The organism is Brytella acorum, assembly GCF_029309905.1.
GTDB lineage: Bacteria > Pseudomonadota > Alphaproteobacteria > Acetobacterales > Acetobacteraceae > Brytella > Brytella acorum.
Map to the genome: position 1 here is coordinate 1 of NZ_JARBJP010000012.1, position 51,128 is coordinate 51,128.

Annotated in this window: 58 protein-coding genes and 1 pseudogene; 33 read left to right on the forward strand and 26 right to left on the reverse strand. The window is 61.7% G+C overall.

From position 1 onward, the window contains the following. From PWM43_RS13465 to PWM43_RS13480, 4 genes are all read right to left on the reverse strand, one after another. Nucleotides 1-238: recombinase family protein (locus PWM43_RS13465; RefSeq protein WP_289843042.1), on the reverse strand; the 238-nt coding region annotated here is incomplete at its 3' end. Nucleotides 239-267: 29 nt separating this feature from the next. Then, complete coding sequence (locus tag PWM43_RS13470; protein ID WP_289843043.1) at nucleotides 268-693, reverse strand: hypothetical protein; 426 nt, start codon at nucleotides 691-693, stop codon at nucleotides 268-270. Nucleotides 694-706: 13 nt separating this feature from the next. Further along, nucleotides 707-961: a type II toxin-antitoxin system prevent-host-death family antitoxin gene (locus PWM43_RS13475; protein ID WP_289843044.1), complete on the reverse strand. Its 255-nt coding sequence runs from the start codon at nucleotides 959-961 to the stop codon at nucleotides 707-709. Nucleotides 962-1,030: 69 nt separating this feature from the next. Next, nucleotides 1,031-1,216, reverse strand: coding sequence for a hypothetical protein (locus tag PWM43_RS13480; RefSeq protein ID WP_289843045.1), 186 nt, complete (start codon nucleotides 1,214-1,216; stop codon nucleotides 1,031-1,033). A gap of 382 nt (nucleotides 1,217-1,598) precedes the next feature. On the opposite strand from PWM43_RS13480, the gene PWM43_RS13485 reads away from it, so the two are divergent. Then, nucleotides 1,599-2,240, forward strand: a complete 642-nt coding sequence (locus tag PWM43_RS13485; RefSeq protein WP_317134992.1) for a DNA methyltransferase — start codon at nucleotides 1,599-1,601, stop codon at nucleotides 2,238-2,240. 307 nt (nucleotides 2,241-2,547) lie between these two features. On the opposite strand, the gene PWM43_RS15500 is transcribed toward PWM43_RS13485, so the two are convergent. Then, on the reverse strand, nucleotides 2,548-2,898 hold the full coding sequence (locus tag PWM43_RS15500) for a hypothetical protein (protein WP_289843047.1): 351 nt from the start codon (nucleotides 2,896-2,898) through the stop codon (nucleotides 2,548-2,550). On the opposite strand from PWM43_RS15500, the gene PWM43_RS13495 reads away from it, so the two are divergent. The 10 genes from PWM43_RS13495 (at nucleotide 2,884) to PWM43_RS13540 (ending at nucleotide 10,389) form a co-directional block, all read left to right on the forward strand. Then, nucleotides 2,884-3,312, forward strand: coding sequence for a DNA -binding domain-containing protein (locus PWM43_RS13495; protein ID WP_289843048.1), 429 nt, complete (start codon nucleotides 2,884-2,886; stop codon nucleotides 3,310-3,312). The two genes, PWM43_RS15500 and PWM43_RS13495, sit on opposite strands and share 15 nt — an antisense overlap. Nucleotides 3,313-3,582: 270 nt before the next feature. Next, nucleotides 3,583-3,831 carry a helix-turn-helix transcriptional regulator gene (locus PWM43_RS13500; RefSeq protein WP_289843049.1) on the forward strand — a complete coding sequence of 83 codons (249 nt, stop codon included), beginning with the start codon at nucleotides 3,583-3,585 and terminating at the stop codon, nucleotides 3,829-3,831. Continuing rightward, nucleotides 3,777-4,301, forward strand: coding sequence for a DUF2840 domain-containing protein (locus tag PWM43_RS13505; protein WP_289843050.1), 525 nt, complete (start codon nucleotides 3,777-3,779; stop codon nucleotides 4,299-4,301). The genes PWM43_RS13500 and PWM43_RS13505 overlap by 55 nt, the downstream gene beginning before the upstream one ends. After that, the gene (locus PWM43_RS13510) at nucleotides 4,298-4,846 is read left to right on the forward strand and encodes a S26 family signal peptidase (protein ID WP_289843051.1); all 549 of its coding nucleotides are present in this window, start codon (nucleotides 4,298-4,300) and stop codon (nucleotides 4,844-4,846) included. Before PWM43_RS13505 ends, PWM43_RS13510 begins: the two co-directional genes overlap by 4 nt. After that, nucleotides 4,843-5,181, forward strand: coding sequence for a DUF736 domain-containing protein (locus PWM43_RS13515; RefSeq protein WP_289843052.1), 339 nt, complete (start codon nucleotides 4,843-4,845; stop codon nucleotides 5,179-5,181). Before PWM43_RS13510 ends, PWM43_RS13515 begins: the two co-directional genes overlap by 4 nt. Then, nucleotides 5,168-5,857: a lytic transglycosylase domain-containing protein gene (locus tag PWM43_RS13520; RefSeq protein WP_289843053.1), complete on the forward strand. Its 690-nt coding sequence runs from the start codon at nucleotides 5,168-5,170 to the stop codon at nucleotides 5,855-5,857. Before PWM43_RS13515 ends, PWM43_RS13520 begins: the two co-directional genes overlap by 14 nt. A 575-nt stretch (nucleotides 5,858-6,432) precedes the next feature. After that, nucleotides 6,433-8,211, forward strand: a complete 1,779-nt coding sequence (locus PWM43_RS13525; protein WP_456304635.1) for a relaxase/mobilization nuclease domain-containing protein — start codon at nucleotides 6,433-6,435, stop codon at nucleotides 8,209-8,211. Between the two features lie 85 nt (nucleotides 8,212-8,296). Further along, nucleotides 8,297-8,794: a ribbon-helix-helix domain-containing protein gene (locus tag PWM43_RS13530; protein WP_317134991.1), complete on the forward strand. Its 498-nt coding sequence runs from the start codon at nucleotides 8,297-8,299 to the stop codon at nucleotides 8,792-8,794. Nucleotides 8,795-9,152: 358 nt separating this feature from the next. Next, the gene (locus PWM43_RS13535; RefSeq protein ID WP_289843055.1) at nucleotides 9,153-9,677 is read left to right on the forward strand and encodes a hypothetical protein; all 525 of its coding nucleotides are present in this window, start codon (nucleotides 9,153-9,155) and stop codon (nucleotides 9,675-9,677) included. Then, nucleotides 9,661-10,389, forward strand: a complete 729-nt coding sequence (locus tag PWM43_RS13540; RefSeq protein WP_289843056.1) for a hypothetical protein — start codon at nucleotides 9,661-9,663, stop codon at nucleotides 10,387-10,389. The genes PWM43_RS13535 and PWM43_RS13540 overlap by 17 nt, the downstream gene beginning before the upstream one ends. Nucleotides 10,390-10,790: 401 nt before the next feature. On the opposite strand, the gene PWM43_RS13545 is transcribed toward PWM43_RS13540, so the two are convergent. The 8 genes from PWM43_RS13545 to PWM43_RS15510 all read right to left on the reverse strand — a co-directional run bounded on the left by PWM43_RS13545 (nucleotide 10,791) and on the right by PWM43_RS15510 (nucleotide 19,921). Next, nucleotides 10,791-11,795, reverse strand: coding sequence for a LysR family transcriptional regulator (locus PWM43_RS13545; protein ID WP_289843057.1), 1,005 nt, complete (start codon nucleotides 11,793-11,795; stop codon nucleotides 10,791-10,793). Further along, nucleotides 11,792-12,049 (reverse strand): hypothetical protein, encoded by a 258-nt coding sequence (locus PWM43_RS13550; RefSeq protein WP_289843058.1) that lies wholly within the window; start codon nucleotides 12,047-12,049, stop codon nucleotides 11,792-11,794. The genes PWM43_RS13545 and PWM43_RS13550 overlap by 4 nt, the downstream gene beginning before the upstream one ends. 203 nt (nucleotides 12,050-12,252) lie before the next feature. Beyond that, a complete protein-coding gene (locus PWM43_RS13555; RefSeq protein WP_289843059.1) occupies nucleotides 12,253-13,491 on the reverse strand; it encodes a PepSY-associated TM helix domain-containing protein in 1,239 nt (412 codons plus the stop codon). 8 nt (nucleotides 13,492-13,499) lie between these two features. After that, nucleotides 13,500-16,091, reverse strand: a complete 2,592-nt coding sequence (locus PWM43_RS13560; RefSeq protein WP_289843060.1) for a TonB-dependent siderophore receptor — start codon at nucleotides 16,089-16,091, stop codon at nucleotides 13,500-13,502. Between the two features lie 144 nt (nucleotides 16,092-16,235). Then, on the reverse strand, nucleotides 16,236-17,252 hold the full coding sequence (locus PWM43_RS13565; RefSeq protein WP_289843061.1) for a FecR family protein: 1,017 nt from the start codon (nucleotides 17,250-17,252) through the stop codon (nucleotides 16,236-16,238). 99 nt (nucleotides 17,253-17,351) lie between these two features. After that, a complete protein-coding gene (locus PWM43_RS13570) occupies nucleotides 17,352-17,870 on the reverse strand; it encodes a sigma-70 family RNA polymerase sigma factor (RefSeq protein ID WP_289843062.1) in 519 nt (172 codons plus the stop codon). Between the two features lie 366 nt (nucleotides 17,871-18,236). Next, nucleotides 18,237-19,211 carry a recombinase zinc beta ribbon domain-containing protein gene (locus PWM43_RS15505; protein WP_456304636.1) on the reverse strand — a complete coding sequence of 325 codons (975 nt, stop codon included), beginning with the start codon at nucleotides 19,209-19,211 and terminating at the stop codon, nucleotides 18,237-18,239. Further along, a complete protein-coding gene (locus PWM43_RS15510; RefSeq protein WP_456304623.1) occupies nucleotides 19,151-19,921 on the reverse strand; it encodes a recombinase family protein in 771 nt (256 codons plus the stop codon). Before PWM43_RS15510 ends, PWM43_RS15505 begins: the two co-directional genes overlap by 61 nt. Before the next feature lie 425 nt (nucleotides 19,922-20,346). On the opposite strand from PWM43_RS15510, the gene PWM43_RS13580 reads away from it, so the two are divergent. After that, nucleotides 20,347-20,967 (forward strand): DNA-3-methyladenine glycosylase I, encoded by a 621-nt coding sequence (locus PWM43_RS13580; RefSeq protein ID WP_289843063.1) that lies wholly within the window; start codon nucleotides 20,347-20,349, stop codon nucleotides 20,965-20,967. A 9-nt stretch (nucleotides 20,968-20,976) separates the two neighbouring features. Here PWM43_RS13580 and PWM43_RS13585 read toward each other — a convergent pair whose 3' ends face one another. From PWM43_RS13585 to PWM43_RS13600, 4 genes are all read right to left on the reverse strand, one after another. Further along, the gene (locus PWM43_RS13585; RefSeq protein ID WP_289843064.1) at nucleotides 20,977-21,441 is read right to left on the reverse strand and encodes a nuclear transport factor 2 family protein; all 465 of its coding nucleotides are present in this window, start codon (nucleotides 21,439-21,441) and stop codon (nucleotides 20,977-20,979) included. Between the two features lie 14 nt (nucleotides 21,442-21,455). Further along, nucleotides 21,456-22,151, reverse strand: a complete 696-nt coding sequence (locus PWM43_RS13590; RefSeq protein ID WP_289843065.1) for a DJ-1/PfpI family protein — start codon at nucleotides 22,149-22,151, stop codon at nucleotides 21,456-21,458. A gap of 202 nt (nucleotides 22,152-22,353) precedes the next feature. Then, nucleotides 22,354-23,094: an MFS transporter gene (locus tag PWM43_RS13595; protein ID WP_289843066.1), complete on the reverse strand. Its 741-nt coding sequence runs from the start codon at nucleotides 23,092-23,094 to the stop codon at nucleotides 22,354-22,356. Further along, nucleotides 23,094-24,041 (reverse strand): MFS transporter, encoded by a 948-nt coding sequence (locus PWM43_RS13600; protein ID WP_289843067.1) that lies wholly within the window; start codon nucleotides 24,039-24,041, stop codon nucleotides 23,094-23,096. Before PWM43_RS13600 ends, PWM43_RS13595 begins: the two co-directional genes overlap by 1 nt. Nucleotides 24,042-24,057: 16 nt before the next feature. Between PWM43_RS13600 and PWM43_RS13605 the strand changes: the two genes are divergently transcribed. The 3 genes from PWM43_RS13605 to PWM43_RS13615 all read left to right on the forward strand — a co-directional run bounded on the left by PWM43_RS13605 (nucleotide 24,058) and on the right by PWM43_RS13615 (nucleotide 26,954). Then, nucleotides 24,058-24,861 (forward strand): type 1 glutamine amidotransferase domain-containing protein, encoded by an 804-nt coding sequence (locus PWM43_RS13605; RefSeq protein WP_289843068.1) that lies wholly within the window; start codon nucleotides 24,058-24,060, stop codon nucleotides 24,859-24,861. A gap of 10 nt (nucleotides 24,862-24,871) precedes the next feature. After that, nucleotides 24,872-25,927 (forward strand): SDR family oxidoreductase, encoded by a 1,056-nt coding sequence (locus PWM43_RS13610; RefSeq protein WP_289843069.1) that lies wholly within the window; start codon nucleotides 24,872-24,874, stop codon nucleotides 25,925-25,927. 136 nt (nucleotides 25,928-26,063) lie between these two features. Further along, nucleotides 26,064-26,954, forward strand: a complete 891-nt coding sequence (locus tag PWM43_RS13615; protein WP_289843070.1) for an aldo/keto reductase — start codon at nucleotides 26,064-26,066, stop codon at nucleotides 26,952-26,954. Between the two features lie 23 nt (nucleotides 26,955-26,977). Here the strand turns inward: PWM43_RS13615 and PWM43_RS13620 are convergent, their stop codons facing one another. Further along, entirely contained in the window at nucleotides 26,978-27,571 is a 594-nt protein-coding gene (locus PWM43_RS13620; RefSeq protein ID WP_289843071.1) for a glutathione S-transferase family protein, read from the reverse strand. Nucleotides 27,572-27,679: 108 nt separating this feature from the next. On the opposite strand from PWM43_RS13620, the gene PWM43_RS13625 reads away from it, so the two are divergent. Then, nucleotides 27,680-28,234 (forward strand): TetR/AcrR family transcriptional regulator, encoded by a 555-nt coding sequence (locus PWM43_RS13625; protein ID WP_289843072.1) that lies wholly within the window; start codon nucleotides 27,680-27,682, stop codon nucleotides 28,232-28,234. A 163-nt stretch (nucleotides 28,235-28,397) separates the two neighbouring features. Here PWM43_RS13625 and PWM43_RS13630 read toward each other — a convergent pair whose 3' ends face one another. After that, nucleotides 28,398-28,850, reverse strand: coding sequence for a MarR family winged helix-turn-helix transcriptional regulator (locus PWM43_RS13630; protein ID WP_289843073.1), 453 nt, complete (start codon nucleotides 28,848-28,850; stop codon nucleotides 28,398-28,400). 67 nt (nucleotides 28,851-28,917) lie between these two features. Between PWM43_RS13630 and PWM43_RS13635 the strand changes: the two genes are divergently transcribed. The 3 genes from PWM43_RS13635 (at nucleotide 28,918) to PWM43_RS13645 (ending at nucleotide 31,971) form a co-directional block, all read left to right on the forward strand. Next, complete coding sequence (locus PWM43_RS13635) at nucleotides 28,918-30,432, forward strand: FAD-dependent oxidoreductase (protein WP_289843074.1); 1,515 nt, start codon at nucleotides 28,918-28,920, stop codon at nucleotides 30,430-30,432. A gap of 2 nt (nucleotides 30,433-30,434) precedes the next feature. Next, nucleotides 30,435-30,989 (forward strand): DUF3159 domain-containing protein, encoded by a 555-nt coding sequence (locus PWM43_RS13640; protein WP_289843075.1) that lies wholly within the window; start codon nucleotides 30,435-30,437, stop codon nucleotides 30,987-30,989. A gap of 187 nt (nucleotides 30,990-31,176) precedes the next feature. Further along, entirely contained in the window at nucleotides 31,177-31,971 is a 795-nt protein-coding gene (locus PWM43_RS13645; RefSeq protein WP_289843076.1) for a DUF4410 domain-containing protein, read from the forward strand. A 159-nt stretch (nucleotides 31,972-32,130) separates the two neighbouring features. Here PWM43_RS13645 and PWM43_RS13650 read toward each other — a convergent pair whose 3' ends face one another. Continuing rightward, nucleotides 32,131-33,033, reverse strand: a complete 903-nt coding sequence (locus PWM43_RS13650) for a ketopantoate reductase family protein (RefSeq protein WP_289843077.1) — start codon at nucleotides 33,031-33,033, stop codon at nucleotides 32,131-32,133. Nucleotides 33,034-33,179: 146 nt separating this feature from the next. Here PWM43_RS13650 and PWM43_RS13655 point away from each other — a divergent pair, with 146 nt between their 5' ends. The 4 genes from PWM43_RS13655 (at nucleotide 33,180) to PWM43_RS15445 (ending at nucleotide 35,959) form a co-directional block, all read left to right on the forward strand. Next, entirely contained in the window at nucleotides 33,180-33,968 is a 789-nt protein-coding gene (locus PWM43_RS13655) for a helix-turn-helix transcriptional regulator (RefSeq protein WP_289843078.1), read from the forward strand. 53 nt (nucleotides 33,969-34,021) lie between these two features. Further along, nucleotides 34,022-34,732: a TetR/AcrR family transcriptional regulator gene (locus tag PWM43_RS13660; RefSeq protein ID WP_289843079.1), complete on the forward strand. Its 711-nt coding sequence runs from the start codon at nucleotides 34,022-34,024 to the stop codon at nucleotides 34,730-34,732. Next, on the forward strand, nucleotides 34,729-35,619 hold the full coding sequence (locus PWM43_RS13665) for an SDR family oxidoreductase (protein WP_289843080.1): 891 nt from the start codon (nucleotides 34,729-34,731) through the stop codon (nucleotides 35,617-35,619). Before PWM43_RS13660 ends, PWM43_RS13665 begins: the two co-directional genes overlap by 4 nt. A gap of 148 nt (nucleotides 35,620-35,767) precedes the next feature. Further along, on the forward strand, nucleotides 35,768-35,959 hold the full coding sequence (locus PWM43_RS15445) for a 4Fe-4S binding protein (protein ID WP_394356088.1): 192 nt from the start codon (nucleotides 35,768-35,770) through the stop codon (nucleotides 35,957-35,959). 161 nt (nucleotides 35,960-36,120) lie between these two features. Here the strand turns inward: PWM43_RS15445 and PWM43_RS13675 are convergent, their stop codons facing one another. Together PWM43_RS13675 and PWM43_RS13680 are read right to left on the reverse strand one after the other, a co-directional pair. Further along, a complete protein-coding gene (locus PWM43_RS13675; RefSeq protein WP_289843082.1) occupies nucleotides 36,121-36,582 on the reverse strand; it encodes a YbaK/EbsC family protein in 462 nt (153 codons plus the stop codon). A gap of 85 nt (nucleotides 36,583-36,667) precedes the next feature. After that, on the reverse strand, nucleotides 36,668-37,423 hold the full coding sequence (locus PWM43_RS13680; RefSeq protein ID WP_394356089.1) for a class I SAM-dependent methyltransferase: 756 nt from the start codon (nucleotides 37,421-37,423) through the stop codon (nucleotides 36,668-36,670). Between the two features lie 101 nt (nucleotides 37,424-37,524). On the opposite strand from PWM43_RS13680, the gene PWM43_RS13685 reads away from it, so the two are divergent. The 3 genes from PWM43_RS13685 to PWM43_RS13695 all read left to right on the forward strand — a co-directional run bounded on the left by PWM43_RS13685 (nucleotide 37,525) and on the right by PWM43_RS13695 (nucleotide 39,090). Further along, nucleotides 37,525-38,307 (forward strand): helix-turn-helix transcriptional regulator, encoded by a 783-nt coding sequence (locus PWM43_RS13685; RefSeq protein ID WP_289843083.1) that lies wholly within the window; start codon nucleotides 37,525-37,527, stop codon nucleotides 38,305-38,307. A gap of 166 nt (nucleotides 38,308-38,473) precedes the next feature. After that, nucleotides 38,474-38,707 (forward strand): type II toxin-antitoxin system Phd/YefM family antitoxin, encoded by a 234-nt coding sequence (locus PWM43_RS13690; protein WP_289843084.1) that lies wholly within the window; start codon nucleotides 38,474-38,476, stop codon nucleotides 38,705-38,707. Next, nucleotides 38,704-39,090: a type II toxin-antitoxin system VapC family toxin gene (locus tag PWM43_RS13695; protein ID WP_289843085.1), complete on the forward strand. Its 387-nt coding sequence runs from the start codon at nucleotides 38,704-38,706 to the stop codon at nucleotides 39,088-39,090. The genes PWM43_RS13690 and PWM43_RS13695 overlap by 4 nt, the downstream gene beginning before the upstream one ends. Nucleotides 39,091-39,390: 300 nt before the next feature. Here PWM43_RS13695 and PWM43_RS13700 read toward each other — a convergent pair whose 3' ends face one another. The 3 genes from PWM43_RS13700 to PWM43_RS13710 all read right to left on the reverse strand — a co-directional run bounded on the left by PWM43_RS13700 (nucleotide 39,391) and on the right by PWM43_RS13710 (nucleotide 44,948). Then, nucleotides 39,391-42,573: an error-prone DNA polymerase gene (locus PWM43_RS13700; protein WP_289843086.1), complete on the reverse strand. Its 3,183-nt coding sequence runs from the start codon at nucleotides 42,571-42,573 to the stop codon at nucleotides 39,391-39,393. Between the two features lie 124 nt (nucleotides 42,574-42,697). Next, nucleotides 42,698-44,230, reverse strand: coding sequence for a DUF6504 family protein (locus PWM43_RS13705; protein WP_456304637.1), 1,533 nt, complete (start codon nucleotides 44,228-44,230; stop codon nucleotides 42,698-42,700). Further along, nucleotides 44,154-44,948, reverse strand: coding sequence for an ImuA family protein (locus PWM43_RS13710; RefSeq protein WP_289843088.1), 795 nt, complete (start codon nucleotides 44,946-44,948; stop codon nucleotides 44,154-44,156). Before PWM43_RS13710 ends, PWM43_RS13705 begins: the two co-directional genes overlap by 77 nt. A gap of 165 nt (nucleotides 44,949-45,113) precedes the next feature. Here PWM43_RS13710 and PWM43_RS13715 point away from each other — a divergent pair, with 165 nt between their 5' ends. Genes PWM43_RS13715 through PWM43_RS13730 form a run of 4 tightly spaced genes read left to right on the forward strand, consistent with a single transcriptional unit; the run spans nucleotide 45,114 to nucleotide 48,318 of the window. Then, nucleotides 45,114-46,169 carry an ATP-dependent helicase gene (locus PWM43_RS13715; RefSeq protein ID WP_289843089.1) on the forward strand — a complete coding sequence of 352 codons (1,056 nt, stop codon included), beginning with the start codon at nucleotides 45,114-45,116 and terminating at the stop codon, nucleotides 46,167-46,169. Beyond that, complete coding sequence (locus PWM43_RS13720) at nucleotides 46,166-47,683, forward strand: DUF3363 domain-containing protein (RefSeq protein ID WP_394356091.1); 1,518 nt, start codon at nucleotides 46,166-46,168, stop codon at nucleotides 47,681-47,683. The genes PWM43_RS13715 and PWM43_RS13720 overlap by 4 nt, the downstream gene beginning before the upstream one ends. Nucleotides 47,684-47,701: 18 nt before the next feature. After that, the gene (locus PWM43_RS13725; protein ID WP_289843091.1) at nucleotides 47,702-47,971 is read left to right on the forward strand and encodes a ribbon-helix-helix domain-containing protein; all 270 of its coding nucleotides are present in this window, start codon (nucleotides 47,702-47,704) and stop codon (nucleotides 47,969-47,971) included. A 5-nt stretch (nucleotides 47,972-47,976) separates the two neighbouring features. Then, nucleotides 47,977-48,318 carry a type II toxin-antitoxin system RelE/ParE family toxin gene (locus PWM43_RS13730; RefSeq protein WP_289843092.1) on the forward strand — a complete coding sequence of 114 codons (342 nt, stop codon included), beginning with the start codon at nucleotides 47,977-47,979 and terminating at the stop codon, nucleotides 48,316-48,318. Between the two features lie 23 nt (nucleotides 48,319-48,341). Here the strand turns inward: PWM43_RS13730 and PWM43_RS13735 are convergent, their stop codons facing one another. After that, nucleotides 48,342-48,581 carry a helix-turn-helix domain-containing protein gene (locus PWM43_RS13735; protein ID WP_289843093.1) on the reverse strand — a complete coding sequence of 80 codons (240 nt, stop codon included), beginning with the start codon at nucleotides 48,579-48,581 and terminating at the stop codon, nucleotides 48,342-48,344. A gap of 104 nt (nucleotides 48,582-48,685) precedes the next feature. On the opposite strand from PWM43_RS13735, the gene PWM43_RS13740 reads away from it, so the two are divergent. From PWM43_RS13740 to PWM43_RS13750, 3 genes and pseudogenes are all read left to right on the forward strand, one after another. Then, a complete protein-coding gene (locus tag PWM43_RS13740; protein WP_289843094.1) occupies nucleotides 48,686-48,976 on the forward strand; it encodes a DNA -binding domain-containing protein in 291 nt (96 codons plus the stop codon). Between the two features lie 117 nt (nucleotides 48,977-49,093). Beyond that, nucleotides 49,094-50,578, forward strand: a pseudogene (gene traG, locus PWM43_RS13745) (IncP-type conjugal transfer protein TraG); the annotation flags it as partial. A 60-nt stretch (nucleotides 50,579-50,638) separates the two neighbouring features. Continuing rightward, nucleotides 50,639-51,128, forward strand: a 490-nt coding sequence (locus PWM43_RS13750; protein WP_289843095.1) for an IS5 family transposase, incomplete at its 3' end; no start/stop codon positions are given.

The following is a 51,128-nucleotide window of genomic DNA, read 5'->3' on the forward strand; positions in this document are numbered from 1 at the left end:
GATCCAGCGCCTCGGCGAGCACGATGTCGAACTGCCCGGCTTGCGCGTCGCGCAGAAGCGTCTGGATGCCGGGGCGCAGGATCATGCTGGCGCCGGAGATCGCCGCGTCGCGGTAATAGTCCACAACCTGCCAGCCCTCGCGCGCGGCGCGCGCTTCGCAGAGCCGGAACTGGTCCTCAATGGAAGCGGCCCGCTGGTTATCCGAGGAATAGCGGGCATAAAGCGCAACGCGGGTCATGATCCTGTCTCCTGGTTAACTCTCCATGGTCAGCGCCGCACGGCGCCGCTCTTCTTCTGTCGGGCGAGAGCAACGAACTCCGCCTTGATCCGAGCGAACAGGCCCGGCGGGATGAAGCCATAGGCAAAGACGCCTGCCTTGCCGGGGACCGGCGACAAGCCGCCGCTCGGCCATTCATCGACATTATGTTCCGAGACGATCACCCAACTCGGCGCGTCATCGAGACCGATCGCCGCCTTGACCTTCGGCGGAATCTCGATCCCCACCGTGTCGCCGGATGGCGGCGTATGCGTGATCGGCAGAAGGACGACATAGCGGGGACGCATGGCGCTGTCGCTGGCGGCGACGAGGCAGGCGGGACGATCCTTGCCCTGATCCTGCCCGCGTGCGGCTTCATGCGTCCAGAGATAATCGTAACGGACGACGAGGCCGGGCTTCGGTTCGGGGAACGACACGGGGCGTCCGTCCTTACTTCAGCAGGTCGTCGAGATGGGCGTGTTCGGGGTCCATTTCGGCCCGTTCCACGGCGGCGAGAACTACGTCGGTCACATCCTCCGTTCGGTGGGTCCTCTGGGCCGCCGCGCGCAGCCAGTCATAATGATCGGCCGACATCAGGACATATTCGCGTCGGCCGTGACGGGTGATCTCGACCGGCTCGCGCTGGGCCTGATGCTGGAACTCGCCGAATTTGCGCTGGAATTCGAGGGCGCCGACCGTGGGCATGGGGGACATCCTGATCTGGAAAGGGATGCCTGAATTATACGTATAAAATGTCTTTTCGCAAGGACGATCTCAGCCTTCATCATGCCTGCGATCGTCGAGGGATTCTCGGCGCGTCTCGCGTGCGAGGTGCTCGCGGGCGATCTGGCGTCCGATCAGACGGGCAAGCAGAAGCGCGACATCCTCCGCCGACATGCTGGCGGATGACGCCTCAGGCGGCACGACCGTGATCCGCAGTTTCTCCTTCGGCGCGCGCATGGCATGTCCCGTCCGGCAGGTTGATCCCGTTCAGGAAAACCATGGTCAATACAAAGAAGGACCGAAAGATGCCGTGCGGACCTATGCGGATATTAGCGGTGTCCGAGTAAAAAGAGCGGACGGAAAAGAAAGAAGAAAGAAAAGAGGGGAAGGCAAACCCTTGGTTTTCCTTCCCCCAAACGCCGCCTACAGAGCGTCAGGGCCGCTTGCCGCGCAGGGCGTTGCCCCGCTTGCGCGCAACCCGGCCGCTCCCGCCGGCATTTGTCCCCATCCTTTCCGCGCGGTCGCCCGCCTCCGGGAAGCACGCGGAGGTGCTTCCTCCGGCGATTATACCGGCAAGGGGACAGACAATGACCGACAGAACGACGGGGACTTTCGGAATGTGATCCTTCAGGGCGACAGCGTTTCCTTCATGCGGGCGATGCCGCGCGGGAGCGTGGATTTCATCCTCACCGATCCGCCTTACCTCGTGAACTACAAGGGCCGGGACGGGCGGACGGTTCGCAACGACGACAACGCCGCATGGCTTCGCCCCGCCTTCCAGCAGATGCACAGGGTCTTGAAAGAGGGCAGATTCGCCGTCTCGTTCTATTCGTGGAACAAGGTTGACCTGTTCATGGCGGCATGGAAGGCGGCAGGGTTCCGGCCCGTTGGACATATCATCTTCCGCAAATCCTACGCGTCATCTTCGCGTTTCGTCCGTTATACGCACGAAGCGGCCTACCTTTTGGCAAAGGGCGATGCGAGGCTTCCCCGCAGGCCCATCCCGGACGTGATCGACATGCCGTATAGCGGGAACAAGATGCATCCGACGCAAAAGCCCGTCGCGGCCTTGCTACCCCTGGTTCATGCGTTCTGCCCGGCTGGCGGGCTGGTGCTGGACCCGTTCGCCGGTTCCGGTTCCTCGCTGGTCGCGGCGCAGCATCTCGGGCGGGATTGGCTGGGCATGGAGCTTGACGAGACCCACGCCGCCACCGCTTCCCGGCGGCTGGCCTATTGGGGCGAGAGGCGGGCGGCAGCATAGCCGCCCCCTTCCTCCCTCTTGCCGGCCAAAAACCGCGCCGATCCTGGTGGATCGGCGGCGGAGACGCGCGGCCCGCTGACCCGCGCGTGCGGCGCTCGCCGGCAAAGCCGGCTCGCATCTTCCTTTCTTCCCGGCCCGACCGCCCAAACGTACACCCCACCCGTTTTTTGCCGTGACAACGCGGCGCCCCGCGCCGCGAGCGGAAGGGGCCTGCGGCCCATCTGTTTTGATAATCAATCAATCTGGTAAAGGCGCTTTACCAGATGGCATACCGGGAAATCATGATGGTGGTCCCATCCCTCTCGCCTCATGGCGTGAGCAGGAGTGCGACCCATGCCGGAAATGAAACTCGCCTGGGAGTATCTGCGCCGGATGCCAGAATACCGGCACGATTACGCCCTCTGGTCAAGGCTCGCGCCGGATACGCCGGCGTTTCGCGCCTTCGTGCGGAAATGGGGGGTGCGGTTTCCCTGTCGATCCTGCCCTGACGGCGGCTGACGCGCTCCTGTTCTGGACGGCGGACACGCTGCCGGGCATCGTCCTTCTCGAACCCGTCCCGCCGGGAACCTACCAGACCGAGACGATCATCCGCTGGCGCGCGCCCCCGATCGTGGAACGGCGCGTCGATGCCGATGGCTGGCATATGCTTCTGATCCATAAAGGGGTGATCCATCGGCTCTGGCTTCGCGCACCTCCGGTGGACGGGGCGCTCTACGCCGGCGTGCTGCCGGCCGACATCTCGGCCGTCGCCCGCGCATGGTCCTTTCTGCGCCTCTGCCGCGCGCTTTCCGGCCGGTCCGATCCCGGTCCGTATCGCGTCATGCCGGCGCGCACCGAGGCGCTGCACCGGCAGGCCCTCGCGGCGCTGGATGCGGCCGAGCGCGGGGCCAGCGAGTGGGAGATCGGCCGGACCCAGTTCGGTTACCGGCGACCGCGCCAGGAATGGGAAGACGACGCCATCCGTGCCGTCGTCCGGCGCGCGCTGGCACGAGGGCGCCGTGACCTCGCCGGGGGCTACCGGCGCTTCCTCTCCTGGCAGGCCGGTAGCGCGGGGCGCAGGCAACGCGCCTGACAGGGTGCCAGTCCGCTGCCTGCGCCGCCATCTCCGCGCATGTCTGCCCGTCACCCTGCCTGAAAGATAAATCGCCCGCTTTCACCGACGGTTTTTCGATCCAGCATTTGGCGGTTCCCGCGTGCCGGAGCGTGCCAATGGCGGCGAACGGAGGATGGACGTTTTCTCGGGAGGCCGAAAACGTCCCTGCCGGCAGTGCCATATCCCGGGCAGCCTTTCCGTGTCGGGCCGTCCCTGTCGGACGGCTCCGCCTACGAGAAGGACGCCATCATGATCCGTCTTCCCGATTCGATGCCGCCGCGCCTGCTGCGCACGACCGAGGCGGCGCATTTCCTCGGCCTGTCCGGCCGGACGCTGGAGAAGCACCGCACGATGGGGACAGGCCCCATCTATCACAAGATCGGCGGCCGCGTCGTCTATACCCTCGCCGACCTGACTGCGTGGCTGGAGGCCGGCGCCCGGCGATGCAGCGGTCCGCAAGGCGAGATCGCCTCCCGGCGCGCGGGAGAGAACGCGTGACCTGCGCCGCCAATCTTACCACGGTCGAACTGACCTGGATCGAGAAGCGCGTCGAGCACTGGCTGCGCTTCGGCAAGCCCGTCTCCGACCGTATCCTCGACAGGCGCCGCCGCCTCGCCAGCTTCACGCCCGGCAGCGTGTTCGCCTTCATCCGCTGGGCCGCCAACGATTACGGAACCGTCTCCTCCCATATCGACATCGTACGCGCGGTGGAGGCCGACGAGCCGTTCCAGACCATTCCCTTCGTGCAGCCGGGCGGTGAGCTTCTGCTGGCCCTGTCTGGCTGGCAGAAGGTCCGGCGCGTGCTGGAGGCGATCGACGCAGTGGAAGCGATCCCGCTCGCGCCCTCCGACATCGCGCCCGATTACTGGCGCCAGGTCGGGGCGCGGATAGCCGCCGGGCAGCAGGTCTCTCCCTACACGCGCGAGCGTCACGACGCATGGCTGAAGCGCCGGAAGCTGGTCCCATGAGGTGCCCCCTCGTGCTGATCGCAACGAGCGTCACTGTGGCGACCATCATCGCCACCGCATCGCTCCATGTCACGCCGCGCCTGCTCTGGAACGAGACGGCGAGCGTGCCAGTCGGGCTCTATCGCCTGCGGCCCGGCAGCACGCTCCATGTCGGCGACATCGCCGCCATCCGCCTGCCCGCGCGCGAGGCGATGCTGCTGGCAACGCGCGGCTATCTGCCCCTCGGCGTTCCGCTGCTGAAGCCCGTCGCGGCGCTGCCAGGACAGGTCGTGTGCCGGTCCCGCGACGCCATCACCATCGACGGTGAGACGATCGGCGTGGCGCTGGCGCGAGACCATCGGGGCCGGCTTTTGCCCGTCTGGCGAGGCTGTCACCGGCTCGCGGCCGACGAGGTGTTCGTCATGAACATCGCCGAGCCGCGCAGCCTCGACGGACGGTATTTCGGTCCGCTCCCCACCGCATCCGTCATCGGCCGGGCGACCCCGCTCTGGCTTCCCGCCTCCCGGCCCAATCCCATTCCCCATCGCAACGGAGATCGGTCATGATCCATCTCGGCACGTTCACCCGCACCGGCAACGGCTTCTTCGGACAGGTCACGACCTTCCTTATGGCGGACGATCTCGCCATCGTCCCCAACGAAAACCGCACGTCCGACAACGCGCCCGACTATCGCGTCCTGCGCGGGCTAGAGGACGACGCGCCGGAGGTCGGCTGTGCCTGGGAACGGCAGGGCGAGCGCATCGGACTCTGGCTCGCCGTGACGCTCGACGATCCCCTGTTCTATCGCCCACTGCGCGCCCGGCTGATGCCCGATCCCAGAAACGCCGACACGTTCCGCCTCATATGGAACCGGCCCGAGTGGCGTCATGGTCCCCGTTGAACGCACGCTCCTCCTGCTGTCGCTTTGCAGCGGGATTCCAGCCGATCCGCGAACAGTCATCGCTTCACCCGTCGCCGCGCCGTTCGATACCTACGTCACCAAAGCAGCGGCGCGTGCGCAAATCCCAGCCACATGGATCGCGGGGGTGATGCGCGCGGAGAGCCATGGTGATGCCTCGGCGGTATCTCCCAGGGGCGCAATCGGCCTCATGCAGATCATGCCCGAGACGTGGCGCGAGCTTCGCCGCGCGCTCAATCTCGGAGCCGATCCGTTCGACCCGCGCGACAATATCACGGCGGGCGCGGCCTATCTCCGGCAACTTCACGACCGCTACGGCGACACGGGATTCCTCGCCGCCTATAACGCCGGTCCCGGACGCTACGACGAGCATCTGGCGACCGGCCGCGCGCTGCCGGACGAGACGCGGGATTACGTCGCGAGAGTCGTCCGGCTGCTGCGCGGGGAGTCGATCGGCGGTCCGGTTTCCGACGCGGGTTTCATGGCCCGACCGTCGATCGAAACGCCGTCTGGGAGTCGGCTTTTCGTCGGCGCGTTTTCATCCCGAACCACCACCCAGGACGCGCCGGAGGTGATGCGGATTTTCGATCACGCGATCCCATTCAGCGCATCACCCGCCGCCCTGTTCGTCCCCCTTTCACAAAGGAGCGCGCCGTGACGAGGTTCTTGCGGCGTTTAAGTATTGATTCGCAGTTGTTCGGGTTTGTTTCGGTCGTTTGAGAGGTGATGATGAGATCTATCACGAACAGAAGGCGTGAGGGCAAGATAAAGGTATCCGGCACCCTTGGTTTGGATGGCGCTGTTTTCTTTTGTCTGCACATGAGGTTGGGGATTTCTCGACCGGCACTCTCAAAATTGGGCCGCGTGCCGCGATCTTTCAGGAATGGCGGATAACCACCTTTCCGCTGGCACTCTTCCTGAAATCGCTATCTTGCGGAGGGATTGTCCATGAACCGGGATGATGAGACCGGCTTCCGTCCCCAACCGGGGCGCATCCGCTCCAAAGGGACGGCGGGCAGGCCGCGCCTCAGCTTCCTGTCCGCCGTCCGCAAGCAGGTCCGGGCGCAGTCCCTGGCCCCTTCCGGCAAGGGGAAAGGATCGTCGCCTTCATCGCCCCGGCATCCCGGCCGGGCGGCGCCGTCTCGCCGTGGCATTGGACGTGGGAGGGGCGCGTCCTTCGCGCGGGCCAGGAGCCTGTCGGGATGGAAGCACCGGCAGCCCGGCGCCCGCCGCGTGACCGTCAAGGCGCGCATCGTCCGCCATGCCGGCAAGGGCGGCGGGGCCGCCGCCCATCTGCGCTACATCCAGCGCGACGGAACCTCCCGCGACGGCGCGCGTGGAATCCTCTACGGCGCGGAGACCGACCGTGCCGACGCCCCGGCGTTCCTCGAACGCGGGACCGACGACCGGCATCAGTTCCGCATGATCGTCTCGCCCGAGGACGCCGACCGGATGTCGGACCTGACCGGCTTCACGCGCGACCTGATGCGGCAGATGGAGGCCGACCTCGGCACGAAGCTCGATTGGGTTGCCGTCAACCACCACAACACCGCCCATCCCCACGTCCATGTCGTCGTCAACGGCCGCGACGATCTCGGCGAGAATCTGGTCATCGACGGGACGTATATCGGCCAGGGCATCCGCGAGCGCGCCTCCGAACTGGCGACGCTGGAACTCGGCCCCGTCACCGAGATCGAGCAGCGCCGCAAGCTGGAGGCGGAGGTGAGCCAGGACCGCTTCACGCGGCTGGATCGCGCCCTGCTGGAGCAGGCGCAAGACGGGATGATCGACATGCGGCCGGGCGTGGACATGGCCGCAGGGAATGGCGTGGATCGGAGCCTGCGCCTGTCCCGTCTGGCGAAGCTGGAGCGCATGGGGCTGGCCAGCCAGACCGAACCCGGACGATGGGAACTGGACGAGCACCTGGAGGATCGCCTCCGCGCCCTGGGCGAGCAGGGCGACATCACGAAGCAGATGCACCGGGCCTTGAAGGCGCGCGGCCCCGATCAGGTTCGCGACCCCGGCAGCTTCCGCCTTCACGGCGAGACGCCGGACGCGCCGATCGTCGGGCGGCTGATCGACCGGCACCTGACCGACGAACTGGGCGAGAAGCTGTCGCTCGTGGTCGATGGCATCGACGGGCGCGTGCATCACGTCCCCGGCTTCGATCCCGCCCAGGTGGCGGACATTCGTAACGGCGCGATCGTGGCGATCGGCTCCGCAAGGGAACGCGGTCCCCGGCCGTCCGACCGCGCGATCCTCGCCCATGCCGAGGATGGGCTTTATCGTGTCTCCGCGCATCTGGAACGGATGCGGCTGGAGCCGTGGACGGTAAAGGGAGATCCCGAGGAACTGATGAAGGGCTATGTCCGCCGCCTGGAGGCGCTGCGCCGGGGCGGGATCGTGGAGCGGCAGGACGCCGATCGCTGGCGCCTCCCGGAGGACTTCCAGCAGCGCGCCGCCGCCTATGACGCGGCACGGTCGCCCAAGGCCACGATCCGCCTTCTGTCGTCCCTGGACCTGGAGGCGCAGATCGGATCGGACGGGGCGACGTGGCTGGACCGCAGGCTGGTCGCCGGGCGCGACGGCGACCGCGACCGCGCGGAGGCGGGGTTCGGGCGCGAGGTCGGCGAGGCTATGAGCCGCCGTCAGGACCGGCTCATGGAGCGCGGCGATGCCGTCCGCGACCCAGACGGCGCGATCCGCTACCGTCGCAACCTGCTGGCGACGCTGGAAGCGCGCGAGGTGGAGCACGTCGGGCAGGCGATGGCGGAGCGCAAGGGCCTGTCATGGCATCGCATGGGGCCGTTCGAGAGTGTGTCCGGCACGCTGTCCGGCCCCGTCCATCTCGCCAGCGCCAGCTATGCCCTGATCGAGAACGCCCATGAGTTCGCGCTGGTGCCTTGGCGCCCGGAGATCGGCAGGCATCGCCAGAAGGACATCACGATGTCCATGAGCGAGGACGGCGCACTTTCCTGGGAGATCGGCCGATCGCGCGGGCTGGGGCTGTAGGGCATCTTTCCGATTTCCCGCCGCCCACCGTCGTTTCTTCGATCGCTCCGCGACCGGGCTTGTTGGGCGGCGCGGCAATGCCACGTTGCGTCCCGGACCTGTATTCCGGGAGGAAGCGATGGCCGTCCGGCGGCGCATGAACGTGTATTTCGAGAGCGATCTGCTGAAGCAGGTCGCGCTTCTGGCCGCGCGGCAGAAGGTCTCGCAATCCGCCGTGATCGAGATGGCCGTGCGGTCGTTCCTCACCGGCGACATCGCCGGGCAGCAGGAAGCGGCGCTGATCCGCCGGCTGGACCATCTCTCCCGCCAGATGGACGGGCTGGACGAGGATCTGTCCGTCATGGGCGAGACGCTGGCGCTCTATGTGCGGGCCTGGATGAACGCCCAGCTTCCCCTGCCGCCCGACGCCCAGGAGGCCGCCAAAGCGCGCGGGCGCGAGCGGTATCAGAACTTCCTCGCCATCCTGCTGCGCCATCTCGCCACCGGAGACCGCTTCCTCAAGGAACGCTCCCGTGACATCGCCGCCGTGCGGGAACAGCGGGCGGTGGATGCCAATGGGGCGGGGGAATCGTCGGTTGGGTGATCTGCCCCGATACCCCGTCTTGCGTGATCGTCCCGTGCGAGGCATGCTTCCGCTGTAACGTCCGAGATGGGACGGGGGGGGGGCGGAATGTCTGCTGATGGAAGCAGTAAGCAAGAAGCTGCCATTCACCTGCATGATGCTTGGGACCGTCATGCGCCCATCCAAGCCGTTCAACTGAGAAATTAGCGCGCCTATGAGCGGGCATTCTACTCTTGACGTGGTCTGAGACATTGCCGCCATTCCCCGGCCTTAATTGATACGGCGGGTTTCAGCCAGACACCGGACGTTCGGAAAAACAGCATGCGGCCGCGATTGACTCACCGGAACGCTGCGCGCTAGCCTATTCCCTTAAGGGGTAATGATGGGAACAAAAATACATCTGCGCGCTGGCGAGGTTGAGCTCTCGCTTGAGACGGAAAGTCCGCTGGCGGTTTCCGATATCAAAGAATTCATCTCACAGATTCAGGAGCTTGCCCAATCACTAGTGCCTGAGTTCGACGACACCGCGCCACTTGCACCGCCCGATGGGTCGAATGGCACGGGCAGCAGCACTACCGCGCCTCTTCTGCTAGAACACTCAAACCCACAGCTTCACGTTAACAGCGTTGCGGACCGCCTTTCGGCTAAGAGTGGTCCTGAACTCGTGATAGCGGCAGCCGCCTATTTGCAGATAGTAGAGGGCAAGCAAAGCTTCACTCGCAAAGAGCTACTTGAGGCTATGAAGTCAGCAACTAGCCACTATAATCAAAACATTGGGTCTAATTTGAGCGCGGCCCTGAAGTCGCTTAGCGCGAGCAAGCTGAACCAACTCAATAATGGCACATACGCGCTCAAGTCAAATGAACTTGCGGCCTTGAGATCGCAAATTGCTAAGCAAGGCTGATCTCAAGCAATGGCTTCACAAGGAACTCAAGCAGCTTGATAGGCTGCTATTGATCCTCGCGACGTTTGACACACCTACGAAGCTCGCCGGTATACGGGAGCGCGCGGTCGAAGCTGGGTTGAAGATCGGCAAGACTTGGAACCCTTCCGCCTCACTGAGCAAGAGTAAAGGGCTCGCTATTCATGTGCCGGAGGGGTGGGAGATCACGGAGTCAGGCAAGGCATATCTCCGTAACCTGGGCGTCACATCGCTTAGCCCAGCCGCGATGCAAGTCGCGACAGACCTTCGGGCTCACCTAGACAAGATAATCAACCCAAATACGCGCACGTTTGTGGAAGAAGCGATCAAGTGCCACGAGAGTGCCTTGTATCGCTCGGCTATTGTCATGTCGTGGCTCGCCGCTGTCGATGTTCTGCATAGAGTCGTAGCCGGCGAATACCTTGCGGTCTTCAACGTCTCCGCGAAGTCCGTGGACGCGAAGTGGAAAGACGCTGTCAATGAGGATGGTGTTGGCCGCATGGGCGAGGAAAAGTTTCTTGAGCGATGCGCCGCAATCGGCGTTCTAGGCAAGAATCAAAAGGATGAGTTGCTCAAGGGCCTCAAGCTACGAAATGGCTGCGGCCATCCGAATAGCCTGAAGGTCGGCCCGAACGCGGTAGCAAATCATATTGAGATACTTCTGCTCAACGTCTTCGAGCCATTTCAGGTGTGAAAAGGGCGGTGGGGCGAGCTAGGCTTGGCAACCACGCTATCGAAGATGGAGCCTTCCAACTCGTCCAGTTCCATACCCGCCGGGATGGTAGGCTCTTTCCTGTCACGACTATCTTGAGTCCCCTCGACAAACGGGTTTCGCCGCTGTGGTGCCGGGCGTCAAACTGAGGTGAGGCAAAGTATGAACGATCGTACTGTTCATCGAGATGCCGGCTCAAATCGGACGTGTCGCTCTCCACCATCCATGACAGCATGTCGGGTCCTCTGGCACACCTCCAACTACCATGAAGCGGATTATCGGAAGTTGGGAGCTGCTGGGTTCGAAGACGGCGACAATTGACGCGTAGCCTACCCGCGGCTTTCAAACTTACGAATGACCTGTTCGCGGGCGGAAGCGGAAGCTCAAGGAGAGGCGTGATCTCTGCGCGCCAGACGCAACAGCGTGGTCAGCGGCGGACTGACATTGTAGCGCGACCAGACCGCCAGGAAGCGCAACGCCACAGGCTCGATGCCCACAGGTCTAAACACCAACCCCTCGATCGTCATCCCCTGCGCGGATTGCGTGGTCAGCGCCACGCCGAGGCCGAGTGTGACGAGGATCATCAGCGTGTCCCGGCCGATCCGCAGGCTCTCGATCGGCGGCTCGATCCCCGCCGCGTCAAGATGCTGCCGCGCCTGCTCCATCAGTGCGGCGCTGATCCCGTCCGTGCGGGTCAGGAAGGTCCGCCCGTCGAGATCGGCCCACGAAACGCGCTCCTGTGCCGCCAGGGGATCGTCAACGGGAAGAGCCACGACCATTTCCTCCGTCCAGAGGGGAAGGCTTTCCAGCGTGTCGTGCAGGGCCGATCCCGCCAGCAGGAGATCAGGCGCGATGAGCACATCCACCTTGCGGGCGCGAACCTCGCCGAGCGCGTCTTGCGGCGGAGTTTCCTCCGGGCGGAGGATCACGTCCGGCGCGGCCTCCCGGAAAGCGCGCAGGAGCGCCGCGAGAGGCCCGGTGGCGATGGAGGATTGCAGGCCCACCTTGAGCATGTCACGGCGGGGATCGCGGCCCGCGTCGGTCGTGCCGACGGCTCGGCCGATATGGGCTAGTGCGGGAGCGACGTGATCGAGGAAGGCGCGGCCATGCAGGGTCAGGCGCAGGCGCTGATAGCGCCGCCGTTCGAAAAGCTGGACGCCGAGCGTCTCTTCCAGGGTGATGAGGCGGGTGCTGATGGCGGACTGGCTGACACCCAGCGCCTCGGCCGCGCGGTGGAGGTTCAGATGCTCCGCCACCACGATCGCCTGCACCAGCGCCGGGAGCGGGATATGGCCGGTCGCCAGAAGTCGGTAGAGGCGGTCGCGTGACAGCGGAGAGGCCGGGGCAGGCGCTGTCCCGCTCTCCGGTGCCGCGTCCTGTTCCGTCACTCCGGACGCTCCGCCGTCGGGAAATGCCGTGAGATCGGCAACAGGAAGAATGCCCGCGCGACGTAGAAGCCCGTCACGACGATGGGGATGGACAGCGCGCCCCAGGACAGGGCGAGCCACACGCCATGTTGACCGAGCAGCGCCGAGAGCAACCCGAACAGCGTCAGCACGCCCAGCGCGATCGGCCAGGGCCAGACGGCGACGGGCCGCCGCGCGCCGGGCTGCGGAACCGGATCGGAAGGCATCGCGTTCATCGCGCGGCCTCGCGGTTCTCACCGTTCCACATCACGGCGTTGCAGGCCCACCTCACGCATCTTGCAGGGGCACATCACGCATCTTGCATGGGGGCGCATCACGAATTTGGCATGGGTTTGGGCTGTAACCATCTGGCGGCACGTCGTTTTTCGGCTTCGGTTCCGGGTGGCTCGCGTGGCGGCGGGCGCGGGAAAGGCGGCGGTCATCGGGCAGCCTCCCCTGCCGCGTGAGGCGATGGGGCCGCTTCGGGCGTGTCGTCCAGTTCGTAGCCGATGGCGCGGAGGCGGGTATCGGTGGCGATCTTCCGCTTGCCGGCCCAGAGCACCACGCCGTTGACCAGGACGGCGATCACGACCAGATCGAGCAGTGCCCACAGCACCTTGAGCGGCATCCCGCCGTAGTCGCCGAAATGCAGCGGGCGGGAGATTTCGAGGAAGCGCAGATACCACGGCATGGGATAGGCACCGGTCAGTTTGCCCGTTCGGGCATCCACCAGGACCGGCGTGAACAACCGCCCGCGCAGCGGCGAAGCACCATGGGTCCAGAGCAGGTAATGAACCGGGCTGCCGAACTCCGAGCCGGGGAAAAACAGCCCCGTCACGACGTTGCCGGGCGCTGCCTTGGCCGCCGTATCGAAGGCCGCCTGTACGGAGGAGAGGTGCTCCTGCGAGACGACCGGTAAAGCGGCATAGGGCTTGAGGATCTGGCGAACATCGGTGATGCGCCACAATCCGAACAGCGGGGTCTGCAATTCGTTGACGAAGCCTGTGAAGCCGACCACCAGCGCCCAGACCAGCGTGACGGCGCCCAGCAGATTGTGCAGGTCCAGCCATGTCAGGCGCGCGGCCCGGTCCCGCCGCACCGACCCGAAGGGCAGCCGTTTCATGAAGCGGCCGTAGAGGACCGTACCGGAGACGAGCGAGGCGACGAACAGCACGCCCATGGCCCCTATGAACAGCGCGCCGGGCAGGCCAGCGAACAGGTTCATGTGCAATGTCATGGCCGTATCAAGAACGATCTCGGCCCAACCACGAGGCTTTTCAGCCGGTGGAGATTGTTTGACCACTTTTGCGCTGCGGGCGTCGAACTTGATCCAATGGCTGGCGTGGTGCTCGGGATGCTCCTCTTCATCCCGAACAGCTTCCCAACTCGGCGCCATCGAGATCAGCACCGCCGGTTCGTCGTCATCAAGAGAAACGCCCGTGACGATCTGACCCGGATAGAGCGCGCGTGCCTTTGCGACGATCGCATCGAGGCTGGCACTCGGCGTACCGGGCGGCAATACCTCGTATGGCGGATCATCGTCGATGAAGGTGTCCCAAATCTGCTCGGAGAACAGCATCGGAAGGCCGGTCATGCACACGACCAGCAGGAATAGCGTGCAGATCAGGCTCGTCCATTTATGGACGACGAACCAGCGACGAAGAGCGGTGGTGGTCATGGCGCTCGTCACCAATTATAGGTCAGATTTCCATATACTTTTCTACCTTGCCCAAGATAGCAAGTCGCCGTGGCGCAAGCAGTGACATAATATTTATTGGTAAGATTAGACACTGCCAGTTGTGCTCTTAGACCCCTTAGCATAGGGAAGGCAGTGCCAAAGTCATAATGGGCGCCAATGTCGAAAAGCATATGGGACGGAACTTTATAAGATTCGACATTATCAGGAAACGTAAAACCGACATACCGCATACCCCAGTTTATACCAAACCCGCTCGCAATCTTTCTTGGTAAAGTATAATCTGCAAAGATTGAAAACATATTACGTGGCACCTGCGGAACTGAGTGCCCTTGTTCAGGCAAGGCGCTTCCATAATACGTCCCCGTAACGGGATTATATTTCTGGTCGGTATAATTATTTTTTGCAAAGCGAGCGTCAGTAAAGGAATAAGAGGCGATCAGTCTCAAGTCTCTCGTGATATTGCCATTGGCCGAAACTTCGAACCCCTGAGATCGAACGCGACCGCCATCAGTAGTGTAGCCTGAATGTACGAGATCGTTAATAAGGTAATGATTTTCGTTGATTCGGAAAGCTGATGCCGTAATCAGAATATCCCTGTTCGGAACCTTGTATTTTAGGCCAGCTTCAAGCTGATCGCCTGTCAAGGGGGCCTGTGGCTTTCCTTGCCAGTCCGTTGAATCCTGAGGAACGAAAGACGTCGCATAGCTGAAATAAGGAGCCAGGCCGAACGGAAGCTCATACACAAGACCGGCTCGCCAGGTGAATGCCCTTGGTGTGGAAAGTTTTGACGTTACGGTCCTCGTTACCGTCTGTACACCACCTGACGTGCTATTACGACGCAGGTCCCGGGAGTCATTTAGCCAATCTTGCCTTCCTCCGAGAATTATAGATAAGCCTTTCCATCGAATTTGGTCCTGAAAATAGACTCCCTCCTGAAAATAGTTATAATTCGTATGAATGGTGGACGTGATGCATCCTGCACGCGGATTGGTATCCATGCAGATATTGAAGGGCGTTGCCTGTGGATCATAAACATTTACCAATAGATCATCATTGCTTCCAAAAGCGTCGAGTTTATAATTTACGTTTCTAAAATCAGACCCAATAACCCAAGTGTGGGACACAGATCCTGTATTAATTTTTCCAGAAATCCTAGAATCTAAAGTGGCTGTATTGTAGCGATCCCTATGATAATAAGGATCTAGCGCCACTAGATTTGGATTGGAAATATCAGGTGTATAGTCGTAATAAGAATATTTTATCGTGCTTTGAGATTCAACCCATCGAAAAATCTGTTCAAATTTAATATATTTATTAAATGCGTGGTTAAATTGATACTCAAACATAGCCTCGGTGCTTCTACCTTGATTCCAGTCAGGAGAGCCGACGAAATTGCTGCGCGGAATTCTGTTATAGCCATTTGTGATAATTGTGCCGCGCACAGGAAGCTGATTTCCTTCGTTAACCCCTATATCAGGTGTATAGACATAGCTCCCAAGTAAAGTTAGGGATGTTTTTCTATCGATGTCCCAAGTTATCGACGGAAGAACCCCTACGCGGTGATAATCGACATATTTGGTTTGCGTGCCTTGGGTTACACCGATCGCAGCAATTCGGTAGCGTACATTGCCCGATTTGGTGATCTTGTCACTCACGTCTGCGGTTGCTTCATAGCGTCCCCAATTGCCAAAACCAAGCGAGATTTCGTGGAATGGGGTGTTTGTCGGTTTCTTTAGCGTCGCATTGATCATACCCCCAGGATAAACTTGTCCGTACATGACTGAAGCCGGTCCATTCACAGCTTCAAGCCGTTCGATAAATGCCGTGTCGGTTAGTGAAGCGCCATAGCTGTTTAAGCCATCAATAAACTCCGTCGTGGAGAAGCCTCTTTGATAAATCCCGAAAGCCGGAGAGTTACTTGCGGCCGGATTGCGTTCTTCGGATGATACTCCCGGCGTGTAGCGCAGCGCTTCGGAGATGCTCTGGGGCTGTTGATCGACTATCTGTTGTTTTGTGACAACATAGATTGAATTGGGAATTTCGGTAAGAGGTGTGTCGGTCTTGGTTGCGCTCACCGTGTTTTCGGCGACGTAACCGACGCCAGGGCCGGTCGGGTCTTGGCGAGCGACGGTGCCGCCCACGCGAACGGGGCCGAGGGTGATGGCTGCGGAGGCTTTCTGGATAACGATCGTATCGGCGCCGGACTGGCGCCATGAGAGGCCCGACGTGGAGAGTAGTCTTTGCAGGGCCACCGGGCGGCTCATGCTGCCCGAAATGGCCGGCGCGGCCTTCCCCGAGATGAGCGACGGATCGTAGGTGACCTGAATTCCGCCCTGCCGACCGAAAGCCGCCAGGGCTTGTCCGAGCGGAAGCGCCGGAATGCTGTAAGAGCGCGCCGAGGCCGATGTCGCTGCCGTGGCTTGGGAGGCGCTTCCTTGTGCCGACGCCGGGCTGGCCGCTGCCAGGGAAAAAAGCACCGCCGACGGAACGGCCAGGATAACCGGGCGTCGCAACCATGCGTGGCATTGACCGCGCCGTCTTCCTGCGTTTCGGATGGGGGCGCTGGCGTCGAGGGGCATAGGGTCGATCCTCCTTTTATGCGAATGCGTTGCATTTGAAAGGAGGACGGGGCAGCAGGGTGTTTTTTAAGGGCAACGTCGTAAAGTTTTTTCGTCAGTAGCCACAATCTATTGGAAGGAAACGGTTTGTCTGGTTCATTTGGGTCAGTGTCCGGCTTGCGGATCGGCCCCGGTTACGATCAGGATGGTCCCGCCAATTTCCAGGACATGACCGCCAGACGGAACGACGGCAGCGCGCAACGCCGCCGGGATATTGTGCAGGTCATAGACGCCGCCCACATGCCTTGTGCGTAGGGCATCGCCCCACGTCACGATGAAGCCGGGGTAGTAGCGGCGCAAAAGGTCGACGACCTGTCCGATCGTGTCGTCTTCGATCACCAGGGTGCCCGTCGTCCATGAACCGATCGCTTCGGGCGTCATTGTGAGGCGGGTAATCTGCCGGGTTGACCGATCCAGCCGTATTTCCTCGCCGGCCGTGACATGCAGTTCGGACGCGTCGCCCTCTGACGAGATGCCGACGACGCCTTCCTGAACGCCGACGCGGATTTGCGAACTATCCAGCCGCACGTCGAAGCGGGTGCCGATGTCGCGTGCCCGGATTGTCCCAGCGCTCACCGTAAAGGGGCGGTGTTCATCGTGCCGGACCACGAAGAAAGCCTCTCCGCTCAGCAGTGTGACGCTTCGTGCCTCGGGCCGATAATGAACCGCGATCGCGGACTGAGCGCCAAGCGTGACGACGCTTCCATCGGCCAGAGTGACGCTTCGGTCCTGGCCGATAGGGGTCGTGTAATCGGCCTGGAGGGCAATTCGTATACCCGGCAGGAAAAACAGCGCCGCTCCACACAGGGCTGTGGCAAGTCCGGCCCCGACGGCGTAGCGTCGAAAAGGTTTTGCCGACCGCATGGCGCGCACGGGTGGTTGGCGGGGAGCGGTCGAGCGGTCGTGATCCGGCAGGGAGAAAAGAGCGGGCGCCAGTGCTCCCGTCAGCTTCCATACGCGCAGGGCGCGAGACCATGCCTCGGCATGGGCAAGCGATCGTGCATGCCACGCGGAAAATTCCCGACGGAGGGCAGGATCATCCGGCTCCTCTGTTAGCCGGATGACCCAGAGATTGGCTTCGGATGTCAGTTCATCCCCAGATCCAGCAGAATTATCTGTCATGCGGACCACAAGGTACCCCACGCGCGTTCGGGCGGCAGCATAAAAGCTGCCATCTGATAAGAGAGACGGGGGGCAGGGACATTTTTTAAGGGCGCCGGTTCAGTTTCTGGTTTCGGTATCGTCGAGCGCCACCTGGCAGGCGGACATGGCTTCGTCGATCAATTGGGCGGTTCTTCCGATGGAGATGCCCAGGACCGCCGCGATCTCCCGCAGTTTGCAGCCGCCGAACCGCTTCATCTCGAAAGCAAGGCGGGTGCGCGGCGGAAGCGTCGCCAGCGCCCGCTCGACGATGACGAGTTCCTCGCGGCTTCCTGCGTGATCTTCGGGCGATAGCGGGTCGTTGAGTAGATGCTGGATCGCGACATTCGTGATGTCTTCCTCGTTCCGGGTTCTTCCGACACGGAGGAAATCGATGGCGAGGCGGCGGACCGTGAGCAGGAGGTAAGGCAGCGGGCGCTTGATCTCGACGCCCTGTCGGTTCGCCGATGTCGCCTTGAGATAGGCGTCCTGTACGATATCCTCGGCGCGCGACCGGCAGCCGATTATCTTCGCCGCAACGTCCACGAATTGCAGGCGGTGGCTGAGCCAGACCTCCAGAAGCTGGTCCGTGTCTTTCACCGCGACATGGTTCCCGACATGACTGAGTTGACGAACACACCCACCCGGCGGCGTTTGCCCCCGACTGACCAGCTTTATTGCGAGTAATTCCGAACTTCAACGGTGATTCCGCACAAGGTGGCTTGAATGCCTCACGCCCTACAAAAAGACGCCGGGAGCGCGAAAAATTGCGATTTCGCCCTTAAAAACTCACCGTGCTTTCCGTCTAAAGACTGAGGGTACTTCGGCTATCGTCCGAAGCAGGGCTTGTGTCTGATTGAGAATCGGATAAGATTTCTGTTGCAGGGTTTCTTCGACTCCGACGGAGCGGCGGCCAGCCGACGCAACCTGTGAGAACGAACAGCCTGCCTATCGTCGTTGTCGGCTTCAGATGGCGATTTCCAGCGAGTGTCGGTATCGGCCAGACCGTGTCCCCGCAACCATCTCAAATTGCGATGCGAACGCATCAGGAACCCCCGCCCTCGAAAGAGGCGCGGGGGTTCTACTTTTCAGCGATAACGTAAGAATTCCAGCGAGATCGCCGCGTAGGTCGATCAGCAGTTCGTCCTCAGCCGGTGTCAGGACGATTTCGCTGACCAGGGAACGAATCACCCCACCTGCCTGGATACGGGTGTTGTCATCATTGTGCTGGAGCGGCTCGTAGAGCGTCGCCACCTGGACGCGGTAATAGGTCGCCATCTCGGGATGCCGCAGGGGCGGTGGTTCCTGGGCATCCTTGAGGAAATAAATCAGCTCGCTCTTTCGGGCTTCGAGCTTGTCCATCTTCTCTTTCATCGAGGGATGGAACATGCCGTCGGCAATGGCATCGACCGTGGCAGTGATCTGCCTGTCGATCCGGATCAGCTCTGACTTTGCCGCACTGATCCCAGCGCTACTCTCCATCCGGAGCCGGTTGGCCTCGTGGGTGAACTCGTCACAGAACTCGCGAAACAGGGCTGGATCCATCATATGATGGCGCAACGCGCCGAGGGCACGCTCCTCGAGGCGGTCGCGGCGGAGGTTCTGCCGGTTGTCGCAGGTGCCTTTGTTCCGTGCCGTCGAGCAGCCCATCGGATCGGCCGAGATCATGGAATAGCCCCCACCGCAGCAACTGCAACGGGCCAGCCCAGAGAACAGATGCTTCGGCCGGCGGCGATCGCGGAAATGATTCTCTTCCACGTCGTCTTCCGGGGTCTTGCGCAGTTTGAGCGCGCCCTGCCGCGCCTTGGCAGTTTCCCACAGATCATCGTCGAGAATACGCAGTTCGGGGACGTGGTGGGTGATCCATTCGGAATCCGGGTTCATGCGGGCCTGACGCTTGCCGGTATCCGGATCCTTGATGAAGCGTTGGCGATTCCACACCAGCCTGCCGACATACAGCTCGTTGTTGAGGATGCCGATGCCACGCTGCGGTTGCCGTTGATGGTGGTAAATCCCCAGGCTGAACCGCCGGGGCCCGGGATGCCGTCATTGTTCAGCTCCACCGCGATGCGCTTGGGAGATTTGCCCGCGATATAATCCCGGAAGATACGCCGGACGATGTCGGCCTCGGTCTCATTGATCGCGCGGTCGCCCCGGATCCGCTCACCATTTCCGTCAAGATCCTTGACGACGTCATAGCCGTAGGATTTGCCGCCGCCAGATTTGCCCAGTTCGACCCGACCCCGCAGGCCGCGTCGGGTCTTGTCGGCCAGATCCTTCAGGAACAGGGCGTTCATCGTGCCTTTCAGGCCGATATGCAGGTGACTGACTTCTCCTTCGGACAGGGTGACGATCTTCACGCCCGCGAAGGCCATGCGCTTGAACAGGCCGGCGATGTCTTCCTGATCACGGGAGAGGCGGTCCATGGCCTCGGCCAGTACTAACTGGAAGCGGCCGCGTGTGGCATTGGCCATGAGGGCCTGAATGCCCGGCCGCAGCAGGGACGCTCCCGAGATGGCATGGTCGGCATAGTCTTCGACCACAAACCAGCCCTGCTTTTCGGCGTAGAGATGACACAGGCGCAACTGATCTGTAATCGAGGCTTCGCGTTGGTTGTCGGACGAATGGCGGGCATAGATCGCAACACGCATTACGCTGTCTTCCCTGTTCTCAGGAGCGTCGCTCTGTCTGCTCCCGCTGTTGTGCCTCAAACCGTTCCCGAGCTGCCCTGCGGGCAAGTAAACGGGCCAGTTCCACCAGGCGTGGGTCGGGACCAACCTCCGGCCGGGTCAGGGCCGGTTCCGGCGGTAATGGCGCGAAAGGATCCGCCGCGTCCTGTCGATGAGTATCAGCCATCGTCGCTCTGTTCCGGAGGCGTTGCAAGAAAATCCTCGTCACGATCCGGACAGATGCTGATGAAATCAATGAATCTGGCGTAATTTGAGAATAAAGCAGGGTCGGCCTTACGCGGGTAATGGCGTAGTCAGTTGTACTCCGTCGAACCCGCGCGTCGCGTAATGACTTGCTCAAGAGAGGCCGAACTTTGCGGGAAGACGCGGCGTGTTATGCTTCCTGCATGCCTCAGACGCCTCTCGACTCTGCCACTGACGACTTGCCCCGTTGCTCGTGGGCCAGAACCAATCCGCTGCTGCGTGGCTACCACGACGAAGAATGGGGTGAACCGGTTCGGGACAGCCGAATGCTGTGGGAGATGCTCTGCCTGGAGGGTTTTCAGGCGGGACTGTCCTGGCTGATCGTCCTGCGCCGACGTGAGGGCTTCCGCCAGGCATTTGCGAATTTCGATCCCGAGATCGTCGCGCGCTTTGATGAAAGCGATGTCGAACGCCTGATGGCGGATCCCGGGATCATTCGCGCGCGAGCGAAAATCCAGGCGACGATCGGCAACGCCAAGGCCTGGCTGGCCATGCGGGAGCGGGGCGAGGATTTTGCCACCTTTGTCTGGAGCATGGTGCCGGATGCGCCGATCCGGAACACGACCGGCGCCGTTCTGGCGCAGTCGCCGCTCTCCCAGGCTCTGTCGAAGGCCCTGAAGGCGCTGGGATTCAAGTTTGTCGGGCCGGTGATTGTCTACGCCTGGATGCAGGCGGTCGGGATGATCGACGATCATGATCCGGACTGCTTCCGGCATCACCAGCATACGGCGCGGTCAGCAGGCACGTTTCACCCGGTGTATTGAGGCGCCGGATTACAAGCTGAGGTCCGAGAGTGTCGGATGGTCATCCGGCCGGCGCCCCAAAGGCCAGTGGAACAGACGATCCTGCTCGTCGATCATGAGGTCATTGATGGAGGCCACGCGCCGGGACATCAGGCCAGCCTCGTCGAACTCCCAGTTTTCATTGCCATAAGAACGAAACCACTGGCCGGTCTCATCGCGCCACTCATAGGCAAAACGGACAGCGATACGATTTTCCCGGAAAGCCCAGACCTCCTTGATGAGTCGGTAGGCCTGCTCACGAGCCCATTTCTCCGTTAGAAACGTGACGATTTCGGCTCGCCCCCGAATAAAGTCCGACCGGTTGCGCCACTGGCTGTCGAGGCTATAGGCCAGCGCGACTTTTGCCGGATCCTGACTGTTCCAGGCGTCTTCGGCCAGGCGGGTCTTGAGTGCGGCGGTTTCTGCGTCAAATGGAGGGAGCGGCGGTCGCGACATGACGGAACTCCGGATCAGATGTTCGGGGAAAGCCGCATCGCAGCCTTGCGCGCCTGGGCTTCGCGCTTAACAAGAAGTGGCGCCATCCGCTCGCGATAGCGCTCAAGGATCTCCGGCGGCGCGGTCTCGGACCGACCAGATTCAAAGGGCGGGGCCGGCGCGTATTCCAGACCAAGCTGAATGGTTTTCGCGACATCCTCGCCCGCTATTTCGGCCAGCACCGTCAGGGCAAAATCGATACCGGCGGTCACGCCTCCACCAGTGATGACAGAGCCGTCACGCACCACCCGTCCCGTGTCGGGAAGGGCACCAAACAATGGCAACAGGTGACGCCACGCCCAGTGGCAGGCCGCGCGTCGCCCGGTCAGAAGCCCTGCGGCACCCAGGATCAGTGAGCCGGTGCAGACCGAGGTGACATAGCGCGCGCCGGAACCGAGGCGTCGGATTTCGGCGATGAACGTGTCGTCCAGTGCTGCGTCCAGCGCGCTAAGTCCTCCCGGCACGCACAACAGGTCGCAGGCAGTCACATCGGCCAGGCGCTGCGTTCCGGCGAATGTCAGCCCCTCGCTTTCGACGCTGCCCCCCGAAGCGCTGGCGACAATCACGTTCGCCCCCGGTGTCCGGGAAAGGAACTGATAGGAGCCGGTAAAATCGAGCTGCGTCATGCCAGAGTAAATGGCGAAGAGAATGCGGAAGGACGGTTGGTTCACGGACGTCTCCTGTATGCGTTTCCTCAGTCTGAAACGCCCGCAGAGTTGACGAAAGGACAATGATCCCTCATTTCAGGCCATGAGCGGGCGCATCGGCATTGTGATCTATCCGGATTTCCAGATCCTCGACGCTACCGGTCCTATCGCGGCATTCGAGATCGCCGGACGCGTGGCCAGAGACAGATACGAGCTTGCGATCCTGTCAGCCAGTGAGGGGCTGGTTCGCTCTTCCTCCGACGTGGCACTGGATACCGCCTCGATACGGAAAGCCGATGACGATCGATTGGTGTCGTACGAGTGCGCCGACCACCGATCGCGCACGGTGGTCCAGCAGGACCCGATCTGGCGTCGTCCAGGGCAGGGCGCCCACGCTATTCCACGCTGCGAGCGTGCGGTGGTGTGGCTGGAGGCCGGTGCTGGCGAGCAGTTCGCCATAGCGTCCCTCGGCCCGCAGCCGCAGCCCGGTTGCCACCCACGCGGTCGCGGCGGTGCCGGAAAGGCTACGCGCTAGGTTGAAGATGGCGGCGGCATAAAGCCCCTCACTCGGCACCACGTCGCCCACGAACAGCATCAGCAAAGGTAGGAGAATCCACGGCAGGCCGATCCCCTGGAGGATCTGCCCCACGACAAAATTGTCGGGAATCCAGTCGCTGGTGACGTTGAGGTCGAGCAGGCAGGCCAGTGCATTCAGTCCGAAGCCCAACACGAGAAAGGTCCGGGCTTCCATCCATCCGTAGCGCAGCGTCACGATGCAGGCCGGGTACGCAACGGCCTGCGGCCAGAACGCCGCGTCCAGGGCCGGCGCGATCTGCTCAGGCCGGTAACCGGGGATATCGACGAGAAATGCCGGTACCAGACCACCGGAAAGGACCGATGCGAACTGATAGGGAATGGCGATCAGCGCGCCGAGCAGGGCATTGCGGCGGGTCAGCAATCGCGTCATCAGAATCGGGTGAACGACCCGGCGTCACCCGAGCCAGAATGCTCCGAGCAGGAGTGCTGCACCAATGATGACGGCGAACAGGGTCGCGGCGTCTCCGACCAGTGCAGCCGGTTCCCCTGACTAAGGCCACCGCCAAGGAGAATGGCCCCCACTGAAAACAGAGTGACCATCCGCAGGTCGGCACGCGCAAACAACAGCCAGCGAATCCGCTCCCGCCATAGCCCGAGATATCCGCAGACGAACGCGATCATTCCCAGCGGGATCGCAATCCAGAAGATCGCCGGCGTTCCCCAGTGTTCGACGAGCCAGACATCCAGCGATGCGGCGGCCTGCGGCGCCATCGTCGCCGCCGAGGCATAGAGCCCGATCGCCAGCGCGCGCCCTGTCGGCGGGAAGGTCCGCAACTCGGTGATGATGGCAAGCGGAATGATGACTCCGGCGGCGAGCCCCATGCCTGATCGCGCCAGGATCATCAGTGTCAGGTCATGCGTCATGGCCGCGATTGCGGACGAGGTCGCGAATAGCGCGATCGCGAGGAGCATGATCCGGCGCAGGGAGAAGATCACGGCGAGCCAGCATCCCAGGCCGACACCGACCGGCTCGATGACGATCTTGACGGGAAATCTCTGAACGATATGGGTGAAATTGCCGGTAGCGTTGTCGGGTGGCAGCAGGGCCGTCTCGGCGCCCGAGACGGGTCCGATGCTGTCCATATGCCCGCGAAAGGTGGCGCCGGGGAACGCATCGATCGTGATCGAAGCGCCCTGTCCGATCTGCATATGTGTCAGCTGCACCTCGCGGAAGTTCGCGACGATCCAGACGTCCGGCAGTGGCGTGACCCGTGCCACCTGGGTGCCGATACCGACATATTCGCCGACATAGACCATCCGCGCGGTGACCTGACCGGCGACAGGGCTGGCGATCCGCGTGTAGGCTCCTGTTTTCAAAAGGGAGAAAACGGCTATGCGCGGTCGCCGGGAACTGATGCTGGGTGCAGCTGTCGCGTGGCTCGCGGTTCACGGGGCGAGCATCGCCCAGACGCGGCGACGCGACGCGCCGGAGAAACAGGGAGGCAAAACACGGATGAACATCCTCATGATCGCGACGTCTGCGGACAAGCTGGGGCGGAGCGGCCATGCGACCGGCGTGTGGCTGGAGGAACTGACGACGCCGTTCTATGCGTTCCGGGACGGGGGCGGCGAAGTCACGCTCGCCTCCATCGAAGGGGGCGCCATACCGATCGATACACGGAGCGTGAAGGAAGCCGGACAGAACGAGGCATCGGTGGAACGCTATCTGTCAGACCCGGCGCTCAGGCACGTGGTCGCCGATACTCCGAAATTCACGAATATCGATCTCAGCGGCTTTGACGCGGTGTTTCTTCCCGGGGGACACGGGACGATGACGGACTATCCGGAGAATTCCGCGCTCGCGCGTCTGATCGAACAGTTCGACCGAAGTGGCCGGATCGTGTCGGCGGTCTGCCACGGCCCGGCCGGACTGCTCTCCGCCCGGAAGGCGGACGGGACGCCTTTCGTCGCCGGGCGCCGTGTCAGCGCTTTTGCCGATAGTGAGGAGCGGGCTGTCGGACTGGAGCATACGGTGCCGTTTCTGCTTGAGGACCGTTTGCGTGCATCAGGCGCTCTCTACGAACGCGGCCCTGACTTTACATCGTTCGCCATACAGGACGGAAATCTTCTGACCGGTCAGAATCCGGCCTCGGCGGCACGTGTCGCGGCTTTGGTCATACAGCGACTCAAGGCGTGAGAGAACGATCATGACCCAACCAGTTGCCCTGGTCGCCGGTGCAAACGGCATCATCGGGAACGCCACCGCACAGGAACTTCGCCGTCAGGGATGGAAGGTCCGGACGTTGGGAAGGCAGACGGTTGCGGATTTCGACTCCCTGACCGTCGATCTCACAGACGCCGCGTCCACGCGAGAGGCCTTGCCGCGGGCGAGGGACACGACGCATCTGTTCTATGCGTCTCTCTCTCCCGATCCAGACCTTGCGATTGAAGCGAACCGCAACGCCGGAATGCTACGCCATCTGCTTGACGGACTTGGTGCTGCCAACGCTCCCTTACAACGAGTCGTGATTTATCAGGGCTTCAAGATCTATGGCATCCATCTGGGCGCTGTGGTCCGCACGCCTGCCCGTGAGAATGATCCGCCGCATATGCCGCCGAACCTTTACATGGCGCAGGAAGAGGTTCTGCGGGCATATGCCGGACGCGCGTCTTGGGATTACGTTGCCCTGCGCCCCGACGTCGTGGTGGGCGACGTGATCGGAAATCCGATGAACATTGCCCTTATTGTTGGGGTTTTCGCCGAAATCTCGCGAGCGCTTGGTATTCCGCTCCGTTTCCCAGGAACCGCGCGCGCCTATCGGCAGCTTGTTCAGTTTACGGATGCCGGTTTGCTGGCCCGTGCCAGCCATTGGGCGGCCATCACGCAACAGGCTGGGGGAGAGGCGTTCAATGTCACGAACGGGGATGTTTTTCGCTGGGAGCGGATGTGGGAAGATGTCGGATCGCATCTCGGTCTCGCGGTCGCGTCGCCGGTGCCCCTGACGCTCACGCGCCACATGGCCGACAAAGGCCCATTATGGAGGGAACTGGCTGAACGACATGGATTGGTCGAACCGGATATCGCCCGTCTTGTAGGATGGGGTTTTGGAGATTTCATCTTCCATACCGAGACCGACGTTATTTCGGACGTGAATAAAATTTATCGTTTCGGCTTTTCCGAGCGGATGGATTCCACAGCTTCCTTGATGGGCGCGCTCGCGCGGTTGCAGGAACGAAAGGCGTTGCCGACAGTCATTTTCTGAACCCGCATTTCCGTAAAGCGATTATGATCACCGCTGTTGCCTGGTACGGATGCCTACCCACATCTATAACGTGACATGCTGGCGAAGACATTGGTGCCCGCCGAGGCGGGCACAATTCTTGAGGAAAGGTAGGACAATGAGCACTTCGAGCCATGACGCCGCCAGATCCGGCAGCTTTAAAATCGGCGGCGATCTCGACGTCAACCGCCTGGGTTTCGGCGCGATGCGTATTACCGGCAAAGGCGTCTGGGGGCCACCCGCCGATCACGACGAAGCTATCCGCACGTTGAAGCGGCTTCCGGAACTCGGCGTCAACTTCATAGACACGGCCGATTCCTATGGTCCGGATGTGTCAGAATGGCTGATCCGCGAGGCGCTGCATCCTTACCCGAAAGGGCTCACGATCGCGACGAAGGGCGGCCTCACACGTTCGGGGCCGGATATATGGAAGCCGGTCGGGCGACCGGAATACCTGCTTCAGCAGGTGCATAAGAGCCTGCGCAATCTCGGGGTCGAACAGATTGACCTGTGGCAGTTACATCGCATTGACCCAAAGGTTCCGGCGGACGAGCAGTTCGACGCCATCAAATCGCTGCTCGATCAGAAACTCGTCCGCCACGCGGGGTTGAGCGAGGTATCCGTCGCGGACATCGAGGCGGCCTCGAAATTCTTCGACGTCGCGACCGTCCAGAACCGCTATAATCTGGTCGACCGTACCAGCGAGGACGTGCTCGACTATTGCACCGCCCAGGGCATCGGCTTCATCCCCTGGTTTCCGCTCGCCGCCGGCGATCTCGCAAAATCGGGCTCGATACTCGACACCATATCGGGAAAATATAACGCCACGCCCGGCCAGATTGCCCTGGCCTGGATCCTCAGACGCAGCCCGGTCATGCTACCGATCCCCGGAACCTCCAAAGTCACGCATCTGGAACAGAACGTCGCCGCCGTTGACATCATCCTGTCCGACGAAGACTTCTCGGCGCTGGACGCGGAAGGCCGTAAGGCGTTTCAGTCCGCCTCCTGATGGCCGTGTGAAGCATCTGTCGATTACAGACCCGGCATGGAGATGAAACCCGGCAGATTTCGGACGCGATCGAGCCAGCGGCCGAGGGCCGGGTAGGGGGTAAGGTCGATACCACCCTCGGGCGCCAGTGCAAGATAGGGAAAAAGAGCGCAGTCAGCGATCGTAGGATGACCGAGGGCAAACCAGTCCTGTGTCTCGACATGCGCATTGAGCAGCGGCAGGAGTTTGTCGGTCCAGCGCATGGCGGTTCCCATATCAAGGGGGTAGCCGAATTTGCGGATCAGACGGGCAGTGTTGGGGCCGTTGCGTACCTCGCTCGACGCCACGGAAAGCCATTGTGTAATGATGGCCTGTGACATGGCGTCTTCTGGCCACCAGTTGCGGTCCGTCAGCCGGCTGGCAAGGTAGACCAGAATGGCCTGGGAATCCCGAAGTGTGAGGTCACCATCCACCAGGACGGGGACTTCCCCGAACGGGTTCAGTTTCTGGAAATCTGGATCATGGTTCTTACCCGACGCAAGATTGACAGGAATGAGATCCAGCTTCGTACCTGTCAGGGCCGCGAAAAGTCGGATCTTGTAGCAGTTTCCGGAGACGTCCAGATCATAGAGAAGCATCACGGGGTGTCCTGTGACCGGAGATAAGAGGGCAGGGGCGCACGTGGCTTGCCCGGCGGCACCATGCTTCCTACTGTGACGAACGACCGTTCGTAAGTCAAAGGTGCAATGAGAGAAGCCGTTCCTATCCGCCGGATCGTTGTCGAGGCCCGTGAACTGTTTCGCGAGCATGGCTACGAAGGAGCATCCATGCGTGATCTGGCCGATCGTGTGGGCCTGCGCCCGCAAAGCCTCTACACGCGCTTTCCGTCGAAGGAATCTCTGGTGCGCGAGGTGCTGGCACTAACGCTCGACGACGTGCTGGTCGATCTCCCCGACCCCGCGACGGACTGGCGTGGAGCCTGGCAGACATTGATCGGGCGGATTGCGGAGACGTTCGAGACACGAGGACGGTGTGTGGGGCTGCATCTCGCGTATGGCGTGACAGCGCAGACGCCAGACGCCCGGGATGCCGTGCGGGCGTTTTTCGCGCGATTACGCGATACGATGGCTGGGATTCTGAAAGCCGGGACGATTTCCGAACCGGTGTTCGTTGCAGCGGATACCCTCGCGCAACTCGAGGGGGCAACGCTCTGGATTACGACCGAGGGCGACATGGAGCCTCTCCGGCATGCAGTGGAGCGTGCCTTGCGTGTCGGTGAGCGGGAAGGGAGAGCCGCGTGATCGAAACCGAGAGATTGCATCGCTCGTTTCATCAAGCGACGGATATTTCACGTAAAAGAGGCGGACTGAACTCAAAATTTCATGTCGTGTGATGAAGCGAAACGATGTGTTCGCCCGCATTTCACTGCTGGACAGGGGCAATGACTTCGCCTGTTTCCGAACATCACCGCATGAGGTCGTCAGCGAAGCGTCGCAGAAGCGACCTTAACTGATCGAGGTCTTCGTCGGTCCAGTCGACAAGAATGCGGTTGGCCAACCTCTCGCGCGCCGCGTTGAGGATGCGAACCATGTCCCGGCCTTTCTCAGTCACCGTTGCTTCGCGAACACGCCTGTCCGCCGCCGAAGGACGACGCTCAATGAAGCCCAGTTCCTCAAGCTTGGTCATCTGTCGGCTGATGGTCGTATGATCGCGGCCCGTCCGGTCCGCAAGTTCGACCACGCCGATGGGACCGTAACGCCATACGCGTGAAAGCAGCGGAAACAGGGCCCGATCAAGCGGAATACCGGCCTCCTCGATCAGGCGATCGTCACGGCGGGGGCGGTTGATTTCATCGACAAGATCAATGATCGCGGCATGCAGTCCGCGCAGGATATCAGGATCGTGTGCATTATTCACGTTTTTCGTTGCCTTCAACGTCAGCTCCATATACGTGAATATTACACATTGATTCGCGGAGTTGCCAGTGTCTTTCGATACAGACGTCCTGATCTCGGGTGCGGGGGCCGCAGGCCTGACGCTTGCCATCGACCTCGCCCGACGTGGAATTTCGTTCCGACTGATCGAGCAGAACGCGCAGCCGTTCAGCGGGTCGCGCGGCAAGGGCATCCAGCCCCGAACGATGGAGATTTTCGAGGATCTCGGCATCGTCGATCGTATGGCCGCGGCAGGCGGACCCTATCCGCCGCTCTGTCAGTATCTTCCTGATGGAACCCATAAAATGTCGCTTCTGACAGAAGCAGACGTCTTCCCGGCCGCAGCCGAGCCCTATGCCGCGCCGCTGATGTTGCCGCAGTTCGCAACCGAAGCCGTCATGCGGGAGCGGCTCTCCGAGCTGGGCCATCACCCTTGCTTCGGCACGCAGTTGGTCGGCTTCCAGCAGGACAACGATGGCGTTACGGCGAGGATCGAACAGCAAGGCGGCGAGCAGGTTGTTCGTGCCCGGTTCCTCATCGGGACCGATGGTGGCCGCAGCTTCGTGCGTCATGCATTGGCGATCGATTTTCCGGGAGAAGCACTGGGCGTGCGTGCGATCGTTGCCGATGTACGGCTGGAGGGTTTGGATCGGTCCGCCTGGCATCGTTTCCAGTTCGGTTCACCGGCGACGCAGGTGATGATCTGCCCGCTGGCAGGCACGGACCTGTTTCAGGTTCAGGCGCCCGTGGCGCTGGACGGAGAGATCGATCTGTCTCCGGCCGGGCTGACCGCGCTCATCGAAGACCGGACCGGCAGAGGGGACATTACGATCCGTTCGGTGTCGTGGTCCTCGGTCTATACGATGAGTGCGCGTCTGGCCGATCGCTATCGGGTCGGGCGCGTCTTCCTTGCGGGAGATGCCGCGCATGTTCACCCGCCAACCGGCGGTCAGGGCCTCAATACCAGCGTTCAGGACGCCTATAATCTCGGCTGGAAGCTGGCGTCCGTGCTCTCGGGGGCGCCAGAAGCGCTGCTCGACAGCTACGAGGCGGAGCGTCGGCCGATCGCATTGAACATGCTTGCTCTCTCGACGCGGCTGCTCGGGGAGGTCAAGCAGGGCATTATGCGACGCGATCGCGAAGCGCGGCAGCTCGACCTCGGCTATCGCGGTTCGTCATTGAGCGCGCCCGGTTCGGTGGGCGGCAAAGTGCAGGCGGGCGATCGCGCCCCTGATGCGCCCTGTCGCGGACAAGCTGGGCAGCGGACACGGCTGTTTACGGTTTTTCAAGGATCTCACTGGAGCCTGCTCGGTTACGAGGTGCGTGATCGGCCGTCGGCCATCGCAGGTGTTCGGATCGTCACCATCGGCGCGGGGCAGGAACTCGTCGACGAGGATGGCCATATTGCCGAAGCGTACGGGATCGAACCCGGTCAGTGGGTGCTCGTGCGTCCGGACGGTTACATCGCCGGAATTTTCTTCTCTGACGACTTGGAGGCGCAGCTTTTGCGCTACTTGGCGCACGTGCTGCCATCCCGCCCGACTGTTACGGTCGGAGGAGTATGATCATGGGCTTCCAGACCTTTCTGGGGTTTGCGCCCTTCCTCGCCTTCGCGCTGGTGGAAAAGCTGGTCGGCGTCGTGCCGGGCCTGTTGACGGGCTTTGCCGTGTCTCTGGCACTGGTGGGATGGGAGGCTGCAAGGACACGATCCTTCAATATCCTTGAAGCGGGCAGTGCCGTGATCTTCGGTGGCCTCACGCTCCTGGTGGTCAGTCTCAATCAGACATGGTCCGTCTGGCAGGTGCGTCTGTTCGTGGATGCCGGGCTGGCCCTGGTCGTGTTCCTGAGCATCCTGTTCGGGAGTCCCTTCACGCTGCAGCACGCCCGGACGTCTGCCACCGCCGATGCCCGTCGCGATCCCGCTTTCATGCGGCACAACACCATCCTTTCGGGCGTCTGGGGCTTGGCATTCGTCGGGCTCGCCCTGATTGATCTTTATATGACGACGTCCGGAGCGCCCGACCGGCGGGGCATTGTCCTCACGTTGGGTATTCTGGCCATCGCGGCACGATGGACGCAGTCCTATGTGAGAAAGATCCGGCGTGCGTCCGGCGACGGTTGACGGGACGCACACGCCTGCAGGCGGCACGAAACCGACGTTCTGACCGAACGCGTGCCTGACAGCAGGCGGCCGCTCGCTCGACATCTTCCTTTCTTTGGATATCTGGCGTGGAGGCGATCGGCCTTCCGAAGACGCACGCCCGAAATTCTGAACACTTCAAAAGATACATCTCGGGAGCGAAAAGACCGTGAAATCCGTTTTTGCTTTTCCGGCCGCCATCACGCGGCAAGCATTCGTGTTTCTCCATGGAGGCGCACAGCCTAAATCCGCACCTCTGGGAGACGCCAGGTGCGGGCGATTTCTCCTGCTCGGGTTGGTTTTGCTCCTGGCCTCGTGCGCCGGAGCGCAGGTTCGAAATCCGGTAGCGGTGACGGATGCGCAATCGGTGGCACCCATTGCGGTCACTGTGAAGACGAGCCTGCCGAGAACCGCTCAGAATGCAACGCGGCTGGATCGCAACATGCAGGCACTCGCCACCGGTCTCGCGACCCGTCTCGAACACTCTCAAATTGCCGCGCACCCGGCGGATGCGATGCCGCAGACGAACGGCGCGGAACTGGCTCTCGTCGTCGATCTCGGCACGCTGGACGCGGGAAATCCCTGGTCGCGCGAACTGGTCGGTTTCGGGGCGGGCAAGAGCTGCCTTCAGACGCATGTCATCCTGTATGACGAACGCGGCGCGAAAATGACGACCTTACTCGATTTCACCGTCGTGGCTGATAGCGGTGCCATGCCGGGCGTCATCGTCAGTGCGTGGAACCCGATCGGCTTCGGTATTCACAGCGCGCATGCCATCTCCAAGGAGCTGCGCAGCGACGGGCATGAGGACGCGGATCGCACCGCGATGACCATTGTCGGGAAGATAACGGAGTATTACCGCACGAATGGGTGGCTGCCTCCGGACCAGCCCTATGAGGAAACAGTCAGGGGCGCGAATCATGCCTTTCTTTTATCGCGAGGTGAAAACCAGCGCTTACGATGAATGTCCGCTTTGGGAAAGCAGATCTTAAACCGAAAAGTGTCTGCAGAGAGGCGATTACTGCCTGTCCGGTATTGATCAAAATTATCTGCAAGTGGCCATGCGCACGACAGCATGTGTGGTAACAACCTGAGACCTCATATCGGGAAAAGGATCAGGTTATCATTCTGGTTTCATGGCACGGATGGCGTGCAAATCGATTGATGGCGCAGTCGTGGGCGCTGATGCCAGCATGTCATCAACAAGAGCGCTGCACTCGGTCTTTCCAGTCGCCAGGAGTGTCCGAAACGCTGGAATGCGTGACAGCCCCCAAAGCATAGTTGTCACGATGGAAACCGGCAGTTTTTCCAGTCTTGCCTTGTCCTTCGGATAAATCTCATATCCCTGGCTCCGGATCATGGCAAAGCAGGCGCGGACACCAAGAGCCAGGGTCCGGGCACGGCTCCATGAAGCTCCCCTGCCACGCTGCACCGCAGCAACGGCAACGCTTTCAAAAGCGACACCCAGCGGAACATGGCAGCGAAGCCACAGGGCCATCTGGGGCTCGTGCCGGGCTGGCAGCCCCGCAGCCCTGAAAAGATGTGCCCATTCCGGGTCGTCGGTCAGCGTCTCGCGCTTTCCGATGGAGATCTTGAGATGGCCGTTCGCATCGAAATCGGACTGGAGAAAGGGCATGCCGAGAATAGCGCGCTCCGGGCTGACCGCCTGCCGGAGGCGGTCCGGTTCAAACGTCATGAACATGAAATGGATTTTCCGGGCGGCACAGCGCGTGAGCGCCGGCAGAAGCGCTCTCACCTGATAGTCTTTCACCGTAACGAGCACGAAATCATACGGGATGTTTTCATCCAGCGTGTCGCAGATGATCGCTGAGGCGTGCTCATGCGTCGTTGTCACGATCCCTTCATCCCGTCGCAACTGTGCAAGGCGCGCAGAATTCGGACGGGCAATGATCGTGACCTCATGCCTCGCGTTTCGCGCGAAATGAAAGGCGAAAGCGCTGCCGATCCGTCCGCCACCCAGAATGGCGATGCGCAGTGGTGAAGACTTATCGGAAGATATGCTCATGTGCTGTGCCCCCTGTGTCTTCCGGAAACAAGATCCAGCCCGACTCAGGAGTGAGATCCGGACAGTATTCCCGAAAGGGGACAGACTGAAGGGTATTGGATACACTGGTAAAGCCGTGAGCTTACAGGGGTATAGGAACTAACAGGATGAGCAGCCTGCATGCCAGTGAGAAGGCGCTTGGTCTCTATCTTCGCAATGCACGTCAGAAACTTGATCCTGCCGCACTGGGATTCCCGGCAACCCGCCGACGAACCCCGGGCCTGCGTCGCGAGGAGGTGGCGCAGCGCGCGGAGCTGAGCGTGACATGGTACACCTGGCTTGAGCAGGGCCGGGGCGGCATGCCGTCGGCTGCGGCTCTGGAGCGTCTTGCAGGGGCGTTGATGCTGACCGACGCCGAACGCGAGCATCTTTTCCTTCTCGGGCTGGGGCGATCGCCCGAGGCACGTTATCGGCAGGACACGGATGTCACGCCGAGACTTCAACGCGTGCTCGACAGACTTGATCCCAGTCCGGCGTTCATCCGTACCGCAACCTGGGACATGGTCGCATGGAACCGTGCGGCCACGGAACTGATGACAGATTTTGCGCTCCTTCCGCCCGAACACCGCAATATTCTTCGGCTGATTTTTCTCGACCCGCGCAGTAGGACGCTTCATCCGGATTGGGAAAGTACTGCCCGTTTCATCGTCAGCAGCTTCAGGATGGATACTGCCCGGGCGGGTGCAGCGGAGGCGGTCGAGCCTTTAGTGGCGGAGCTTTGCGCTGCCAGTTTTGAATTCCGGGCGCTATGGCAGGACAGGACGGTCCATACGTTCGGGCATGGCGCCAAGACGTTCCATCATCCTGTTCATGGTCCCCAGGCCTTTGAGGTTTCAACCTTTGCCGTCGATGGGCGACCGGACCTGATTCTGGTCATATACGGTGAGGTGTCATAAGGTGCTTGTATATAAGTGAGTACTCACTTACTACTTCTCCGTAAGGAGAAACCATGCCCTCACGTCCATCCAGACTTTCCGCGACGGACCGCAGGCAGGCGATCCTGTCAGCGGCGGCTCCCGTTTTCGCCCGGCTTGGTCGGGAGGGTGCGACCACGAAAGAGATCGCCAAGGCGGCGGGTGTCTCAGAAGCCCTTCTTTACCGGCACTTCGCCAGTAAGGAGGTGCTTTACGCGGAACTTGAGTCCCATTGCGTAGAAGCCAACGCCGTCGGCAGCCGTCTTCTCGCCGAAGCAGCACCTTCGACGGCAACACTGGTCACAGGTGTGGCCCTGCTCGTGCAGGCGGTCTTTCCCGGCATCGGGGATGCGCAGTCTCACAACGACACCAAGCGGCTGGTCACGGCCAGTCTGCTGGGCGACGGACAGTTCGCGAAGGCTTTCCTCGACCGGCATGTGAAGCCCTGGATCGGCGTTTTCGAACGATCCTTCCGGGCTGCGCAGCACGCAGGCGATGTTGAGGACGGTGTTCAGGCCGGCAGTGCCGAGATCTGGTTCGTCCATCATCTGGCGAACACGCTGCATCTGATCAGCCTGCCCGACATCACGGTCGTCGAATACGGCGTCACACGCGAAAAGCTGATCGAAAACACGGTCCGTTTCCTGCTGCGCGGGATCGGCCTCAGAAACACCGCCATAAACCGGCATTACGATCCTGAAAAACTCAGGACAATTTTTGCATCAATGGATCAGGACACACCATGAAACCGATCAGGACAATAGCCGTCATTGGTGCGACGGGTCGGCTTGGCGCGCCGGTCGCGACCGAACTGGCCAGACATTTCGAGGTTCGCGCCATTGTCCGCTCGCCGGACAAGGCACGCAGGATGCTCCCGGACACTGTCGAGATCGTTCAGGCCGATCTGCGGGAGATTCCGGGACTGCGTAGTGCTCTTGAAGGGGTAGACGCGCTCTACCTCAATCTCGCGACCGAAACGGCCGACCCGAACCTTCCTTTCTATGAAGAGCGGGAAGGCGTGCGAAACCTGATGACGGCCATACAGGGGCTGGACATTCAGTATATTGCCAAGATCGGCGCTCTTGGCGCCTATCCGCCGGCACTTGGACACATCAAACATAATGTCGTGCCCAATATCATCCGTATGGAAGGGCACAAGATCATCACGGACACCGGTATCCGTCATACCTTCTTCGCGCCGACCCATTTCATGGAATTGCTCCCGCACATGATCAGCGGACGCGCGATCCAGTGGATCGGGAATACGCGCGTCAAAATCTGGTGGATCAGCGCCGCGGATTACGCGCGATGGGTGGTCGAGGCGTTTCAGAATCCTGAAGCGATGCCGGAACATTGTCCTGTGCAGGGACCGGAAGCGATCTCTGTCAGACAGGCGCTGGAGCGGTTTGTAAAAAACTACGACCCCTCTCTCAAAATTCGTGTGGCGCCGCTCTGGGTTATGCGGTTGATCGGCCTTTTCAATCCGAAAATGAAATTCGTGGCGCATCTGTTCGCCTATTTCGGGGATCACGAAGATCCGTTTTATGCTGAGCATACTTGGGAAAAACTGGGGAGGCCAACGACGACGCTTGAGATGTTTGCGCGGGAGCTTCGGCAAAGTCGGAATTTGTAGCAGAGCGTCAAATGAACGGTATCGAAACGACCAGAGGCGAAGAAAAAGTGATGAGCACATCTAAATGCCTGGAAGAAGGTCGAACAGGGCTGGTCGTCCCAATTGTGGATTTCAATCGCTGTGAGGGAAAAGATGCCTGTGTCGCCATGTGTCCTTACAATGTTTTCGAGGTCCGAAAGATCGACCGCTCGGACTATCGGGAGCTTTCATTTGTCGGGAAGATCAAAAGCCATGTTCATGGAGGAATGGTCGCGTATACGCCTATGCCGATCAGTGCCGTGCCTGCGGTCTCTGTGTAAAGGCCTGTCCCGAACGTGCCATCAAACTCGTGAAAGTCTGATGCGCAGAAAGACGCGGATAACACATGGAACCGTGGTCGGCAGGCATAGTCAGAATGATACAGAGCCATAATGTGGAGTGACCTTTTACCTGTAATCAGTGTCTGGTTACGGGCAGACTTTCAAGGTCAATGAATGTCTTAAAATAGAGCGGAGGCCGACCTTACTCCTGACTGACATCCACCCATTCCGCTCCGACGAGATCTGCCAGACGGTCGGGGGTCAGACACACAGAGCTGTTCCGGTCTCCCGCTGCCGGCCAGACCACATCGAATGCGCGCAGTGAAATGTCACAGAATACCCGGACCGGCTGCGGCAGCCCGAAGGGACACACACCGCCGACCGGATGGCTGGTTAATTCCTGCACCTCTTCCGCAGGCAGCATGCGGGGCCGGTTTCCGAACGTATCCTTCGTCTTGCGGTTATCCAGCCGTCCCGTGCCTGCCATGACGACCAGAATCCGTTCATCGCCGACCTTCAGCGCCAGGGTCTTGGCAATCTGCCCGTCCTGAACTCCGAGCGCCTTGGCTGCTTCTGCTACTGTTGCCGTGCTGTCTGTCAGCACCACGGGTTTGATGTCTGGCGCATTGACCTCGAAAAATGCCTGAACGGATTCCCGGCTCATCTCTGTCTCCCCATGATACTGGCGAACCTTTTCTGATCCTGATGATGGCATACCAGTCAGTTCCCTGCGACAGTCACAATTCCGCTCATAATGGCGCCGCTTGGAAAGTGCTGACGTCGATCATGAAACTGCCATCCGCTTCGACCCCGAAATGGCGTGTGACATCGTCCGGCGCGGCCCGTTGCAGGGAACGGATGGCCGCGACCCGCTCCGGAGGTGTTTTCGTTCGCGCTACCCAACTTTTGAAATCCATACGCAGACGATGCGTCCCGATGGTCTGAAGAACGAAGCCCGACTGTCCTAGCAAGGTCACCCATTCGGCTACTCCATAATTCCGAATATGCGAGACGTCGCGCAACAGTTCGATCGACTGAAGCCAGCTATCCAGCAGGGCGGACGGAGGGGCTGTCACATCAATGAATAAAGCCATCCCTGATGGGGCCAGCACACGTCGTGCTTCCCGCAGACCTGCCAGCGCATCAGACCAGTGATGGGTCGTAAAGCGGCAGAAGACGGCGTCGAAGCTTCCGTGTTCAAAAGGGAGCTTTTCTGCGGGAGCCTGTACGGTCGTGACGTTGGACAGTCCCTGTCGTGCTGCTTCTTGCGCGACGGCATCCAGCATCGGACCCGTCACATCGCAGGCGACAACCTCTCCGACATGGGGAGCGAGCCGATAGGTGACGTGACCTCCACCGCAGCCGATATCCAGAACACGTCGCAGGCTTTTGCCCGCTACCAGGCTCTCGACCCTGTCCAGATCGCTGCCCTGACTGTGGATCGTGCTGGTTACATAATCCTGCGCCCGTGCGGCGTAGTGCTTTGCCGCATAAGGTTCCGTCATTTTTTCTGCCTCCGCGGTTCTATGACTCGTTGCAGTCCAGGCTGCCAGATGCAAAAAACAGGGATAAGGTCTTTCTTTATACTGGTATAAAAACCACCATCATGAGTCTTTCCTCCGAACAGCATCGTGCTCTCGGGACTTTCCTGCGCGCGCGTCGTGATACCCTCTCACCAGAGGATGTTGGTCTGCATCCGCTACCAGGACGCCGCCGGGCAAAAGGGTTGCGGCGGGAAGAGGCCGCCCAGATCTGCGGTATCAGCACAACCTGGTATACGTGGCTCGAACAGGGCCGGGATGTCTCCTGTTCGGCGGCGACGCTGGCACGCATTGCGACGGCCCTGCATCTTTCCGCTGCGGAACGACTGTACCTGTTCGAACTCGCGCGGATGAAAGATCCCCATGCCTCACGGCCCTCCATGGCATCTGGCCTGCCTGAGGAGGTCCGGATATTTCCCGGGCAGATGGCAGTGCCCTGTTATGTGCTTGATCCCCTGTGGAACGCCTGCGCCGCCAATGACGCGGCCCGGCATCTTTTTGCCGGTTGGCTGGACGGTAAAGAACGCAATCTGCTGCGCTATGTTTTTCTGGCACCAGACGCCCGCACGTTTCTTGACGACTGGGAAAGCAGTGCGCGACGGGTGCTGGCGGAATTCCGGGCTGTCAGCATTCGTGGTGACACAGAACAGGTAGACGCGCTTGTGCAGGAACTTCGGTCCCTGAGCCCGGATTTTGAGCGGCTGTGGCACAATCAGAGCGTGTTGCTGCGGGAAGGGGGCGCCCGCAAGTTCCATCATCCCGTTGATGGCCCTGTTGACTTTGACCAGACCACCCTGACTTTTACAACGTGGCCACAGTATCAGCTGGTGACCGTGAGACCACGGTAATTCCAGCAGGTTCTGACCATTCGGATGGTCGCTTTATCTTAATCGTATTTGCCTGGATTGCGGGGCTCCAACGGACGAACGCGCGCGTAATAACGTGGTCAGAATGGAAGACGACTCTTGCCGACAGAAGGTCTCTTAGCTATACCCTTAGCTAAGGAGGTGCCTCATGGCCCAGTTTTCGGTTCACGATGCCAAAACCAACCTGTCTCGTCTGATTGCCGACGCGCTTGCGGGTGGTGATGTGGTGATTGCGCGTGGTTCAGTACCCGTCGTGCGTCTTGTGCCGGTGGAACCGCAGGGGCGTCGCGTGTTTGGGGCGCTCAAAGGCAAGATAACCCAGGATAAGACCTTCAATGAGACCTTGCCCGACGACGAACTGGACGGGTGGAATCTCGCTTGAGGCTACTGCTTGATACGCACGCGCTGATCTGGTGGCTGGCGGGCGACGAGCATTTGAGTCATCGCGCTCAGGAAGCCATAGCCGATGAAGATAATGTTATAGCTGTGAGCGCAGCGTCGGCCATGGAGGTCGCAACGAAGTTCCGCATCGGCAAACTGCCGGGGGCGGCGCTGCTGGCACAGGATTTTGAAGCTATTGTTGCTGGGCAGGCGTTTGTTGAACTGCCAATCAGCGTTACTCATGCCCGCATCGCGGGCGAGATGAACATCGCTCATAAAGACCCGTTTGACCGTTTCCTGATTGCCCAGGCGCAGGCCGAAGATATGACGCTGATCTCCAACGAGGCCTTATTTGACAGCTTCGCCGTCAAGCGTCTTTGGTGATCGAAAGGACTATGGTTATGAAAAGATCAAGCGAAGGCAGAAAAGATCTTTTCAAAACAATTATCTAAACCCGCTTTATTCTCGTCTTGCGATTGTCGCAACTTGAGAAGCAATCCTGTCCCCGCAACTAAAATTTCCAAATAAAACCAATTAGTTAGATGGCCTCTCAAGAGGCTCATCGCTTACTCCATTCCTCCGCAGGATGCACATAGGATGCAATCGGGAGTGAAAGCGCAGCGTAAACCGGCCCCGTAAAGGCCCGTTCACGATGGCGTGAAGCCTTCCGCGTGCCCTCTTTGCTCAATGGAAATCGCGCGACCGGACGGCGATGAGGTCGCCAGAAGGATCGCCGTTTTCGTCGTGGAAAGCATCCCGGCCGGATCGGTTCCCGACATCGGCGAGCAGGGCCGATCGGTCCATGATCTCCAGCGCGATGAGATGGACGACCTCGCCTTCCTTCTGAAGCCGCCCTTTCACAGCCAGCATCGCGGCGGACATGACGACGGGGCGGTATTTTTCGAATACGTCCGGCCAGACGATGACGTTCAGCGTTGCGGTCTCGTCCTCCAGCGTCAGGAAAATCACGCCTTTCGACGAGCCGGGACGCTGGCGGACCAGCACGATCCCGGCGGCCGTCAGGCGCTTGCCGTCCTTCGAGGTTACGGCATCCCGGCCGGACAGGATGCCTTCACGCCGCAGATCTTCGCGCAGAAAGGAGATGGGGTGGTCGCGCAGGGTCAGGCCGACGCGATTATAGTCTCGCGCCACCTCCGCGCCTGCGCGCATCGGCTGGAGCAGCACGTCCGGTTCCTCGGCTTCGCGCATGATCTCGGCCGCCGCAAAGAGCGGGAGCGGTTCGTCACGCAGCGCCTTGATCGCCCAGAGCGCGTCGCGCCGCGCCAGCCCGAAAGCAGGCTGGAAGGCATCGGCGTCAGCCAAGCAGGTCAGCGCAGCCACTTTCACGCCGGCTCGGCGCCAGAGATCGTCGATCGAGGCGAAGGGCCGGTCGCCGCGCGCGCCGGTTCGTGCGGCGACGATCCGGGCGGCGGCGTCATTGGCCAGCCCCTTCACGAGGTTCGTTCCCAGCCGCACGGCAAACAGTCCGTCCGTTCTCTCCGGCCCTTCCAGCGTCGCCTCCCAGCGTGAGCGGTTCACGCAGATTGGCCGGACTTCCACCCCATGCGCCTGTGCGTCACGCACGAGTTGGGCCGGGGCATAGAAGCCCATCGGCTGGGAATTAAGCAGTGACGCCAGGAAGACGTCCGGGTGGCGACATTTCAGCCAGGACGAGGAATAGGCGAGGATCGCGAAAGACGCCGCATGGCTCTCAGGAAAGCCATAGGATGCGAAACCCTCAAGCTGCTGGAAAATGCGCTGGGCGAATTCTTCCGGATAGTTCCGCTCACGCATTCCTTCGACCAGCCGTTCCTGAAAGCGCGAGATCGTGCCGGTGTTCTTGAAGGTCGCCATGGCGCGGCGAAGCTGGTCCGCCTCGGCGGCCGTGAAGCCCGCGCAGACCATCGCCACCTGCATAACCTGTTCCTGGAACAGTGGCACACCTAGTGTGCGTTTGAGCACCTCTTCCAGCTCCGGCGTCGGATAGTCTGGACCTTCCAGCCCCTCCCGGCGGCGCAGGAAGGGGTGAACCATATCGCCCTGGATGGGACCGGGTCTCACAATCGCGACTTCGATCACCAGATCGTAGAAGGTTCTCGGTTTCAGGCGCGGGAGCATGGACATCTGCGCGCGGCTCTCGATCTGGAAGACGCCGATCGTGTCGGCCTTGCGGATCATGGCGTAGGTGCGCGGGTCTTCGGCCGGGATGGTCTGGAGCGTGAAATGCTGGCCCTTATGCTCCGCCAGCAGATCGAGCCCCTTCTTCATGCAGGTCAGCATGCCCAGCGCCAGCACATCGACCTTCATGAATTTGAGGGCGTCAATGTCGTCCTTGTCCCATTCGATGGTCTGGCGTTTCTCCATCGCCGCCGGTTCGATCGGCACCAGCTCGTCCAGCCGGTCGCGCGTGAGCACGAACCCGCCGGGATGCTGCGACAGATGGCGCGGCACGCCGATCAGGCAGCGGGCCAGATCGAGCGTCAGGCGTATGCTCCGGTCCGTCAGGTCGACGCCCGAGGACGCCAGCGTGTCGTCGTCCATTTGGCTCGACCAACCCCAGATCTGCTTGGAGAGCTGAGAAATCAGATCTTCGGGCAGGCCCATGACCTTGCCGACGTCACGGAGCGCGCCCTTGGCGCGGTAGCGGGTGACGACGGCGGTCAGCGCGGCCCGGTCGCGCCCGTAATGGTCATAGACCCACTGGATGATCTCCTCGCGGCGCGCGTGCTCGAAATCCACGTCGATATCCGGCGGTTCGCCGCGCTCCTCGGAGATGAACCGCTCGAACAGAAGCGTGGTGCGCGACGGATCGATGGCGGTGATGCCGAGCACGAAGCAGACGGCCGAATTGGCCGCCGAGCCGCGCCCCTGACAAAGAATATCGCGGCGCTTCGCTTCGCGGACGATGGAATGGACCGTGAGGAAATAGGGCGCGTAGTTCATGCGTCCGATCAGAGCCAGCTCGTGGCGGAGAATTTCGGCCACGTCTTCGGGAATGCCGTCAGCATAGAAGTAGCGCGCGCTTTCCCAGGTGAGACCTTCCAGTTCCTCCTGCGGCGTGCGGCCCGGAACCGTGATTTCATCGGGATACTGATAGGCCAGATCGTCGAGGCTGAAGGTGCAGCGTTCGACGATCTCCATGCTTCGGTCGATCGCCTCGGGATAGCGTGAGAACAGCCGTGCCATCTCCTCGGGCGGCTTGAAATAGCGGTCGGCATGACGCTCGCGTGCGAACCCGGCCCGGTCGATGGTGGTACCGTGGCGGATGCAGGTGACGACATCCTGAAGGATGCGCCGGTCGTGCGTGTGGAACAGCACGTCGTTCGTCACGACGGTCTTCACGCGTTGCGCGTGGGCGAGGTTCGCCAGTTCGTAGAGCCGCATCTGATCGTTCGGGCGGCGGCGCAGGATCAGAGCTATGTAGGCCCGGTCGCCGAAGGTTTCGCGCAGCGAGCGGAGATGTGCGGCGCAGTCCTCATCGGCGACGTCCGGTACGAGAATGACGATAAGCCCGTCGCCCCATGCCGCCAGATCCTCCCATCGCAGCAAGCACTTCCCCTTTCCGGCCCGTGCCTTGCCGATCGATAGCATCCGGCAGAGTCGCCCATAGGCCGCGCGGTCGGTCGGGTAGACCAGCACCGGCGGGAAATCCGAAAGTTCTAGGCGGCAGCCCACGACCAGCCGCACGCCGGTTTCCTTTGCCGCGATATGCGCCTGCACCATCCCGGCCAGCGTGTTCCGGTCGGTGATCCCCAGCGCCGTTATGCCGAGGCGCTTCGCCTGCTCGAACAGTTCGATCGGCGACGATGCGCCCCGCAGGAACGAGAAGTAGCTCGTGACCTGAAGCTCGGCGTAATGCGGGGTCATCGGGTGCCTTCTTTTTCTGAAGAAAAAGAAGCAAAAAGACTTTTATTAATATAAGATATTTTTCTGTTAGGAGATCTCCGAAAAATTGAAGAAGTTTTTTGGTGCTTTTTTTCAAAAAAGAATATCACCCGAAAATTCCATGTAAAAACCAGCCCTGCGAGCCGGTCTCGCCATGCTCGCCGTCGCCTTCGCGGAACAACCAGAACCGCTCCCCAGCGGTATCCTCGACGCGGAAATAATCCCGCGCGATGGTCAGCTCGGCATCGCCTTTCCACCATTCTCCGAAGACGCGCTCCGGCCCGTCAGCGCACTTCACGCAATGACGGACGCCGCGCCAGATGAAGTAGACCGGCGGCTGGTCCGGCAGTTCCGCCATCGCCCGCACTGGCTCCGGGCGGCCGAGCAATCGTGTCGGGCGCGGCCATTGCACAGGCCATGAGTTTCCATCATCGGGGGCCAGTGCCGGAACACGACGGACCGACCGTTCGGGAAGGTCGCTCTCGACGGCGGCGAAGCGATAGAGCGCGTCGCTTCCGACACGATTGGCGAGGGTGTCGATCAGGCCGGAAATGTCGGCCTCTTCCTCCGCGATCAGGGCGGAGACGCGCTGCCGCGCCTCCATCGGCTCGGCAAGGGCGGCGACCAGTTCTATGCGCTCGATGCCGAAGCCGGGATCGATCGTCTCGATCTTCTTGTAGAGCAGGCGCGTGAGGTGTTTCGCGTCCAGCACAGGACGGGCCGTGGCGACGCGGATTGCCTGCACGGCACTGTCCAAGCGATGTAGCAGAAGATCGAGCTGCCGCACCCCGTCGCCCCGCGCCTCCAGCCCTTCGCACAGCACAGGAACCAGCTTGCCAATATAGCGCGCGATGGTCTCCGCGGCCGCGATCGGTTCGGCGAAGTTGTGCATAGCGGACACCGGATTGACCGGGCGGGCGGCCTGGATCGGCTCAGCCATTCGCCCGTAAGCCTGATCCAGCCGACGTTCCAGCTCCGGCCCGAACCGCAAGGTCAGCGGGCCGCGTGGCATCGTCTCCAGCTTCCCGATCCTCGAGATGCCGAGGGTCCACAGCTCTTCCGTGATGGAGGAGGGTAGTCGTAGCGCCTCGATCGGCAGATCGGCCAGCGCGTCGGCGATCCCGCCTTCCGGCACGACGATAACCCGCCCGCGCCCGTATCGGGCGAGAGCGTGCGCAGCCCCCCATGTATCTGCGATCGCGGCCTTGGCCGTGAAGCCGGATTCCGCCAGGCGCCGGACGGTGGCGTCAAGCATCGCGGCTTCACCGCCATGGAGATGGTCAGCGCCCGTCGTCTCCAACACGAGACCGTCCGCCTGCCCGGAAGACGAAGAGGAATCCACCGCGACGATGGGCGCGACCCGCTGCTGAAACCACACCGCCAGGCTTTCCAGCCCCTCACTGTCGCCGTCCGGATCGGCGTCCATCACCGTCAGATCGGGGAAGAGCGCACGGGCCTTGGCGACCGGCGTGCCGGGTTTCAACCCCGCCTTGCGGGCCGGGAGATCGGCGGACAGCACGACACGGCGGTTGCCCTCCCGTCCAGCGAGCGCCAGCGGTGCGTCAGGCGGTGGCGCGGAATCGCCCAGCTTCCTGCGCAGCCGCTCCGTCGGCCAGAGCGGGAGGTAAAGCGACACCAGCCGGGCAGAGCCTTCCTTTCGCATCGCATCCCTCCACCTCGAAATCCGCGCACTCCCCCGAGCGCGCACGCAGCAGTTCCAGCAGCCACCGGGACCGCTCCACGCCGGGAACGGGCAGCGGCGCGGAGGGCAGGACCGAGATCCGCCAGCGTGTGGTGCTGGCCGTGGGTTGTCCGAAATCCGCCGCCTCGGTCTGGCGGCGCCAGCGACGGATCGCGAGACCGATCGTGCCCGTCCTCTCGGCGGCGATCTGCAACCGGCGCGAAGCGGTCATCGTCAACCGACCAACCTCGGCCACCACGGCGCCAAGCCCGCCATGCCGCAACCCTTCCTCGAAGCACGCCAGCGCGTCGGTCTCCGATCCCGCCTCGGCATGGATGACGCGCCGTGTCGCCAGACCGGCCTGGTCGAGCGCGGGCGCGAACAGATCCTGACGCGTGACGATCCAGAGCACCTTGCCCTTCGTCCGCGCCGCGATCCCGGCGGCGAACAGCGCGGCGGCCGCTGCGTTGAGCGCGTCGTTGCCGCCCCCGGCCACCTCATGCAGCGCGCCAAGTGTCAGCCCGCCGCCCGGCAGCTTTCCATCGATCTCGTGCATCCCGAACGGCAGGACAGCGCGCTTGCGGTCCCTGTGCCCTTCCAGCCGGGCGATCGTGGCCCGGAGCGCCTCGACGGCCGGTTTTTTACGTGCTGGCTTTCTGTCCTCTGTGGGTGTCATGTCAGAAGTCCGTCCGGCTCCTGCGGCCGTCGCTTGGGATTATATGTTCATGTTTTGTTCTGGAAATGCGGAAAGAGTCAAGGCATATTCGATTCCCGCTCGCGACCCTGTCGGCGGAAGAACGCTTCGAACGGATCGAGAGGACGGCGCAAGGTTTTGAATCCGATGAATTCCGTTGCTGCCAAACCCGCTGACGATTATCTCGCCCGCCTCAATCCCGCCCAGCGCGCGGCCGTCACGCATGGCGCCGGAGTCGCGGCTGACGCAGGCGGCTCACCCCCGCTGCTGGTCATCGCCGGCGCGGGATCGGGCAAGACCAACACGCTCGCGCACCGGGTCGCCCATCTGATCGCCACCGGCGCCGATCCCAGTCGCATCCTGCTGCTGACCTTCTCGCGCCGCGCGAGCACCGAGATGACCCGGCGGGTGGAGCGCATCTGCCGCACCGTCTTCGGCGACAAAGCCGGTCCCTTGGCCGACGCCCTGGCCTGGGCCGGGACGTTCCATTCCATCGGCGCGCGTCTCTTGCGGGAGTATGCCGAGCAGATCGGCATGGACTGGGCCTTCTCGACCCATGACCGGGAGGATTCCGCCGATCTGATGAACCTGGTCCGCCACGATCTCGGCTTCTCGAAGACGGAGAAGCGCTTCCCGGCCAAGGGGACGTGTCTGGCGATCTACTCCCGTGTCGTGAACTCCGGCGTCCCGCTCGGCGATGTGCTGATGAAGCATTATCCGTGGTGCGCGGGATGGGAGGCGCAACTCAGGCAGCTTTTCGCCGGCTATGTCGCGGCGAAGCAGGCGCAGGGCGTGCTGGATTACGACGACCTGCTGCTGGCCTGGGCGCAGATGGTCGCCGAACCCGTGTTGGCCGCAGACATCGGCGGCAAGTGGGACCATATCCTCGTGGACGAGTATCAGGATACCAACCGGCTTCAGGCCGATATCCTGTTCGCGATGAAGCCCGACGGTCGGGGACTGACAGTGGTGGGCGACGACGCGCAGAGCATCTACGCCTTCCGGGCCGCGACGGTGCGCAACATCCTCGATTTCCCAGGTCACTTCGATCCGCCCGCGCGCATCGTCACGCTGGACCGGAACTATCGTTCCACCAGGCCGATCGTGCCGACGGCGACGCCTTTCTCGAACGGGGGCAGGACGACCGGCATCAGTTCCGTTTTATCGTCTCGCCGGAGGATGCTGAGCAGATACAGGATCTGACCGCCTTCACGCGTGACCTGATGATGCAGATGGAGGCGGATCTCGGCACGAAGCTCGACTGGGTAGCAGTCAATCATTTCAACACCGGTCATCCTCACGTCCATATCGTCATCCATGGCCATGACGACCATGGGGAGGATCTGGTCATCGCCAGTGATTACATCACTCAGGGGGTGCGGGAACGGGCGACCGAACTGGTGACGCTGGAGTTGGGTCCGGAAACAGTGCTGGAGCAACGTCGCAAGCTGGAGAACATGGTCGGGCAGGACCGCTTCACTCGGATCGACCGGCAGTTGCTGGCGTTGGCGGAAGATGGTCCGATCGACATGCGGGGCGACCAGGGCGGCGATCATGTCCTGCGCCAACGGCGGCTTGCGAAGCTGGAACGGATGGGCCTCGCCAGCCAGGCCGAGCCCGGTGTGTGGACGCTCGCGCCGGAGACGGAGAAAATGCTGCGCGACCTTGGCGAGCGGGGGGATATTATCCGCGCCATGAACCGGGCGATGCACGAGCAGGGCCGCGCACCCGATCCCGGCCTGTTCGTCTTTCATGGTCCGGCGTCGCGCGACACGGTGGAGGGGCGGATCCTTGACCGCCATCTCTCCGACGAACTGGGCGAAAAAATTGGCGTGGTCATTGATGGCGTGGACGGGCGCACCCATCATGTCGCCGGGATCGATCCGGTTTCCCTCGAAGGGGTGCGAAACGGGAGCATTGTCGCGGTCGGCCCGGAGGTCGCAGTCCCCCGTCCCGCCGACAGGGAAATCGTGTCGGTCGCGGGCCGTGACGGTGTCTATCGCGAGGACACACATCTTGCGAATGCGCGGTCCATGCCGCGCATTCCCGGAGGCGATGCCGACGCGTATGTCGCCTCCCATGTGCGTCGCCTGGAGGCCCTGCGGCGCGCCGGCATTATCGAGCGGATTGAGGATGGGAGATGGCAGATCCCCGGCGACTATCTGGAGCGGGCTGCGGCGTATGATATGAGCCGCGCGAAACAGATGTCCGTGCGCGTCCTGTCCAGCCTCGATCTCGAGGCCCAGATCACAGCGGATGGTGCGACATGGCTGGACCGGGGGCTGATGTCGCGCGGCAGGTCGAATGTGGTCGATGCCGGGTTCGGTTATGAAGTGACCGAGGCCCGGAAGCAGCGTCAGGACGTGCTGGTCGAACGGGGCGACGCCTGGCGCGACAGGGAGGGGCACGTCCGCTACCGCAAGAGCCTGCTGGCGGCGTTGGAACGGCGGGAACTGGACCGTATCGGCCAGGAATTGGGAGCATCACGCGGCACGTCGTACCGCGTGATGGCGGACGGGGAGAGAATGTGCGGCACGCTGAAGGAGAAGGTCAGGCTGGCTAGTGGAACCTACGCGCTGGTCGAAAATACCCATGAGTTCGTGCTGGTGCCCTGGAAGCCTGTCATCGAGAACCGGATCGGGCAGGAGATTGCCGGTATCATGCGCGCAGGCGCCATGGACTGGCAGTTGGGACGGCAGCGGGGGCTGGGATTATGACGTGGGCAGGCATGAATCATGTTGCCAATTTTTGCCATGCGCGAGTATTCTGCCTCCATGAGCACCATGAACATCTCTCTGCCAGAAGCCCTGAAAAGCTTCGTTGACCAGCAGGTTGCCGGCCGTGGCTTTGGCACCAGCAGCGAGTACGTGCGCGAGCTGATCCGCAAGGACCAGGACAGGCAGCGTCTGCGTGGTATGTTGCTTGAGGGTGGTCGATCCCCAGCAGGCTCCACGGCGGATGCCGCATATTTCGAACGCCTGCGGTCGCGTGCGCGCGGCGCCTGATCATCGTGACGACCAGACGCGCGGTACTGCGCGAGCAGGCCGAGCGGGATATCGATCGGATCATTGACGATTATGTCGGGAAAGCCGGAAGTGTTGTGGCCGACCGGTTTGTCGGTGCGCTCGAAGAGGGGATGACCCTGATCGGGCAATATCCCGGCATCGGCTCGCCGCGTTGCGGGTATGAACTCGATCTTCCGGGGCTTCGTGCGCTCACTCTTCGGAACTGGCCGTTCGTGGTTTTCTATGTCGAGCGTGAGGACCATCTGGATGTCTGGCGTGTTCTGCACGCCCATCAGGATATTCCGGGGTGGCTGCGAGATCCTGATGGGGACGATAGTTCGGAATAGCGCCTGAATGAGGCTGAACTGATTCAGTGATTTTCCATAAGACTGGCAAAAATGTCAGCGGCATCGAGTCCGATGGCGGTTGTGATGTCGAGGAATTCGATCACGTCGATCCGGCGCTCGCCGGTCTCGTATTTCGCGACGTAGGACTGGGGTTTGCCGAGCCGCTCCGCCAGCGTGGCCTGGGTCAGGCCTTTGCCGCGCCTTGCTGCGATCAGCAGTTCCATGAGACGGTGCTGTCGCGGAGAGCGCAGCGATTTCGGCATAGGGTGCGGTTCCGGTTGAAACTGAGGAACCGTCCCAATAATCCCGTATCGGGATTATCCCATTTCAGGATATGATCTGCGGAGCTGAAGGAAAGGGCAGGATCATGACGTCCCAACCCGATAACGGAGCCGCTCCATCCGATGAGGCGCCCGACTGTCCGCTGCTGACGGCGTATGACCATCTCCATCATGTCACCTATCTCCGCCTTCTTGACGCCGAGGAAGCCGGTGCCGACTGGCGGGAGGTGGTGCGGATCGTGCTCGGTCGTGATCCGGCAATTGACAGGGATGGCGCGCGCCGATGCTGGGACTCGCATATGGCGCGGGCGCGCTGGATGCGCGACACCGGTTACCGCCAGCTCCTGACCATTCCCGGCGGAAAGACGCCGCATTGAACGCTCCATCCGATTTCCTACACAAAGACCGCCGATTGCCGCACGGCTGCTGAATTGTCTTGCCCCGCGCGTGGTTATTCCTCCTGACGGACGGATCATCCTGTCACGGAGGTGTTCATGTCCGCGTCCCGTGTGGCCTGGGGCCAGGTGATCCTGGTCTTCGCGATCATGCTGCTGTTCTGGTGGGCCGCGACCGAGTGGGCGGCCTGGCGTCTGGGATTTCAACCTGAGCTTGGGGCGCCCTGGTTCATGCTGGCCCACCGCTGGCCCATCTATGCGCCGCCGCTGTTCTTCTGGTGGTGGTATGAGTTCGATGCCTACGCGCCCGGCATCTTCGTGCAGGGCGCGCGGATTGGCGTCGCGGGCGTTGTTCTCGCCGTCACCGTGGCGTTCGCTCTGTCGATCTGGCGGGCGCGGGCAAGGCGTCGGGTCGAAACCTATGGTTCGGCCCGCTGGGCGGTCCTGCGCGATATCCGTGCGGCCGGCTTGCTGGGCGACAACGGGGTCGTTCTGGGCAAATACCGCCGGGCCTATCTCCGACATGACGGGCCGGAGCACGTGTTGTGCTTCGCGCCTACTCGTTCCGGCAAGGGGGTAGGGTTGGTTATTCCGACTCTGCTGACCTGGCTAGGCTCTGCCATCATCCACGACATCAAGGGTGAGAACTGGCAGTTGACGGCGGGGTTTCGCGCGACCTTCGGGCGCGTGCTGCTGTTCGACCCGACCAACCCGGCATCGGCCGCCTACAATCCGCTGCTGGAGGTCCGTCCGGGGGAATATGAAGTCCGCGACGTGCAGAACATCGCCGATATCCTGGTCGATCCGGATGGTGCTCTGGAACGGCGCAACCACTGGGAGAAAACCTCGCACGCCCTGCTGGTCGGCGCGATCCTGCATGTGCTTTATGCCGAAGCCGACAAGACTCTCGCCGGTGTGGCGAAATTCCTCTCCGACCCGAAGCGGTCGATCGAGACGACCCTGTCCGCCATGATGCGGACAAACCATCTGGGGGAAAGAGGGCCACATCCCGTCGTGGCCTCCGCCGCGCGGGAACTACTCAATAAATCGGACAATGAACGCTCCGGCGTGCTCTCCACCGCCATGTCGTTTCTCGGGCTCTATCGTGACCCGGTGGTGGCCACGGTTACCAGAAGATGTGACTGGCGGATTGAGGATCTCGTGTCCTCGGTACAGCCGGTCTCGCTTTATTTCGTCGTGCCGCCCTCGGACATCAGCCGCACCAAACCGCTGATCCGACTGATGCTCAACCAGATTGGCCGCCGACTGACAGAAGATCTGGAGGTGGCGGCCACCCGGCGCAACCTGCTTCTCATGCTTGATGAATTTCCGGCTTTCGGGCGACTGGATTTCTTCGAAAGCGCTCTGGCGTTCATGGCGGGGTACCGGATCCGGGCCTTCCTGATCGCCCAGTCACTGAACCAGATCGAGAAGGCATACGGGCCGAACAATTCGATTCTGGACAATTGCCAAGTCCGGGTCAGCTTCGCGACCAATGACGAGCGCACTGCCAGACGGGTGTCGGATGCCCTAGGCACGGCAACGGAGCAGCGGGATTCCACCAATTATGCCGGGCATCGACTCTGTTGCGCAAATGGCTGCGGCGGGATTCACGGAGTGAGGGCAGTCTGGTAGCGGGTTGGCATGAGCAAGCCGCGCCCTGTGACCTATCGAACGACGAACTGGCCTTCCTATAACGCGGCGCTGAAGAAGCGTGGATCTCTGACGGTGTGGTTTGATCGGGCGATGACCTGGGAAGGCCGGCCAACGGGGCGCAGGGGGCGACGGCAGAGTTACAGTGATCCCGCGATCCAGACCTGTCTGACGATGAAGGTTTTGTTTGGCATGGCCCTGAGGCAGGCGACTGGCTTTGTCGAAAGCCTGCTCCATCTGGTCGGCCTGGACTGGTCGGTCCCGGATTTCAGCACGCTGAGCCGTAGGCAGAAATCCCTGACGGTCGACATCACGTATCGCGGCTCGGATGGACCGCTTCATCTTCTGATCGACAGCACAGGGATCAAGGTCGAGGGAGAGGGAGAAGGAGAGGGAGAGGGAGAAGGCGAATGGCACAGGCGCAAGCACGGCGGCTCGAAACGTCGGATCTGGCGTAAACTCCATATCGGGATCGACGAAG

Excerpts from the sequence above, each read along its gene's own strand:
- PWM43_RS13475 (WP_289843044.1), bottom strand. The coding sequence starts at position 961 with ATGCCCACGGTCGGCGCCCTCGAATTCCAGCGCAAATTCGGCGAGTTC.
- PWM43_RS13480 (WP_289843045.1), bottom strand. The coding sequence starts at position 1,216 with ATGCGCGCGCCGAAGGAGAAACTGCGGATCACGGTCGTGCCGCCTGAG.
- PWM43_RS13495 (WP_289843048.1), top strand. The coding sequence starts at position 2,884 with ATGCTTCTGATCCATAAAGGGGTGATCCATCGGCTCTGGCTTCGCGCA.
- PWM43_RS15500 (WP_289843047.1), bottom strand. The coding sequence starts at position 2,898 with ATGGATCAGAAGCATATGCCAGCCATCGGCATCGACGCGCCGTTCCAC.
- PWM43_RS13500 (WP_289843049.1), top strand. The coding sequence starts at position 3,583 with ATGATCCGTCTTCCCGATTCGATGCCGCCGCGCCTGCTGCGCACGACC.
- PWM43_RS13505 (WP_289843050.1), top strand. The coding sequence starts at position 3,777 with ATGCAGCGGTCCGCAAGGCGAGATCGCCTCCCGGCGCGCGGGAGAGAA.
- PWM43_RS13510 (WP_289843051.1), top strand. The coding sequence starts at position 4,298 with ATGAGGTGCCCCCTCGTGCTGATCGCAACGAGCGTCACTGTGGCGACC.
- PWM43_RS13515 (WP_289843052.1), top strand. The coding sequence starts at position 4,843 with ATGATCCATCTCGGCACGTTCACCCGCACCGGCAACGGCTTCTTCGGA.
- PWM43_RS13520 (WP_289843053.1), top strand. The coding sequence starts at position 5,168 with ATGGTCCCCGTTGAACGCACGCTCCTCCTGCTGTCGCTTTGCAGCGGG.
- PWM43_RS13535 (WP_289843055.1), top strand. The coding sequence starts at position 9,153 with ATGATGGGAACAAAAATACATCTGCGCGCTGGCGAGGTTGAGCTCTCG.
- PWM43_RS13550 (WP_289843058.1), bottom strand. The coding sequence starts at position 12,049 with ATGAACGCGATGCCTTCCGATCCGGTTCCGCAGCCCGGCGCGCGGCGG.
- PWM43_RS13555 (WP_289843059.1), bottom strand. The coding sequence starts at position 13,491 with ATGACCACCACCGCTCTTCGTCGCTGGTTCGTCGTCCATAAATGGACG.
- PWM43_RS13560 (WP_289843060.1), bottom strand. The coding sequence starts at position 16,091 with ATGCCCCTCGACGCCAGCGCCCCCATCCGAAACGCAGGAAGACGGCGC.
- PWM43_RS13565 (WP_289843061.1), bottom strand. The coding sequence starts at position 17,252 with ATGACAGATAATTCTGCTGGATCTGGGGATGAACTGACATCCGAAGCC.
- PWM43_RS15510 (WP_456304623.1), bottom strand. The coding sequence starts at position 19,921 with ATGCGTGTTGCGATCTATGCCCGCCATTCGTCCGACAACCAACGCGAA.
- PWM43_RS13580 (WP_289843063.1), top strand. The coding sequence starts at position 20,347 with ATGCCTCAGACGCCTCTCGACTCTGCCACTGACGACTTGCCCCGTTGC.
- PWM43_RS13585 (WP_289843064.1), bottom strand. The coding sequence starts at position 21,441 with ATGTCGCGACCGCCGCTCCCTCCATTTGACGCAGAAACCGCCGCACTC.
- PWM43_RS13595 (WP_289843066.1), bottom strand. The coding sequence starts at position 23,094 with ATGACGCGATTGCTGACCCGCCGCAATGCCCTGCTCGGCGCGCTGATC.
- PWM43_RS13605 (WP_289843068.1), top strand. The coding sequence starts at position 24,058 with ATGCGCGGTCGCCGGGAACTGATGCTGGGTGCAGCTGTCGCGTGGCTC.
- PWM43_RS13610 (WP_289843069.1), top strand. The coding sequence starts at position 24,872 with ATGACCCAACCAGTTGCCCTGGTCGCCGGTGCAAACGGCATCATCGGG.
- PWM43_RS13615 (WP_289843070.1), top strand. The coding sequence starts at position 26,064 with ATGAGCACTTCGAGCCATGACGCCGCCAGATCCGGCAGCTTTAAAATC.
- PWM43_RS13620 (WP_289843071.1), bottom strand. The coding sequence starts at position 27,571 with ATGCTTCTCTATGATCTGGACGTCTCCGGAAACTGCTACAAGATCCGA.
- PWM43_RS13625 (WP_289843072.1), top strand. The coding sequence starts at position 27,680 with ATGAGAGAAGCCGTTCCTATCCGCCGGATCGTTGTCGAGGCCCGTGAA.
- PWM43_RS13640 (WP_289843075.1), top strand. The coding sequence starts at position 30,435 with ATGGGCTTCCAGACCTTTCTGGGGTTTGCGCCCTTCCTCGCCTTCGCG.
- PWM43_RS13650 (WP_289843077.1), bottom strand. The coding sequence starts at position 33,033 with ATGAGCATATCTTCCGATAAGTCTTCACCACTGCGCATCGCCATTCTG.
- PWM43_RS13655 (WP_289843078.1), top strand. The coding sequence starts at position 33,180 with ATGAGCAGCCTGCATGCCAGTGAGAAGGCGCTTGGTCTCTATCTTCGC.
- PWM43_RS13660 (WP_289843079.1), top strand. The coding sequence starts at position 34,022 with ATGCCCTCACGTCCATCCAGACTTTCCGCGACGGACCGCAGGCAGGCG.
- PWM43_RS13665 (WP_289843080.1), top strand. The coding sequence starts at position 34,729 with ATGAAACCGATCAGGACAATAGCCGTCATTGGTGCGACGGGTCGGCTT.
- PWM43_RS13675 (WP_289843082.1), bottom strand. The coding sequence starts at position 36,582 with ATGAGCCGGGAATCCGTTCAGGCATTTTTCGAGGTCAATGCGCCAGAC.
- PWM43_RS13680 (WP_394356089.1), bottom strand. The coding sequence starts at position 37,423 with ATGACGGAACCTTATGCGGCAAAGCACTACGCCGCACGGGCGCAGGAT.
- PWM43_RS13685 (WP_289843083.1), top strand. The coding sequence starts at position 37,525 with ATGAGTCTTTCCTCCGAACAGCATCGTGCTCTCGGGACTTTCCTGCGC.
- PWM43_RS13690 (WP_289843084.1), top strand. The coding sequence starts at position 38,474 with ATGGCCCAGTTTTCGGTTCACGATGCCAAAACCAACCTGTCTCGTCTG.
- PWM43_RS13700 (WP_289843086.1), bottom strand. The coding sequence starts at position 42,573 with ATGACCCCGCATTACGCCGAGCTTCAGGTCACGAGCTACTTCTCGTTC.
- PWM43_RS13710 (WP_289843088.1), bottom strand. The coding sequence starts at position 44,948 with ATGACACCCACAGAGGACAGAAAGCCAGCACGTAAAAAACCGGCCGTC.
- PWM43_RS13715 (WP_289843089.1), top strand. The coding sequence starts at position 45,114 with ATGAATTCCGTTGCTGCCAAACCCGCTGACGATTATCTCGCCCGCCTC.
- PWM43_RS13725 (WP_289843091.1), top strand. The coding sequence starts at position 47,702 with ATGTTGCCAATTTTTGCCATGCGCGAGTATTCTGCCTCCATGAGCACC.
- PWM43_RS13735 (WP_289843093.1), bottom strand. The coding sequence starts at position 48,581 with ATGCCGAAATCGCTGCGCTCTCCGCGACAGCACCGTCTCATGGAACTG.
- PWM43_RS13740 (WP_289843094.1), top strand. The coding sequence starts at position 48,686 with ATGACGTCCCAACCCGATAACGGAGCCGCTCCATCCGATGAGGCGCCC.